Raw genomic sequence first — 57671 nt, 5'->3', positions numbered from 1 at the left:
AGGCAGCACCGACGCGAACGCCGCGCTGTCGAGCAGGTCACCGGCGAGCAGATCGGCCTTGAGCGAAAGCTTCACATGCGCCATGAGGTTGGCCAGCTCGGGCGAGGTGAGCCCGGCTCCATCGGCCGCACGTCGCGCCAACTCCGCGTCCGTCGGCAGCGCCTCGAGCTCGCGGTCGAGGCCACGGCGTGCCTCGAGGTCGTTGATCAGCCTGCCGTGCACGCTCGACATGCCCGCCGCGTCGGCCCGCGACATCCCCAGTCGGAAGTTCTGCGAGATGTTGTCACGCAACACGAGTTCGGCGACCTCGTCGGTCATCGAGGCGAGCAGCGGATTGCGGTCGGCAACGGCGAGCTCGCCGCCGGAGACGACGGCATCCAACAAGATCTTGATGTTGACCTCGTGGTCGGAGCAGTCCACGCCCGCCGAGTTGTCCAGCGCGTCGGTGTTCATTCGGCCGCCGTTGCGGCAGAACTCGATCCGGCCCAGCGCCGTCGCGCCCAGGTTGCCGCCCTCGCCGATCACCTTGACCCGCAACTGGTTCGCGCTGACTCGCACCGCGTCGTTCGACTTGTCGCCCACATCGGCATTGGTTTCGCTGCTCGCCTTGACGTAGGTGCCGATGCCACCGTTCCAGAACAGGTCGACCGGGGCCAAGAGGATGGCCTTGATCATCTCCGGCGGCGACAGTGTGGTCACGCCCAAAGGCAGGTCGAGTGCCGCGCGCACCTCAGGAGTCACCGGAATCGCCTTGGCGGAACGATCATAGACGCCGCCGCCTGGGCTGATCAGCGAAGCGTCGTAATCGGCCCACGAGGAACGCGGAAGCGCGAACATACGCTGACGTTCCTGGAACGAACGGGCCGCGTCCGGAACCGGATCGAGGAAGATATGCCGATGGTCGAACGCCGCCACCAAACGAATGTGCTCCGACAACAACATCCCGTTACCGAACACATCACCACTCATGTCACCCACACCGACAACAGTGAAATCCTGCGTCTGCGTATCGATCTCCATCTCACGGAAATGCCGCTTGACACTCTCCCACGCACCCTTGGCCGTGATACCCATCGCCTTATGGTCATACCCCGCCGAACCACCAGAGGCGAACGCATCCCCCAACCAGAACCCGTAGCTCTGCGCGACATCATTCGCGATATCGGAGAACGTCGCAGTGCCCTTATCCGCAGCAACCACCAAATAGGTGTCATCACCATCACGACGCACCACCCGCGCCGGCGGCAACACCTCACCAGACACACGATCCACATTGTCGGTGACATCCAACAAACCAGAAATGAACGTCCGATAACACGCCACACCCTCCGCACCCAGCGCCTGACGATCCGCCACCGGATCACCCGTCGCCCCCGGCGGCTGCTTCACCACGAACCCGCCCTTCGCACCCACCGGCACGATCACCGCGTTCTTCACCGCCTGCGCCTTCACCAAACCCAAAACCTCGGTCCGGAAATCCTCCAACCGATCCGACCACCGCAAACCACCACGCGCCACCGAACCGAAACGCAAATGCACACCCTCCACCCTGGGGGAATACACGAAAATCTCGAACTGCGGCCTCGGCTTCGGCAACTCCGCAATCGCATGCGGATTCAGCTTGACCGACAGGTAGTCCAGGGGGTTGCCCGCGTCGTCGCGCCGGTAGTAGTTGGTGCGCAGTGTCGCCTCGATCAGCCCGAACAGAGCGCGCAGAATCCGGTCGGTGTCCAGGCTGACGACTGCGTCGATCTCTGTCTGCACGCGCTCGGCGAGTTCCGCGGCCCTGGTTGCGGCCTCCGCGCCGACACCGTCCGGATCGAAGTGCGCGGCGAACAGTTCGGTGCACGACCGCGCGGTAGCCGGATGGGTCAGCAGCACGCGGGTGATGTTGCCGAAGGTGTAAGCGAAACCGGCCTGCTGTAGGTATTTCGCGTAGGCGCGCAACAGCACCACCTGACGCCAGTGCAAGCCGGCGCGCAGCACCAGCTCGTTGAGGCCGTCGACCTCGGCACGGCCGAACCACATCGCGGTCACGGCGTCGGGGAAGCGGCGTCGCACACTGGTTTCCGGCAGCGATTCGAGCTCCACCGAGTGCGCAAGGTGTGCGGGAGGCTCGCTGTCGAGCGCGTCGCGCAGCTGCGCCGCGGCGACACGAAGTCCGAAGTCGTAGATCCAGCGATCCGGCCGATCCGGCAGCGTGATCTGGTAAGGCCGCTCGTCGACGACTTCCACACCCAGACTCTGCAATACCGGAAGGACCCGGCTCAGCGAGATCCCCTCTCCCGCGACATACAGCGTGAATCGCCATTCCCCCGAGGAGGATTCACTCTGCCGGTACAGGTTTGTGTCGATGGCACCGTCGTCGAGCCGCTCGAGCCGCCGCAGATCGGACAGCGCGTGTGCGGGCTCGTGGTCCTGCTGGTAGCTCGCCGGGAACGCGGTCGCGTAATCGGTGGCCAGCGCCTGCGGTACATCGGACGCGCCCGCGGCCTCCGCCACCAAGCGATCGCCCCAGGTCCAGGTTGTCGCCAGCAGCAGCTCCTGGATCCGCTCGCGGTTCTCGTCGGAGATGTCGGCCGGTTCGGCACCGGGCTTGCGGTGCACTGTGAAGTAGACGACGGCCAGTTCCGATTCGGTGGCCCGCGCCGAATAGGCGATCTGCTCGGCATCGAATTCGGCCCGCAGGATGTCGCCCATGCGCAGTCGGACCTCGGTCGAGTAGCGGTCGCGCGGCAGATAGACCAGGCAGTAGATGGAGTCGCTGCGCGCGTCGCGCCGGATGAACAGCCGCACTTGCCGTCGCAGGCCCAGATTCATGACCGCGGAGACGGTTTCGAACAGTCTGCGCGCGTCGGTGGAGAACAGTTCGACCCGAGGGAACGACTGCATCATCTCCAGCATCGCCTGCCCGGAGAACGAATCGAGCCCGAAACCGGCCCACTCGACGACCTGCAGCACGCGACGCGAGATGACCGGGATGTCGAGGATGTTCTCGTGCAGACCCGCGACGGTGAAGGTGCCCACGAATACGTGCTCACCCTTCACCATGGCAACGGTGTCGCCCCAGGACGCGCGACCGCTCGGATCGGTGCCGCCGTAATCGGCGACGCTGATGAAGTACAGATCCCGCGAACCCGGCACCAGCGAGTCCACCGAACCGTTGGCCATGCGAAGGACCGTCCGCTTCGCGCCGACCACAGGCACGCTGATATCCGCGACAGCGCCGTTGCTGAGCACGCCGAGCCCGGTACCCGGCAGCTGCCACGGTTCGAAAGCGGCATCCGCACTCGGCGCGGAGCGACGGAAGTGATAGTAGCCGTAACCGAGCGGAGTGAAGTGCCCGTCGGACAACCAGCGCAGCAGTTTGGAAGTTTGGGGAATCTCGGCGTCGTCAGCCCATTTGGCGGCCTGGTCGAGCTGATCGGCGACGGTGCTCAGCACCTCGACCATGGTCGGAGTGTCGTCGGCGACCTGACGCAGGTCGGCCAGCAGCGGCGGCAGCGCACGCTCGATCCGGTCCACCAGCTCGTCGGCCAAGCCGGTGCCGAGCTGCACGTGGATCCACGACTCGCGCAGCGTCTTTCCATCGGCCTCGCCGGTCGGTTCGGCTTCGCCGTCGCCCGCGATGGTCAGCAACTTGCCATCCGCGTCGCGGGCGACGTCGAACACCGGGTGCACCACCTCGGTGACCGTCGCGCCGAGCCGACGCAGCGCAGCGGTGACCGAGTCGACCAGCAGCGGCATGTCGTCGTTGACGATCTGGATCGCGGCGCCCATCTCGGTGCTGTCGTCCGGGCGGTAGACCCGGGTGGTCGCCGACCCTGGCGCGCGGGTGGCGGCCAGCTCGAGATGCTGCCGGAAAATCCGCTCGGCCCGATCCGTGATCGCCGAGGCGGAGGCACCCGGCTGGATCCACCGGAAGTAGACCGCCTCCAGATCGGTCGGATCATTGCGGAACCGCTGTGGTGTCATCGTCTGCTGGGTGGTTGCCGCCATCGATCCGTTGCCTTCCCGAGAACTGCGCTCGTACGTTTTCGTACTTCAAATAACGTACCGCTAGATAACGGCACGATCAACAGTGTAACAATAATTACTCTCACCGGACAGCGGTCATGTGCTTCCGGATCAGGGATTTTTCCGGCCGAGGGAACGCGAGCGATGTACCGTCAGCGGACCAGTCCCGCCCGCGAGAGGAAGGTCTGGGCGGCAGCCTTACCGGCGAACGTCCCCGTCTCCAACCGCAGGCCCACCCGGGTGTCCGCGTACCAGACGGTTGCCGACGGCCCGATCGCGGCGTAGACGGGGCCATCGACAAGGGCCGTCCCGCCCGCGGCGCGCCAGCGAGAGATGCTGTCGGCCAAGCGATCCGGCTGCGCGCGTTCGGCATAGAAGGTCAGTTCCCTACCGCCCGCGATGCCACCGAAGAGCATCGGATGATTGGCGGCGATCACGCACTTCTCGCCTTGCCCAGCGGAATCCATCCGCTGACACGACGCCGCCGAGCGCAACGGCTCCGGCACGACTTCCTCCGACATGGCCCCAGGGAATGAGGGCAGCTCGATCGAACAGGACCGGGCAACGACGAGGCCGAGCACAACCAGGACCAGGATGGCCACACCGAGCGCGCGCCACTGCCAGCGCGGATAGCCTGCGGTCACAACCTTTTCCGCCTCGGCACCGAGCTTCTCGGCGACCTTGATGAGCTTGGCGGGCGCTTCCTCGACAACGGACTCCACCGCGTGTACGACAGCGCGCAACGGCGCCCCACAATGCCCGCAGCGAGAATCGGCACCGGTATTGCGGTGCGCACAGTACTGGCAGATCAGTTCGGGTGGCCTCGACACGTCAGCGCCCCGTGACGACGACCGAGGAGATCGCGGTGGTGTTGATGGATGCATCACCCTTGGATTCGAGCACGGTCAGCACGATCTTCGAGGCGCTCACCGGCGGCTCGATCTTGGTCACCACCAAGGTGCGCTGATCGAGCGTCGGCTGAGTGTAAACGGTCTTGTTCCCATCGTCGAACTGATATGAAACTCGGCTGACGGTGCGGTATTTCGCCCACTGGTCGGTTCCGTCCGGCCCGATGTTGTCCCAGCCGGGCATGATGCCGACCGAGTCGATCTGATAGGTCTTGCCCAGATCGATCGTCATGACCTGGCCGTCGACCTTGTAGGCGCGCACGCACGACCACGCCTTGCCCGACTGTCCGCCGAAGGCATCCATCGCCGAGGTGCTGCCCGGCGGGCATTTCGCATCCGCGGACTTCACCTGGATCAAAGAGCCCGCCGCCGGAGCCGCGGAAGTCGCCGGTGCCGCCGATGTCGGCGGCGGGGTGACGACCAGGAGCTGATCCTGCGCCGTGTCCTTCTCCTGGCCTCCGGTGGTGATCAGTAGCAGCACGAGCAGCACCGCGACAACCGCACCGACAGCCAGCGCCACCTTTGGCTTGCGCAACTGGGTAAGGGCGTCACGCCCGACCTGCTTGGCCGGCGCGAGCCGGTCCGCCTGGGTAGACGCGGGGCGTTCCGGTTCCGGTTCTGGCTCCGCAGGCGCGTTCACCTTAGCGGCGACCGCGGAATAGTCGGCCGCGTAATCCATTGCGGGAGTGGAGTCCTGCGACTGACCGTTCAGCAGCGCGAGGATTCGCTCACTCGCCCTCGGGCCGTCGCCGGAGCGCCGCCGTGGCGCGGACGCGTCCGGTTCCTCGTCGAAGTCGGGAATAGCGAACGCGGCCGCGCTGTACTCCGGCTGCTCGGGATTCCCCAGCGTCGCCACGCTGGACTGCCCGAACGACGGATCGGACAGCAACGCGTCCAGGACCACACCTCGATGACGGAGAAATACATCTCCCGGGTCCTCGTCGGGCATGGTTCGGATCGTATCCGGACCATGCCGCCCATCGAGCCGGCACTATTCCCTCTGGAGAGAACAGCTGACGGGTCCGGTCAGCGCTTCTTTTCCTCCGTCACAAAATACTCCGGCGGCACATCGAACACCCGGGCCAGCGCGATCACCAGATCGAGCCGCGGGATCGCGTCACCGTGGATGAGCCGGTACAAACCGGACTGCGACACCGGCACGTCCGGATACGCCAGTTCCAGATGCTGCGCCAGCGAGTACAGCGTGAGCGAGCGCGTCGATCCGTCCTCGGTCGAGACGACGGATTCCGCGATCAGCTCCGACAGCCGGCTGGAGAATATCGCCGCTGCCGCCTGTCTCGGGGTCAGTGCGTCCCCGACGTCCGGATGAGGGAAATCGCCGCCATCGGAATGGGTGTCCGCTACCACGGTGATAGACATTAACCGACCACTCCCATCAGCTCACGCGACGGCCACCAGGTTGCGGCGGCGCAACCGTGGACCCAGAGGCCCCCGCGCCAATCGCGGGCGGGCCGTCGACGGAATCGAAATAACGTGTTTCGCCTCTCGGCTCGATGAGGTCGACCCGGACCGTGCGCATCGGGATGCTCACGTCCACTGCGGTCGCGCTGACCTGATTGATCGCGAGATCGACCGAGCGCCTGCGCGGACCGCCAGGCTCGCTGATGGTGACCGTCGTGTGCGCGCTGGACGCGCGCGGCGGCAGGTGGTCGAAGACGGCAATGGTCGCGGGAATCTCCGCGGCCGGATCGCCCTCGCTCCCCGGCCCCCCCGTGCCGTATTCCGCCATGCGCAGCGAGCGGGGGTCGCCGACCGCGGCGACGAGCTGCCGCCAGCTGTCCGGCCGCGCCGAGTGGATCTCCACATCCGCGCCGACCACCATCGCCCGCAGGACGATCTGCTGGGCGACCGGCAGCATCGCGTGCACGTCGATCGTGCGTCTGCGCGGGTTGTAGCGTGCCGGGTCGAACAGCGGCAGCGCCAGCGTGTGCCGTGGCTGACCGCTGATCGCGCCCAGGATCTGACCGTTGGGGCCGATGGCGATGGCCAGGTCGGCGACGAGGTCATCGGGGGCGATGTCGGAGCCGGATTCGGCGCCACGCAGGACACGCACCGAGGTGCCGGTAGGCAACGAGGCCATCAGCGCCATTGACTGGCCACCGCCGAGCAGCCGCAGGTAATCCGGAGGCGCGGTGGTCACGGCCGGGCCGACGAAGCGCACGATGGCGCGCGGACCCGCCACGTTGTCGGTCAGATTCACCACGAGCGTGGTGCGGCCGCGGTTCCAGGTCCAGCAGTCATCCAGGCCGACGCCATCCAGGCGCGTCCAGTCGATCAGGAAGCTGGTGACGCAGCGGCCTGGTACCGAAGATTCCAGGCAGCTCCAGGTCTCCCGCAGGTCGGTCAGCTCGACCCCCGCGTGCAACAGCCGTGTCGCGTCCCGCAGGGCCGCCGCGGGCAGCGCGTGCGCGGCGATTCCGCGTTCGCGTAGCCGCCCCGCGATCCGGTGGGCGGCGGTAGCCAATGCCTTGGGGGCGACCACCGCGCATGGGCCGCGCTTGCTCAGCGCGGCCAAGTTACGTTCCTGGTCCAGCCGCACCACCAGCCAAGTCAGCCGGTCGCCGACCACCGGATGGGAACCGATCAACTGGTCGTACAGCATGCTGTAGCTGCCGGTCGACCGGACGCGCTGCCCGGTCGTCACGATGTCGATGTCGACGGCGATGCCGAAGTGGTCGAGCATCGGGTGCAGCATGTCGACCGGAATGGTGTCCTCGGTGTAGAGGGTTCGCTCCGCGATGACTGTCGGAAGATCCAGGTTGGGGGCGAGCTGGATCATCGCGACCAGTGTGGTGTCCGCCTCGTTGATCCCGCACAGGCCCGCGGCGACCTCCACGTCGCGGATCCGGGCGAGTGCCACCCGTTCGCGCGCCCTGGTGGTGCGGCCGAATCGGAACTCCGCCCAGTCGAGCAGCCAACGGGCACTGGTGCGTCCGTTCACCCGAACGGTCACGGTCGTGACCAGGAATGTGATGACCACCGCGCTCACCCACCACGGCGTCTTGGCCGACAGACCGACCAACAGCGGGCTGCCGACGATCACGATCGTGGCGAAAGGAGCACGTTCGACGCCGGCGACCCGAATACTCGGAAAGCTCACCGCCGCCTCCGGATTCCAGCATTCCCGCGGGTCCCGCCGAGACCGAGCAGCACGGCCACGACGATGACGGCTGTCGCCGTAACCGCGGGCCTCAGATCCTTCGCCCGCGGCGGTGCCGGCATGGCGAGCTCCGAGGAACGGAACAGCCCTGCCGGCCGCTGCGGCGGCGTGCGGTAGCTCAGTGCGGCCAGCGGGTCGATCATGCCCGCACCGACCGCGTTGTCGATGCCGCGGGCCGGAGCGTGCGCGCTGGCCTGCAGCCGGGAGGCGATCTCGGCGGGAGTCTCGTTCGGAAAACGCGACCGCAACAGCGCGGCGACTCCGCTGACATAGGCCGCGGCGAAGGACGCGCCGCCGACCGGCACCAGTTTGTCCGGTGTCCCGACGCCATTGATCAGACCACCACCGCCGGGCCCGAGCGACTCGATGCCGGTCCCCGGCGCTGCCACCGAAACCCACGGCCCCGTCAGAGAATCCGGCATCGGTGCCCCAGTCGCGCTGGTGAATCCGACCGTGAGCACATCGGAACCGAACCAGCCCGGCGTCGAAATGGTCTTCACATCACGCCAATTGCGCGCGTCGGCAGGCCGGGCCGGATCGATGTCGGGGTTCTGCGAGCAGTTGGCACTGCCCGTGCTGTTACCCGCACCAGCGACGATGAGCGCGCCACGGACGTGAACAGCGTGTCCGATTGCCGCCGACAGCATGGACTGGTCCAGCCGCGAGTCCGCGGGCACGCAGATCGGCAGCGAGACTGTGATCACCCCGGCACCCTGATTCGCCGCGCGGGTGATCGCCCGCGCCATCGTTCGGATTTCGACGGCAATCTGCTGGGTGGGATCGGAGCTCGGCCGTTCGAGGCTGAACGCGCCCGAGCGGGTGCGGAGCGAGATGATGCGCGCGTCGGGGGCGACGCCGGCGAATCCGTCAGTGGGGTCGGATGCCGCGCCGATGATTCCGGCCACCAGCGTGCCGTGCGCATCGCAGTCGGACAGTCCGTCGCCACCAGCTGCGACGTAGTCGCCGCCGCCGACGAGGTTGGGTAGCCGCGGATTGGGCTGCACGCCCGTGTCGATGACCGCGACGGTGACGCCGGCGCCCCGGCTCAGCGCGCGGACGCGCCGCAGGTCCAGCGCCAGTTCCGGCGGCGGAGTGCGGGTTAGATCGCTCTCGGGCAGCACCCCCGCGGCCAGGCAGCCCTTGTCCTGCTTCGTCGGCAGTTCCGGTCCCGGCGGATCGTCCTGCGGCGGTGAGCCGATCACCACCTGTGGCGGTTCCAGCGCACCCGCAGGCGCGGCGGTGACGGCAAGCAGGACCCCGGCGAGGACCGCGACGGCAGCGCTGCCGACCTTCATCAGATTCCTCGCATCGCGGTGTAGACGCCCATTATCCAGAAGGCGATCACCGGAACCACCAAGATGAGCGCATACTCCACCAGATCGATGACACGGCGGGTCACAGGCGACAATCGCTTGCCCGGCAACCGGATCGCCGCGACGCATGCGACACACGCCGCCAGGGTGACTACCACTCCGACCACCAGGTCCGCAGCCGGGGTCTGGTATGCCACGACCAAAATGAAAGCGACACCGCACACCGTGACAGCGGCGGCGGTGATCAGCGCAATCGCCTGGACTCGGTCCGGATGCCAGCGCGACCGCATCGCAAGGAGGCCGGCGATGGCCGCGGACATGACGATCTCTCGGATGCCGCCGGGACTGACCGCGGCCGTGATCACGGCGGAGATCGAAAGCAAGGCCGAGATCGCGGCGATCAGACCGCGCAAGCTGGTCACCGCCAGCCGTGCCCGGCCCTCGATGCCGACCTCGTTGCTGCGGCGCTGCCGTTCACTGTCCTCGGTGTGCTCGTGGTCGTCGCGCACGGTCTCTGCGTCGAAGATGTCGGTCAGCGTGGTCGGTGCGACCTCATTGCCGGGGTCGGGCAGATCCGGCGGTCGGATCCGCGCGATAACCACGGCCAGGCGCGGCGCGGCGGTCAACAGCACGATCCCGACGAACACCACGCCGCCTGCGACCTGCCCCACCGACAGATCGAGATACGTCAGCGGCAGGGCCGCGGCGGTCACTGCCACCCCGAGCACCGTCACCGCCATCAGCGTCGCGATCCCCAGTCCGCTCAGCCGCATCATGGTGGCGGCGGCGACTGCGGCCACCACCGCTCCCGCTGCCAGATTGGCCGCGGCGAATGGACCCGGCTGGCCGTAGGCGGGCGGCACCAGCATCGCGCCACCGGCGAACAGCAGCGGAGTCGCCGTCAACGACAAGCCGAGGCACACCTTGGCCGCGGCACCGCGACGCCGGGACGCCGCGGCCGCAGCCCAACAGAGCAGGCCGAGCAGCAGGGCGGGCAGCCCACACCACAGGACCGAGCCGGTCCGGGTCCACGACCACGACAGCATCGCGGCCACCGCCGCGGCCCCGACGCCTAGCACTGTGAGGCCGACGACCGCCGCGGTGTTCGCGTCGAATTCGGCGAACTCGCGCTCGTTGATCAGGGCCAGCGCGTCGGTGATGTCCTCGACCACCGGCGTGAAGACCTCCGCCGACTCGACCACCGACAGCATCAACACCGTGCCGTCGGTGACATCGTGGTCGCCGAGGCTGCGCCAGCGCGGAATCGGCGGCTCACCGGGACGGGCCAGACTCCATTGACCCTGCGGTGGGGTGAAATCGACGCTCTCGTCATCGATCGCCGAGGCCAGCACCACCAGCAGATCGTCGATGAATGTCTCGATGGTGAACTTGGTCGGCACCACCACGTCGACCTGGTAAGTGGAGATCATCACGGCGATCCGGGCACGTGCCACCTCCGCCGATGGCTGCGTCCCGGTAGGCGCGGGCGCGACGGCAGTACTCATCGCCACCCTCCGCGGTCGCCGGAGCTGTCGGCGCCGCCGGTCAAGTACCCGGGGAACCCGTCCGCCAGCCAAGCGGCCAGTTCCTCGAACGCGAGCAGCGACTCTTTCTCGAGCAACCGCAGGTCGATCTCTCCCCCTTCGGCCAGGTGGGCGTCGTAAGGCAGCACAGTCGTCGGGCGATGGGCGGTCGCGAACAGCTTCTCGATAGCGTCGACATCGACGGTCGGCTTCACCGGCTGATGGTGCACGATCGCGACGATCGACTTCGCGATCAGGTGCTGCAGGCCGTGCGCACTGAGCCAGTTGAGCGTGGCGACGGCGCCGGTCACACCGCCGACGGTGGCCGGGGTGACCACGACGACGGCGTCGCTGGTCTGCAGGACGGTCGCGGTCGCGGAATCGAGCACACCGGTCCCACAGTCGACCAGCAGCAGGTTGTAATGGCGGCGCAGCACTTCCACGGCGGTGGAGTACTCGCGGCCGGACAGCGCCTCGGTGGCCTCGGTGGTCCACGGCGAGGCGATCACGGCGAGGTCGGCCGAATTGATCGAGGTGAACGACTGCACCGCGGAGAACGCGTCCAGGTTCTGTGACACCGCCAGGTCGCGCAGGGTCAGCCCGTACGGGTGCCTGCTGGTGCGGGTGGCGAGATCGCCGAAGTCCGGGTTCGCGTCGATCGCGACCACCCGGTCCGGACGCAAGCTGGCGAAGGTCGAGCCCAGTGTCGCCGCGGTGGTGGTGCGGCCGACGCCGCCCTTCACGCTCACCACCGCGATCTGATAGGTCGAGGTGAGTTGGCGCCGGATGCGGTTGCGGCGGTCCTCTGCGCGCTGTTCGGCCGGGGAAAGTCCCAGGTTGAAGCCGACCTTGTTCAATGCGCCGCGAACACCCGAATTGGAGCGCAGCTGGGCGCGCCGTGCGGCCGAGATGTCGGCGAGCAGCTCGATCGAACTGAGCGCGGCGGGCAACACTTCGATCCGCGGTGTCTGGTCGTAAGCCGAGCGGTCGACACGCTCGGGAACCCATGGCGTTGCCGATCCGGACTGCCAGTCCTGGTCGGGCGACGCCGAGTCCGTATGAGCGACCGCCTGTGATGGCTGCTCAGTGGAGTGTTCGGCCTGCTGGAATGTCTGGTGTTGCTGGGTCGGCTGCTGCTGAACAGTCGGTTGCTGAGCTGTGTGTTGCTGAGCTGTGTGTTGCTGGGGAACCGATTGTGGCGGGGCCACGGTCGGCGGCGCGGCAGAATAGTCTCTCGGCTGCGCGTTCGCTTGCGGCGGAGGCGCGCTGGCGCCCGACGGCGGTCTTGCGACGCCCTGTGTCGGGTGGTGGCCTGGTTCCGGCGCTGGAGGCGCATGCCGCTCGCGTGGCGCGTTGATTACGGGATCGACGTGGGTGAACGTGTCGGCATCCTGGCGGCCTTCGGGGACAGGCCCCTGCGCGACGGATGCGTCCGTCAGCTCGCTGGTCTGTGCGAAGTACGCGTCGTAACCGCCGCGAGCCCGCACGGCATCGGTCGAATGACCGTTGGTGCTCGGTGCTCGGTTCATTTCGTCGTCCTCTCGACAACCACGGTCCGACGCTCAGTGAATTCTGCTGGTGTCGAACCAACTTCGGCTGGGCAGCAGGTCGACAAGAGCCCCCAGACCCGACCGCAAGGCCGCATTGTCGCCAGGAGCGTATGTCGCCCGGATCTCCCCGTCCATCGCCATACTCGGAGTGACGATCACTCTCCCCGACAGTGTATCCAGCACTCCTACACCCGCCTCCGTCTGCGCCGAACCCCCATCCCGATGCTCGATCATGAGGACCTCGGCCCGACGTACCACCTCGTCGAGCACCCGGGTCAGTACACCCGCGGTGTGCGGCTGGGCACCCAACTCCAGCAGCGCTTGTCGCCGTTCGCTCTGTTCCGACGGAACCTCGTCGAACTGCTCGACCGACGCGGTCAGCGGCTCGAAACGCGGCACCTCGGCGGGACCGAGCGCGGCAGCCAGAGCCGCCGTCATATTCTCCAGGTCCTGTCCCTCCTGAAACATCGACTGGATTACCACATTGTCGTCGCAGCGCACCGCGAGCACATGCGTCTCGCCGCTACGCACCAGCGAAAAACGCAGCATCCCTTGCGGTTCGCCATCCAAGCCGGTGGCCAGGATCCGGGCCACCAATTCCATGTCCGGCCGATACAGGCATTGCAGCCAGTGCTCGACCGTCGGGTGCACGCTGTCACCTTCGATAATGCCCACCTCGGTGAGCTCTTCCGCGACGACAGCGTGCACCCGTTCCCGATCCTCGATGCGGTAGATGTTGGGCAGCAAAGCCAACACCGGAGGATAGGAGTCGATGCCGACCATGTCTTTCAACAGAAGGGCGGCATCGACGTTCAGATCGATCGCTACGGGATCAGTTTCCACACGTTTCCTCAACGCCTAGTCATCCGAAACAGCCCGACCGAGCCGAGATGGTGCAGCCGACACGGCCTCAGGCTGCCCGAGGGACTAGATATTGACGGACATGAACCGCCCGCCCTGGTTCTTGTCGGTCACATGCATTGCGCCGCTGTTACCAGCTACGTCCGTCACCTTCCTCTGCAAGGCCTCGAGCGCATCGCGGTACGCGCCGACCTTCGCCATAAGACGGTCGATCTGCCCATGCCATGCGGTGGCGCCCTCACCGGTGAAGGCGCCCTTCAGACTGGCCTCCATAGCCTGAAGATTGCCGTTGTTGGTCTGGATGTTGTTGACAATTCCCTGGAACGTGAGGGTATGTGTGTCAACTGCTGTGTAGTTATAACTAAGTGCCATGGCTCCTCTACCTTTCTCAAGCCAGTGTTTTCCGGACCACAGATTGGGTGGTCACCACAAGGTGTTGACCTTGCCCACTGCCTGTCCGTGATACGTCCCAGTCTGCGTCATGTCGTGGAGGTTGCTGTTTGTCCCGTCCGTACCCAGCGATGTCGCCCCGTGCGAAGAGGCAAAGTCGTTCATCGACTTGATCTGTGACGCGATATCGAGGTCGGCGGCCTCGGTCTGCTTGGCACCGTCGAGCAAGGTCTGGAGAATCTCCTGCAGCGACTGGGACAGCGCCTTTCCCTTTTCCCATGCCGAGAACATCGTCGTCTGAATCGCTTGGCCACCACCAGGACTCTTGACTGCCGCCGCCAACTCATCCTGAACGGCGACAAGAGCCTTCAAATAACCCTCGTGATTTCCTTGAAGTCCCAAGCCCTTTTGGGCGGCGGGGACCAAAACTGCCGGATCTGCGTCAAGCCCTTCCATGGCTCTGTTCCTTTCCCTAATGAATTACACTCGGCCTCGGTGCGCATCACCGGGGACGTTTTCGACAATCGGCGCCGGATCGTCGTCAGAACTTTGGAGAACGCCGGCCAACACCAGCTGTTCATCCGCCGTCTCCTCCGGGCGTTCGTCGTCGGCATACTCGATAACGCCGATGACCGGAGGCTGTTCCAGAACGGGTACGTCCTGAGGTTCGCCGGGCACGAACACCTTCGACTTGTCGCGGTCCTCGTCGCGGCGTCGCCGCATCTGCGCCTTGGGTGCGCTCGCACCACGCGGCGGAGTGTTGCGTGACGCCGGTCCGGCAGTGGTCGTATTCGCTGGCGCGCCGAATGCCGTACCCCGGCCGAGCGACCAGTTCGACGGCATCCGGAATCCCGTCGAGGCGCCCGGCATGGAGCCGAGCCCGCCTCGCAACATTCCGAGCGCCACCATGCTGCCGACCCCGCCGTTCAGGCCTGACAGAGTGGTCGAGTATGGCGTCGTCCCATAGAAGCCATGCTCCAGGGGACTGGAACCATCCGCCGACGGATTCGTCATGGTATCGGATAGGGACGAAATCGTACGGTCCATATCTGAAACCGCCTGCTCGGCAGGCTGTGTGGGATTCGAGGTCGGATCCGTCGGGTCTGGCGTGGTCTTTCCCGTATCGGTGCCGGTCTCACCGGGCTTGTCACCGGTCCCGGTGTCGGTCGGCTTGGTATTGGTGTCGGTGAGCGAACGGTCACCGACCTGGGTGACGTTATCCTTGGGTATCAGGTGGTCGTAGTTCTTGGCCACCGGGGAATCCGCAGCGCCACCATCGGAGGTGATGGGCGGCGGGGCGACCGGCGGGGGCAAGGCCGACAACAAATTCGTTGTCACCTCGGCGTACATGATCATCGTCACCCCGGCCTGGATACGCATGCGAAGATAGTCCAGTTCGAGGGCCGCGATCATCAACTTGGCCGGAGCGCCCATGGGGGTGTTACTGACAACAGTCAGGCCTGCGACTGCGAGGCGGTTGGCGATTATTTCTGGCAACTTCGGCATTGCCGCATACGCGGTGGCGAACGCCCCGGCCGCGGCAGTAGTCAATGTCGCGGTCTGGGCGGCGACACCTGCCTGCTCCCGCAGCCAGCCGGCATGCTTGCGGAAGGCCGCCTGCGCGAGATCAGCCGACGGCCCCTGCCACGTCGCCGCCATCGAATTCATCGCGCCGTCGGATCCACCCGCTGCGGCGAGCAATCCCGCGGCCAGTCGCTCGTAGGCGGCTGCGGTATCCAGCATGGGGCCAGCCCCTGGCCCGGTCGTCAGCCGGAAGGAATTCACCTCCGGGGGTAACGCAAGGTAATCGAAGCGCAGCGGCATGGCAGCGGACTCCTGATCGGCGCTATCTCGCGAAGTTCGAGGTCTGGCAGCCGACAGTCGTCCCGCCCGCGGTGTCCATACCTTCGTAGCTCGCACTGACCGGTATGAGTGTCTCGGCGCCGTGGGAGAGTTTCTCCAGCCCCGGCACCGTCTCACGCCCACACTCGACCGAATGCTTTGCGACCGTGGCAACGTTCGCAAAGCTGGTGTCGTCGATTGCCGGGGGAAGCGGTACCGCGTGTACCGCCCAATCGGCGATCACGGAAGTGAGGGTGACCTCAGTGGCGAGCAGCTCAGCGCAGATGATCGGAAGATGCTCCGGAGAAATGTTGAGAGCCATGGGAAAACTCCTAACGAGGTGGTGCCGCGTATCGAGCGGTACAGTCAGAACACTAAGTCATTCCCAGTCTTGGGGATAGACTTGGTCATGGTTCGCAATCACCTCAGTCGGTGCGCCGCCACCGGCTCAGGAATCTGTTGGCGTCCAAGCTGATTGAACGAGATCGCGGCGTGAGTGCATTGGTTCGACAAAGATCCCACGCCCCACCGGCTGCTTGGTGGGTTTCACGTCGCCGATGAGCATTCCGTCCATTCTCGAGCCATCCATGATCAGACCGGACGAATTCAGGTTCTTCATCTGTCCGAGCACGTTGTCGTACATCGCCGTGTCAGCCTGCGCGATGTTGCGTGCGACGACGATGTGCAAGCCGGTGTCACGACCGTCGACGATGACGTCTTTCAACGGCTCGAGCGGGTTCATCATTCCGCGCTGCGCGACCATGTGGTAATCGTCGATCACTACGAAGATCTCCGGTCCGCTCCACCACGAACGATCCTTGAGCTGCTGCGACGTCACACCGTCCGGTGGACGACGACTTTGCATCTTCGCGACGAACGGTGGCAGACCTTCGGCCAGATCGCGTTCGCTGGTGAGGTAGCCGATCAGCTGGTCATCCGGTATCGCATCCATATGTTGGCGCCGGTAGTCGACCAGCAGCACACGGGCCTGGTCCATCGTGAACTGCATTCTGATCGATTTCAGCAGTGCCGCAAGGACCGTCGACTTTCCACAGCCGGAGGACCCGACCACGATGAGGTGGGTCGAGACACCGAAATCGATTGCGGCAGGCCGCAGATCGGACTCGCGAACGCCGAACGGGACCACCAGACGGTCGGCCAGACTCGCCGGTTCGGGACGGCCCGAGACGATCTGCTCGAGGGTGACCTGCGCGGGCAGCAGCTTGACTTCCGGCGCTCTCCGTCCCGACAGCGACTGGGTCAGACGCTCGATCGCCGCCGCGAGGCCGACGCCCGCCGAATCAGCGTCGCTGATTCCGTCTACGCGTGGCAACGCCGTCAGCATGTGCAACGCCTCGTTCGAGATGCAGCGCCCTGGGCGGTCGGGCGGTATCGCGGCAACCACGTTTCGATGCGCCCCGAAAACAGTGTCGGTGAGGTCACCGAGCCTCATCTCCAGCCTGGTCTGCAACAGATCCTTGATCGCCGGGCGAATCGCGGCCCAGCGGGAGCTGCTGACCACGAGGTGGATCCCATAGTTGAGTCCCTGCAGGGCAAGCGATTCCATCACCGGCATGTACTCGTCGTAGTACGGGCCAGTCACGGCGAAGCCGACATCCCAGCCGTCGACGACGAGGAACACGTCGCCATGTTCGTCCCCACGCGCGCTGATCGCCGCCGACTCCTGCGGCGACATCCGCCGCCGCCGGAATTCCCGCATGGTGTCGATGCCGAGTTCGGTGAACAGCGCCTGCCTGCTCGCGAGGAGATTCGTGATGAGCGCGAAGGTGCGTCGGATACGGTCGACTTCACGTGCCGATGCGACCGAGCCGACGTGCGGAAGATTGCGCAGCCCGGACAAGCCGCCGGAAAAGTCCAGGCAGTAGAACTGCACCTGTTCCGGCGTGTGCGTCAGCGCGGCCGACATGACGAGTGTCTGCAGCGCCGTCGATTTACCCGATTGCGGACCGCCCACCACAGCCACGTGCCCGCCCGAGCCGGAAACATCGATGGTCCACACGTCCTGTCGCTGCTGGCGAGGCCTGTCCACGATCGCCAGCGGAAGTCGCAGCCCGCTTTGTTGAACCGCCCCGACAAGCTTGTCGAGGGTGGGCGGCGCACCCAGCGGCGGCAGCCACATCTTGTGCGCCGGCCTGCCGTGACCGGCGAATTGCTGCAGCACGATTTCCATTACGGTCACCGGCTCGCCCTCGACGGTCGGCTCCGGCGCGAGCGACTCTGCCTCGGCGATCGGAACGGGCCGCGCGTCGATGATGTGCCCTGCGATGAACCGCTGCGGGGGTCGATACCCGCCGCCTGGCCGCCGCACGCGCTGCGCGGTGGCGGCGGAGTTCTGCACCGGCGCGGTATAGGGCGCGCCGACATATGCGGCTTGGAACCGTTGCAGATCACCGGATCCGACGCGCAAGTATCCGGAGCCCGGCTTCTTCGGCAGGTGATAGGCATCCGCCGTGCCGATTGCGTCGCGAGAGTCGGCGGTCTGGTTGGTGCGCAAAGCGATTCGATACGACAGGTGGGCCTCGAGCTCACCCATCCGGTTGGCGGGCACCTTCTGCGAGGACAGCAGCAGGTGAATGCGCAGCGACCGGCCGAGGCGGCCGATGGCGACGAACAGCTTGGCGAAGGACGGGTGCTGCTCAAGAAGTTCGGCGAATTCGTCCAGGATGATCAGCAGCGTGGGCAGCGGCGGATGATCGGCACCCTGCTCGCGGGCTCGCTCGTAGTCCGCCACGTTGGCGAAGTTGCCCGCGTCGCGCAGAATGCGTTGCCTGCGGGCCATTTCGCCGTTGATCACGTCCTCCATACGGGTGACGAGATCGGCTTCCTCCTCCATGTTGGTCACGACGGCCGTCACGTGGGAAAGACGGTCGAAACCGAGAAAGGTCGCGCCACCCTTGAAGTCGACCAGCAGCAGGTTGAGGGTATCCGGTGAGTGTGTCGCAACGGCCGAAAGCACGAGGGTGCGAAGGAATTCCGACTTGCCGGAGCCGGTCGCACCGATGCACATGCCATGCGGGCCCATACCCTCTTCGGCGGATTCCTTGATGTCGAGATAGACCGTCCCGCCCGCCGGGTCGTGGCCGAACGGAATGCTCAACCGCGCCCGGTCCGCGTCCCGCCGTCGCGGCCACTGCTGATCGATCCGAACGGCGCCCGGATCGGGCAGGCTCACCATCTCCTCCCACGAGGTGCCGCCGCTGGCCTGCTCGGCAGCGACGGCCTCGACAACCGTGGACAGTCGGTAGGGCGAGATGCTGCGTGCCATCGCCGTCATCGCCGATACCGAGAGCGAGTCGGCGACACCGACCCGGCGCAGTCCGCGCGAGGTCACCTCGTTCAGCGACCGATCGTCGCTCACGCTGAACCGCAGCGCCCGCGGAAGATTCTGCTCCGCGGTGCCGAGCCGTACCCAGGTGCAGCCGTCGATGCCAGAGATGTCACGTTCGCTCGCCGGTCCCCCGACGTCGACGATGAGCAAATAATGTTTGCGATCCAGCGTCGGCTGTGAATTCGCCGAGAACGGACCCCGATTGAGGCCCGCAAGCACCTTCGTCCGCAGCTCTGCGACGGTCCGGTACACCATCCTGCTCGAGCCGATCGCGTCGGTGTCGCTCGGATGCTGGGTGTGTGGCAGCCATTTCAGCCAAGACCACTCCGGCGCATCGGGATTGGACAGCACCGCGGCGACCGCGACCTGGTCCGGTCCGTGCAGCACAACCACTTCGGAGATCATCGCGCGCACCAAGCCCGACACCAACTCCGCAGCGCCTTCGATGCCGACCTGCGGCGCGGACAGCAGATTGATGGCGACGGGCATGCCTCCCACCGTGGAGTACGCCTTTGCGAACCGGGTCAGCTCGACAACACCGACCGGATCCAGATCGGAAGTCGGCGCGGCCTCCGGCACAATTACGCGAACCTGGTTGGCGATGCGCCCCCGGCCGACCCGCACGCGCAGGAATTGCGGACTGGCGACCTGCACCTCCCACATCCGCTTGCCGCCGATCAGCCGGGCGATCTCGTCTGGGCCAGGATGCGTGTAGCGCAGGAAGGCGTACAGTTCGGCTTCCGCCCCGTGCACCGTCTTGCGACTGTCTGTGATACTGCGCAGGTAGTCTTTGCGCTCTTCGTTGAGGCTCGCCGCTCCGCCGCTGTTCCCGCCGAGCGCGCCGCCCATCATGCCGCCCATCGAAACCAGCATCATGATCGGGAACATCATCATCATCGGATTCGGGGGCCCGCCGCCGCGGAACATCATGACCATCATCCCGGCCATGGCTGCCACCATGATCACCGGCATGATCATCCGCAACCGCGATGGCGGGACCGGCTTGGGCAGCTCGGTCGGCGGCTGCAGTCGCAGTTCTGTCACGGCGGGGGCTTTGGGGCCGCGCACCGTCCGGGCGGGTCGCACGAATCGGCGCGTGGTCGTCATGACCCACCTCCCAGTCCAGCGACGATCTTGTTGGTCGGGATGCCGTCATGCTGAATGCGGGCGTCCTTCGCGGACAAGACGGGGCCGACCGCGAACAGCGAGATTACGCTCCATGGCGCCGGAACCGGCGCCCGCAGCGCGAGTGAGGTCAGCGTCGGGTCGTTGGCACCGGTCTCACCTACGACGATTCCGTAGCGCACGCCGCTGTCGGAGACCCAGTACAGCGATTCCCGCAGCGGCGATCCCGGTTCAGCGCCGGTCACCTGTACGAAGCGGCCGGTGTCTCGCGGCATGAAGACGGCGTCGGCGGTGGTGCCGCGCGACGCGGATGCGGTCACCAGGTCGACAGCAAGGCCCTGCTCCTCTTGCGTCAGCGGCAACTGCCTACCGACCAGGAGCTCGGTCGCGGCGTTCGGGTCGTTTCCGCCGCGCGACCAGTGGTAGCAGGTCACTCCGGAACGTTCGGGGTCGACCAGCCGGATCGGCCTGGTGGGATAGGTCGCGGTGCCTGGCCACGAACCCGGCCGTAGATTGGACGCGATCACATCTGGGCCGACAGCTCTGGTGGATACCGCGCCTTGTGAATCGGCGTTGCGGATCATCGCCGCCAGCACCGGACTCACCCGGACGACCCCGGTCTCCGAGACGAGGTAGTACGCGGCCCCCTGATCCGGAGCGGACACGGTGAGCACCGACCCGATCGGTGTGGTGAACCCGGAGTTCAGGGTGACCACGTTCCCGGATCCGGGAACATCAGGCACCCGCAATGGCGGCGCCTCCGGAATCGCATTGATCAGCCCTTTGGAGGCGGCGGTTACCGGAGCGGTGGAATCGATGCCCAATGCCAACGCGACCGCGGTGTTCGACATGTCGATCGCCGCACGAACCACACCTTTCTCGCTGTCGCCATAGACCAACCACGTCGTGGTGTCGTCACGCAACAATCGCGCCTCGCCGTCGGCCAATTGGCGAGTGGCGTCGCCGTCGATAGTGAGCGGGCCGCCGATCGCGGTGGTGCGCACGGCCGAACGACTGATCGTCGGCAAACCAGTAGCCGGGTTCACCGGTGCTGCCGCGCCGATCTTCGCGGTGTCACACACCGTCCACGACGAGTCTTTCTCATTGCTGTCGACAATGCTGCCGGGCGCGCCGGGAATGCCGACCCACGGCCCACGCGGATACTTCGACAACTCATCCCCGGAGACCTGCACCGGTTTGTCCGGGGAACCGACGATGAGGCGCGCCGATGTCAGATTCAGCGCCGGGAACAGTCGATTGTTGAGACGTACGAACAGCGCACCGGTGTCCTTCTCCGCCACGATCTTCGAATCTCCCACCTTCTTGGCGGGTTTGAAGAACGCCAACACCGCCGCGCCGGCGATGATCACACAGGCCATAGCGATACCGATGGACAGCGCCGTGGACCGGCCGCGCTGTGGATCGTCGATCATCGAGGCATCCCGACGGACCAGCGCGTGTTCGATCCGACGCAGCAGAAAGCGCCAACCAGAGATCTGGTGTTTGGTCACGACCCGGAAGCGCGCCACCGGTTTCAGTTCCTTCCGCCGACCTGTTGTCACACCATATCCACCGGTCAAAGCGCGAATACGGAAGCACTTCCCAATCTTGGGAATTCCCGGTAGGTGCGCGGGACAGCCGAACCCGGAGCTCTGCTGCGTCATGGCGGACAGCGATCGCTACTAGGACGACTACCGCATCAGCTCCAACGGCGACGCTGTTGTGGGAGAGATCCGGCGCGGGCGAGATCCAGCGCTGGTCAAAGCACGGCGCGCTGCACAGTTGATCCGAATGGGTCCGCCGGCCGCGTCATGCTCGCGCCTTGGGCGCAAGGCCCTCCAGTGCCGCCGAGACGTCGAAGGCGTCGATCGTCATCAGCTCCTCGTCGGTCATCGCAGCGATGTCGGCGTTATCCCTGGTAAAGCGATAGTCGCGCTCGGCTTCGGCGGCCTCGACGACGTTGCGCACGAAGCGACCGTTACCTGCCAGGTCGATCAGCCGCCGACCGTTCTTGCTCTGCCCGGCCAGCTCTTCGCAGCGGATGCGCAGTACCTCCCGCGCCTGCTCGGACAGGATCGAATCCTTCTTACCCGCGATGTGATCGGCGATCTGCACCAGTTCACCCGCGTCATAGCTGGCGAACCGAATCCGCTTGGTGAATCGCGAGGCGAGACCGTCGTTGGATGCGAGGAATCGGTCGATCTGATCCTCGTACCCGGCGATGATCACGACCAGCTTGTCCCGGTCGTTCTCCATCCTGGCCAGTAAGGTGTCGACCGCTTCCTTTCCGAAAGCGTCACCGCCGGAGAGGCCTTCCTGAATGAGGGTGTACGCCTCATCGATGAACAGCACGCCGCCCAGTGCGGAGTCGATCAGCGCATTGGTCTTCGGCGCGGTGTGGCCGAGATGGGTGCCGACCATGTCGTTGCGCGACACCTCGATCACGTCGGCGTTCTCGACGACCCCCAGGCCGGCGAAGATCTTGGCGATCACGCGGGCGATGGTCGTCTTGCCGGTGCCAGGAGGGCCGGAGAAGATCAGGTGCTGTGACCGCGAATCGACGGCCAACCCTCGCTTGGCACGCACCTGGTCCATCAGGACACCGGATTTGAGCCGGTCGACCTGCTCTTTGACCGAGTCCATGCCGATCTGCGCCTGCAGCAGTTCCGAGGCCTCCGCAAGCAGCGACTCCCGTTCCTCCCGCGCCGCACTGGCAGCCGCCTCGGCCGGATCGTCACCGGTTTTCGGATCCCACTTGTTCGTCCTGGACCCGATGAGCGCGGCGGTAGTGACCTCGAATCGGTACGCCTTGTCGCGCACCGCGCGCTGCCATTCCTCGCGTTCGGGCCACAGCCCGGAACCCTGCAGGCCCTTCAGGATTTTGTCGGCGGCGTCGTGATCTCCGTTGTGCCGCATCAGCATGCCGAGCAGAAAGTGCGCGTCGGCCCAGATGTAGGACAGGTTCCCCGAAGAGCTGTCCTCGACGATCCGCTGGGCACGTGGCATGGCCTCGCCGAATCGGCCGAGGTGGGCCAGCGACTGGGCGGTCATCAGCTCGGCCGCGATGTCGAGCAGGCCGTCTTCGAGCACCGGCCGCGCGGCGCGAGCCGCGACGACATCGGGCCACCGCCTCGTCCGGAAGTACAGCGACATGCGCACGAAATCCGCGACGTCGTCGCTCGGGACCTCGTCGAGAATGGCCGCGGCTTCCTGCCATTCACCACCCTCGGCATACGCGCAGGCCTGCGCTATCGCGATCTGGTCGCGATCGGCCATCGCGACACGCAGCCCGTACATCCCGATCTCGACCTGGCACCACAGCGCCCGGTCGACAAGGCCGGCACGCTGCTGATCACGATAAAGGTTGTGCACCGAACGGTAGGCACCGTAGATCACCTCCGAGGTGACCTCGCCCGCCATTGCGCGCCCCAGCCAGGCATCGCACATGTCTGGATCGAGGTCGGTGGCGGCCCGGAACGCCGCTGCCGCGTGCTGTTCGTTGCGGACACCGCCCGCGACCAACCCAAGATTCTGAACACCCGTATAAAACGCGTCCTCGGCCGCTGACACTCGGACTTCCCTTCCGCCGAACTAGCCTGATCAACGATAGATTCCCGCCGTCACGCTCCGGACACGACCGCTTCCCACAGTTGGGAAGAAATGCGAAGTACACTGTTCGTCATCGCCACCGGGCGCCACAGCGCCGGGCCGGACAACTGGTTCGGCCGCACTCTAAACCCTACATATACCCATTTTGAACGAGCCGTCAGATAGCGGTATGGTTTCTCGGGTCGGCAAACATCCGCCTGGTGACAACTCGCGGCGGCTGGCGAGCCGCGATCCGGCCTCCAGCCGCCGCACAGCGGTCGCCACCCTTCGAAAATTTCTTGCCGCTATTTAGGTGCACACTATTGAACGTTCCGACAGAAGAGGGTACTGTCTGAACACAGATCGTCAGTCCCTCATCCTGACGATCTGAACCCAAAGCAACGGCCGGTGGCACCGGCAGGCCACCGGCCGTTGCGAGGTACAGCGACAGTGGCGGGCCGAGCCCACGCATGCAGCAGTGCGTCTCCACGTGTACCACTCATGCCACTTCCCCATTTGCCTCGGATTTCCCATTTTTGGGAATGGCCCCCTGCGGTGCGGCACGGTCAGTACAGAATTTCGCCCTTTCTTGGGCTTCCTGCCCGATCCGCCCGCCACCATGCCCAGCACGATTCCCGAATGTCGATGTCCGGGTACGGGATACCGCGCATGTTGAGGAAAATGCGATCTCGCAGGGTAGGTCTATGGCCACGCGATGACCTCCTGCCCGGTTATCGACTCACAACACCCGCACGACAACGGCTTCACTGGGCATGCGCGACCACTTGACGGTCGAACCCGTGTAGGGCGCCTCGATGACCATCCCGTTGCCTGCGGCCAGCTGGACATGCTCGGGCCCCCTGGCACTGAACGACCCGGCGGGGAACACGAGGTCGCCGGCACGCACGTCCTCAGGATGCACCCGTGCCCCGCTGTAGATCTGCTCGTAGGTGGTGCGCGGCAACACCACCTCACCGTTGCTGGCTTGGGCGACGGCGTACTGGGTCAAGCCCGAGCAGTCGAATCCGCCGCCGCTGGGGCCGCCCGCGCCGCCCCCGCCCCACACATACGGCGTGCCGAGCCAGCCGCTGGCGGCGCGGACTGCATTGCTGCCCGCGGTCCCGTCGGAAGGCACCATGCTGCGACGTCGCAGCCGGGATGCGGATCCCGTCCGTGTCCTGGTCCGCGAGCGCCGCCTCCGCGGTGGGGTCCCGCGCCTGGCCTGCCGCGTCGGCGGTGTCGCCGGTGGCATGATCTGCGCCGCCTGCTGTCGCGCGGCGGCGACGTCGGCGTCGACCTGCTTGGTGGCATTGCTGATGGTGGTCTGCGCCGCGGCGAGCATTGCGGGACCACTGAAACGCGTATCCGCGACCGAGGCGATCGCCTGTAAGCGCGACTGGAAATCCGCGATCTGATTGGTCAACCGGCCACGGCCGTTGACCGTTCCGTCGCCCGATTCGCCCACGGCTTTGCGCACAATGCCGTCCTTGCCCGCGTGCGACTCCGCCACTGACTGTTGCATTCCCTGCGCATCGGAATATCCCAACGCGACCGCCCCCGTGTGCGCGCGCAAGTCAGCGGCGAGGGATTGGTAAGCCTTCGCCGCCTGGCCGGCGTCGGGCTGTCCGTCGCCATACACTGCAAGCAGCGATCGAAGTACCCCGTCCAGGTCGTCTGTCAGTGCCGGTGCCATTCGACCGACTCGCTATCGCTCATCACCGACCGCCTCTCACATTCTGCTAGTCATTGTGTCGCCTGGACCGATTCCTTCGTATTCCCAGGCGTGGGTGGCGTGGTTGAACTCTGCAGTACTTCCCAAGCTCGGGAAGCCGGGACAATGGGGAAGACTTCTGAGAGGCGGTGGCAGCGGCATGGCACCAACACAGGCGGCGGATCCCAAAGCGGCGACGCTGGCGTCCACTCCCCTGGCGGATGTCGCCGCCGACGCGAAGCACGTCGCCACGGTGGAGCTGGATCCGCCACCGGGCGCTTCGGCTGGACTGCGCGCCTTCGTCGCAATGGGCGAAACCGCTATTCAGACCGCCGTCGATCTACTCGGCCGTGGGATGCCGAAACTGCCACCGGACGTCGGCGATCTCTTGGAGCCCGGCGTGTACAAAACCCTCGGCGAGGGAGAAGCGAGCAAGGAATATCAGAAGACAGTCGACAAGGTCGAAGCCAAGCAGATGGAACTGCTGAAGTTCGACAATCAGGTCGTCAAAACCTCTGCCACGGTGGCCGCGGAGCAGGCTCAGAGCTTGAAATCCATCCTGGACATCGCGGAAAGACTGAAGGGTACGCTGAAGTCTGCGGGCATCATCAAAAAGCCCGAAAAACAGGAGCCCCCCTTACTGAAGGCCGTCGCAGACGCCGTGCAGCGGGTTTACGACAAAGTCGCCGCAGTCGCGGAACTCAACGAGAACCTGGCGAACGGAGGCGACGGCAAGAACACCGGCGGGGGTGGCGGCAGTAAGGGCGGCGGCACACCCGCCCAGGGCGGTGGCGGCGGCGGCGACATCGGAAGCATTCTGTCATCACTCCTTCCGATGGTCGGGATGCTCCCGATGATGGCGATGCCACTGGCGCAGCAGATACCGGAGATGCTCCAAAAAGCCGAAGAAGACAAACAAAAGAAGGCCGAGGAGAACCAGAACGGTGGCACACCTCCACCGCCCGGCCAAACTCCACCCCCAGGAGACCCGAACACCACTGCGGTGCCCGCTGGCGCTCCAAGCGAACAGAACCTGAACGGTGGCACACCTCCACCGCCCGGGCAAACCGCACCCGCAGGAGACGCGAGCACCGCCGCGGCGCCCACTACCGCCGTACGCAATGCCAGTCGGCGGCGGCAGCCACCCGCCGAGGGACAGCCTGCGTCAACTGTCCCGTCGGACGATGCCGAACCGGCTCCAGAATCGAGCCCTGCGACCACGGCGTAGTCGGCGCTCGCGGATACCGGCGCCAAACATGCCGCCCAGACGGAGTCGACTCCAGGTCATGTCATAAGCATGGAGCGATCGCACGGCGCTACTTCGGACCCGCCCAGGGCGCGGAACCAGCGGTCGGTGTCGACGGCGTGGTCAACGTCGGTGCGCTTTCGCAGGCGCTGGCAGTCGGCACGGGTCGTTCGAGTCGGCGCCGAGCGGGTGGAAAAGGCCCCTTGAAATAGCAGTAATCGCAGTACCCACCGTCCGGTGGATGGTTGACATCTGAGGTCGATGATGGCTGGTGGCCCGTTGTTTGTCACCATGAGTAGAACGGTGTGGTCGTCGACCGCCTGCGTGACCACCGACCAGCCTCCTGCGCGCGAAGCCATCCGGCGACCTCATCTATTTCGCGAGCGGGCCTGGCCACCCGACTCGGGATCCTGTCGTGAGCCTCGATGCCGTGCTCCGCCATCGCACCCGCCAAAATCTCGATCCTTGCGTTGCGGTCACACAGGAACCGCTTTATAGATTCGACAGATCCGATGTGCTCGGCACAAGCATTGACCTTTCAGCGCGTACTGACCGATGTTCCAGGCAGTCGAAACCTCAGGCTCTTATCACCGTTTCCGAACGCAATTCATGGAACAGAGGCTCATGGCTTTCTCGCGAAAGCTCTCATGACCGCTCCGGTGGTGCGACCGGGGGCGGCGTCGACGGCGCGACCACAGCGCCCTGTGGCGGCCCTCCGGCAACCTCCGGTGCCGCGACAGACGTGGCCGCAGGACGGGCGACACGCTCGGGCTGCACGGCGGTCGTGACCGGGGCCGGAGTCGAGACGAACTGTGGATGCTCGGTGATCTGTTCGTGCGCGTACACCGCGTCGCGCAAGCTCTGCCTGCTCGATTCGTTCGCCAGCAACAGCGCCAGCTCGTTGCAACGGCGCTCGAAGACCATCGCGCGCAATGGCGAAACGCCCGTGTCGACCCGCAATTGCCCGATCTCGACCCGGCCCACGTCTACGCGTTGCCCGAGCATCGCGGCCGCGAGCAGATCATCGGCGTCGCGCAATTCGTCCCACAGTGCGCGCGGCACCGCCTTTCCGGCCTGCACCGCCGCGAGGATCCGTTCCCGCACCTCCCGCGATGCGGCGGCCTCGGGGCGAACCGGCCCGGACCGGCCCACCTGCGCGTGTGCGTCGGCCGCGAGCTCCACACAGCGCGAGCGGACCTGTGCATCGGGCACTCCGGACACATGTTCCAGACCCGCGATAGAGCCGGTCAAGCCGAGCCGGTCGGCCGTGTCGGGTGTGAACTCGCGCAGATCGACGTCGTAGGACGGGCCGACGAGTCCTTCCATCGCCGCGTCGCTGAACCGCGAACGCAGGCCGGGATCGATCGGTCCCGAGGACACGAGTGCCGACAGCTGCGCGTTGGCCTTCGCACCCCAGGCCAGCCCGAACTCAGCGAGCACCCGAGCTGGGTCGGAGACCCCTTCCCACGGAGATCCGCCGCCATCGGCGTCGGCAAGCAGCTCATCCCACATCCAGGGGGTGGAAACCTCACGCGGCAAGAACAGCCCGGCGGGCATCCACCCGCGGCCTTCATTCGAGCTGATGAACACGCCCGCGCCCGCAGGACCGCGCATCACCGATACCGACCAGGCCATTCCTACCGGGGAATCGACGGCTGCGAGCACACTACCGAGCAGGGTTCTCGCCAGCACCAAGTCGTCGTTCACCTGGCTGCTGACGACGTATGACGGCTCGGCTTCCTTGTCCTTGGCCGACGCGACGGCCGCGGAGAACGGAGTCGAGACCGGCAGCGGCATGGGTGGCAGGTCGGGCCGGCCGGTCGCGCCAGTTGGCGGCTGCCCCGATCCCCGGTCGTCCGTGGACGAGTAGACGGGCCCGGCCGCGGCGGGGGGCATCCCCGTCGACGATGGCGCCGTTACGCCAGTGCTCGACCCGTTCGACGTGGTACCGGTGACATTCGGCGTGCCGCCCGTTCCCGCCTGATCCGTCGACACCGTGCCCGGTCCGGACACACCCGGAGTCGACGGTGTCGCCCCGTTCGGGCCACCTGGTGTGGTGCCGAGAGGATCTTGGGTGGAGTCGGGGCTGACCGAGGTCGGACCGCCACCTGGCGGGGGTCCCCCCGGGGGAGGCGTGAACGGTTCGCTCGGACCGCTCGGGTCGGCGGACGTCCCGACGGGAGTCGTCAGGAATGGCTCGTTTTCACCGGAGCGGCGGATCTCCGAACCGAAGTCCTCGTCTGACTGTTCGTAGGCGTCCGCGGATGCGCGTAACGAGTCGGCGGTGCGATCGTGTTCGCTCGCCAGCGCCTCGCCGGCGCGCTGCCGAGCGTCGTAATACTTCACCAACGCCTCGTAGACCGGGTGAGCGATCTTGCCATAGGTGGGCAGGAAGTTCGCGAGCCATTCCGCCGGCGGTTGCGCCCATTCACGGGTATCGCGAGCGACCTGGTCGTGTTGGTTTGCCAGCTGGCGTAGCACCGCAGGGTCGATATCCATGCTGCTGTTATTCGGCATGCTAGATCAGATCCTTCCCACCACCGATCTCCACCATTGTCGATCCTTCCCACATCTGGGGAGATCAACGGGCGTCACCGGATGCATCGCCGCTGCAATCGATTGCGCCACAATAATTTTCAAGTCACACCTGAACTATTCTCCGTTCGGCACGTAGTCGGCTCTCAGTACCACCGGAGATACCCAACGAAGGCGCCCACTAGGGATCGGCCGCCGAGCCGATGTAGGTTCCCGCGACATGCGGTGACCGAATTCGACCGGCCCGTAGAGCGCCTCCCGATTCAGCGCCCCGGGCCGGCCGTGATGGTCGGACGACGAGCCTGCTCGGCGGCGGGCCCAGGAGCCGGGGGTTCGACGAATGTCGGGTGTCCCATAATCTGCGCGTGCGCGTACATCGCGTCGCGCAAGCCCTGCCGCGTCGGTGTACTCGCCAGCAGCAGCACGAGTTCGTCGCACCGCCGTTCGAAGACCATCCCGCGCAAGGCACTCAGGTCCGAGGTCGATCGGCCGTCGGGGTGGTCGGATCGCAGTTCGCCCAAGCCGACTCGGGACACGTCGGCGCGCCGCGACAACATCGACGCGGCGAGCAGGTCGTCGGCGTCACGCAGTTCCTCCCATGACTCCGGTGCCACCTCGCGGCGTTGGCGCAGTGCGGCGAGAATTCGCTCGCGTGCACTGGGTGCGCCCAGGGATTCCGGAGAGCCCAAGCCGGCCTTATGTACTCGAACGTGCGCGTCCGAGGCCAATTCCCAGCATCGCGAACCGAGCTCGGCCTCTGGTGTGCCCGCGGCGCGGTCCAACAGCGCGGGCGCTCCAACCAAGCCGAGCCGATCCACCAGGCCCGGTCTCGGCGCACTCAGGTCCATCGCTGACGAGGCGCCCACCTCGCCCTCCATCGGCAGCTCTCCCAACTGCCGACGCAGATCCGCGTCGATCCGCTCGGACGACACCACCGCCGACAGTCGAGCCCCGGACTTACGCCCCCAGGCCAGCCCGAATTCGGCGAGCACCCGCGCCGGGTCGGCCACGCCTTCCCACGCGAATCCGTCGGAGACCTCCCAGACCCACGGTGTTGAGACCTCACGCGGTAGGTACAGTCCGGCTGGGAACCAGCCACGGCCCTCGTTCGACGTCACGAAGGCACTGACACCACTCTGATGCCGCATCACCGAGACCGCCCAGCCGAGTCCTACCACGGACGCACCGCCAGCGGCCAGCACCCCGCCCAGCAATGTGCGCGCCAGTACCAAGTCGCCGTTGACGCGCTCGCCGAGGACGAACGACGGGGCCGCCGCCGAGTTCATGGCCGCGCCGACCACACCGCGAATCAACTCGTCGCTTCCGTCGGCATCGTCCGGTCCGCCCATACGCTGACCGGTCCGATTCGGTGGTGGAACCTTGACAGTGCCGGTGGAGACACCCGAGGGCGGCGCAGCCGGGCCCGCGGTGACCTTCGGGACCGCGGAAGGACCCCGGGCTTCGACCGGTGGAGCCGTCGGCTTGGCCTGGATAGGCGGCGGTCCCGAACCCGCCTGTGCGGCCGGAGCAGAGACAGTCGGTCCGGCATGAGCGGCCGGTACGGCCGGTCCCGGGAGGACAGGAGGCGGCAGCGCCGACGCCGTCGGATCGGCTGTGGACGCGGACCTCATGGTCAACGATTCGAGCCCGGCATCGCGGTAGGAGTCCGCGGCGGATGCGACCGGAGAGTGATCATCACGGGTCGCGGTCTCCACGGGGTCGACCGACGTAGCAGAATCGGCGCCATCGCTCGTGACATTTCGTCCCGCACCAGTAGGCTCGGTCTCCGCCACATGCGCGCGCGATGGTCCGCCCGCGGCGGACAAGCCCGATCCGTCATCGGGGACTGCGGCGGTCGGCGAATACCCCGCCGGGGTAGTCTTCCCGCCGGGCGCGAATGTCGAGGGCGTGGAAGTCGGCGACGGTGAAACGGGAGATTCGCCCTCCGCCGGAGAATCATTCGGTGTTTCCCCGAAGTCAGTACCCGGCACCAGAGGGTCGACCAAGTCGAGCTGCGGATGGTCGCCGGTCAGGTCCGGGAACAGCGGTAGCGGGAAGCCCTGCTCTGGACCATGCTGTGCCGGCGGCCCGCCGTGACGCGGGGAGCCGGGGTGATCGGTGGCGGGCCGATGCGGCGGGTAGTCATCCGGTCCACCGGGATGCCCCGGTACCCAAGGACCGGGCTGACCGAGTGCGTCGGCGATTCGGGCCAAGCTGGGTAGGCCGAGCGGGCTGATCGAACCCAGCGCGTTCTGGACGACGTCTTCGACGTCCTCCCTTGCCGCGGCAATGTAGCCAGGAATCCGGTCTCGGATGGCCAAGGCGTCGGATTCGTCCTCCTCTGCCGCGGCCTCCCGTGACGTGGCCTGGATCTTCGAGGTGGCGTTTTCGACAATGTCCAGAATTTGGTTTCGGGTCCGGTAGACCAGATCGGAGAAGTCCCGGAAGGTATCCGCCGCAGCCTCCAGCGCATCAGCGAACGCCTGCGGGTTTCCGCCTTGGCGCACCATGTCGTCCTTGACCGGCTGCAGGCCGACACTGGAACGCACACGGTCGTCGAAGTCACGCCGCTTGCTCTCGACATCGAGGAGGTCGAGGGCCGAGCCGCCTTCGCGCGCAAGGCGTTCCAGAGCGTCCCAGTCCGCCGGGGAGATCACCGGCCAGTTGTCGCCGACGATCTCGTCCCAGTACGGACTGTTGCGCTCTGGTTCCATCGGCGAATCAGAGCAATTCGGTGCGATGTATTCGGGCGCCGCCGGCGCGGTCCTCATGCTCGTATGTGCTGGACACCTGGTTGGTGTGCTGGTCGGTCGCGGCCGCGCGGCGGCGGTTGGCTTTCACGGCACGCTCGAACGTGGTCTTCATCCAGTCTGTGTGCTTCACGAGTCGGCGGTCGATCTCCGACTCCGGACGCCGGGGCAGGTCGAAGCGATTCGAGACCCCTTCGGCTTGGCCGCCGACCGTAGTGAGCGAGGTCGACCACTTGGCCTGCGAGGCGACCACCTCATGGGGCTCGTCGATATCCAGTCTGTCGGTCATGTCGGTGTCCTGTCTCAGAGTTCGATGGTCGGTACTCAGGCGTCGCGCCTGCCGAACTCCGACTCCTCCATGGCGCGATACGAAGCCTCGGTCGGCAGATCGAACGAATCGATCGTGTAAGAACGGGTCCCCTTGTACTCCATCTCGGCTCGCAGACCCACGCGTGATTTCATATGCGCCAGCCGGGCGAGCCGAACGATCTCGGCAGCCAGCCAGGTGTCACCGTTGTCGCGGGCATCGTCGGTGATATGCAGACCGATGATCTCGCCGTCCCGGTCGCAGCCGACACCGGCGGTGTGGTCGGGGTTGAACACCTCGTATGTCATGTTTCGCCAGTCCGGCGGTGCGGTGTCGAAGTCGTCCGGATCGAAGTCGTCCATGTCGATCGGTGGCATATCGGTCATCGGTTGCTCTCCGAAAATCGTTCGGCGGGTTAAGAATTGATCGCAAGGCCGGTATCCGGCGTGTCGATCGCATCATCGGACGAGGATTCCAGTCGCGCCGCCAGCGCGGACCACGCGGAATCATCGATGCGCATGACCTGGCGCAGCTGCCAGAATCGGGCGCCGAGGTACATCTCCCCCGTGCCGTCTGCGGCGACATCGAGATGATCGGGACCGTCGGTGGTCGCGTTCAGGGTCACCGCCGTGACCGGTGGCCGCGTGTCGTCGATGTTGACCAAGGTGGCGCCCCCGCCGGGAATGAAACTCTGGCGCAGCCGGGCACTGCTGCCGATCGCGACATCGGAGCTGTTCGTGGTGATCGTGACCTCCGGATTCAGCAACAGCTGCATTACCCAAGACCTGGCAGCCTGCTCTGGACGGTCGGCATTGATCGCGATGGCCAGGGTCGCTGCCAGATCGATGACGAGCACCGTATCCGCGGCCGTGACGCCGACGACAACCAGGCGCTTGGCGGTGCCGACCGGATAGGGAAGGTCATCGGCCGCCAGCGACACCACATCCGCACCGACCCCGGCTCCGGTCGCGGGATGTGCGGAGACGGTTCCGGTCCCCACATCGATCGTGTAGGCGACAAGAGTCTCCGAGGTGCTGCCCGCGACTCCGGCCAAGCGCACCAGCCCTTCGTCGTGCAGCCACCGCACCGTGTCGGCGACGGTGACCTCCAGCGCCGGCTCAGTCATCAGGCCTGCCCTGGCGCGGCGACGGCCGACTCGGGCTCGTCGGATGTGGCCGGGGTGTCCATGATGCTCTGGTACTGCCGCGCCGCGTCCGCGGTGCTCTCGCGAATAGCGGCCATGATCTCGCTGACCAGTTCAGGCCCCGTGAGCCGCGCGGCGGTGCCCGGTGCCAGGTAGAGGGCGGTCAGCCTGCCCATGGCGTCGACTTCGGGGATGACCGCGCCGCTCGGCGAGGGCCGCCTGGCGCGGATATTGTCGATTTTTTCGCGCATGTCGGCGATGCGGTGCCGCAGGTCGCGAGCGGCGTCCAAGGCCGCCTGCACGTCCGGGTGGATGGCACTCATGACTCCACCTCGCTGACGCTCGGCTCCGTCATGACTGCCACGGCAGCTGTACCTGTTGTTCGCTCGCTGCGCTCACTCATGACTCCACCTCGCTGACGCTCGGCTCCGTCATGACTGCCACGGCAGCTGTACCTATTGTTCGCTCGCTGCGCTCACTCATGCGTTACCTCCGGGTTGTGTCGGGGTCTGGTTGGCCGGCGTGGGCGTCGGCGGCGTCACGGTCGGGGCGATTGTCGGCCGCTCGCCGATAACCAGCTCGGTGTGCGGCGTGTTGTCGACGTACATCAGTCGGTCGGGATGCCATGCCACGACACGGTTACGTTCGTTGTTGCCGCCGCCCGCGCCACCCATGCCCGGCGACATCGGCATATACGGCATCATCGGCGAACCGCCGCGCGCGGCGGCTGCGGCGTTGCCCGAGGGCGCCCCCAACGGCTCGAGCACAGGGGCGCGCGGCATAGATGAAGCTCCGCCCGAGGAGGCAACCATCGGCATGGCGCCGACCTGGACGCTTTGGGCCTCGACGTCCGGGATACCTGCGCCGGGGCTACCTATCGGCATCCCGCTGGGGCTGCCCGCTCCGAGACCGCTCGGGACGCCGAGGCCGTCGTAGCCGTACTCGTCGAGGCCGTAGTCGTCGTAGCCTTCGGCCGAGTCCTGGCCGAGTTGACTCATCGGCATTCCGGCCGAGGCCATCGCGCTCATCAGCGCGGGCAGCATGGAGCTCAGGGCGCTGGTGTCACCGCTACCGCTACCGCTACCACTCTCGCCGCCGCTGTCACCTGCCGGAACCTTCGAGTTGACCTCGGTGGAGTAGCCGGTGATCGTCTCGAACGACCGCGCGTTCTGCTCCTCGAACTTCGCCAGCGCCGCCTGGATACCGGCCTCGTTCTTCGAGCGCATCGCGGCGAGGAGTTCCTTGCGTGCCGCGATGATCTCCTCCGGCGTGGGGTGTTTCGCCTTCGCCGTCCGGAATGCGTTGCTGTAGGTATCTATTCCGTCGGCCAGCATGCCTAAGCCGGTGCCGAGCTGGTCGAGCCAACCGCGATGCTGTCCGAGTTCGGTCGCGGCCGCGGCACCGACCGGCTCCCAATTCTGCATCGCCCGCGCCGCGAGGTCGACGCTCTCGGCGGCGGCCAGGTGCTGGCTGCCGGTGAACTTCCGGATCGAATCCGCGAATCCCGTTGCGGCACCGGGACCGGGACCTGTGTGCAATTGCTGGGCGAACGCCAACGGATCGATGGCGCCTCCGCCCGCGGGAAACGACATCGTCGGCGGCCGCCGTTGGCCGACCTCCTGGAACTCCCCTACCGGATTGTTCACCACGTCGGAGCCACCACCGCCGATTATGCGCCCATTGCGCTCATCGGTCTCGGTGTACTCGGCTGCCGCGGCGCCGATGTTGTGTGCCGTGCGTTGAACCTCGTTGAGAACGCCGATCATTCCGTTGAACAGCGACGCCGCCTGTGCGTTGAGCTGCGGCACTGCCCCGGCCGAGATCGGGTCCGCCCCTGCGGGCACGACCCATCCGCCGGGCAGCGCCGTACCGGTCTCGCGCGCCATCGCGGCGAGCTTCGACGCCGCAGCGACGAGTTCCTGCGGATCGACATTCAGCGCCATCGCGACCTCCTCTCCTCATCTGCCACACGATCAGGCAGGTGCCGCGATAATCGGCACTGCCGCGTTCGCGGACTGATCGGGCGTGCCCGGCGTAGCCGGGGGCACATCCCCATCCTTCGGTGCGGTCAACTCGATGCCCTTCGGATGGGCGAATCCGGCGAACTGACCGAATTCTCCTGCGCTGTCGTCCATCTCCGGAACGAAGGGTTTCAGTTGGCCGTTGACGACTGCCTCCAGCGTACCGCCCTCGTCCGAGCCGAATACCACCAGAATCGCGCTGCGCTTGTCCCACGTGGCGACATCGCCGGTCATCAGCTGGTACGGATCGACCCGGTCACCGATCTGCTTCTTATCCGACCACTTGGCGGGCGTCTTCTCGTACGCCTTCTGCGCATCGGTGCCGCTGGCGTTACCGAACGCCGCATCCAGGGCTTGCGCGACCATCGCGGACACCTTCTGGGTGCGACCATCGGGGAACGTGTAGACCACGCTGCCGTCCGCACCCGGCGTGCGACCGGGAGCTCCGGCAGGCCCCGCGGGGCCCGTGCTGGCCGGCTGCGCGTGATGTGCCGCGGGCGCCGTAACAGCAGGCTGCACCGCGGCAGGCTGCGCCACCGCCGGCGTGGCGACCGGCGGAACCACCGGAGCGACCTGGTCGTCGAAGCGCCGCGGGTCCAGCTCCGCGCGCCGGTCGTTCAGGTCCTGGTCGGCCATATTGCGTGCCATCGCCTGCTGCATCATCATCGGCAGCATCGAGCTCATCATGTCCATGCCGGAGCCCATCGGCGACGCTGCGCTCGCGGGCTGCACGGCAGGCGTGGTCGGTGTGGTGGCATCCGTCCCGAGATCGCCTAGCGAACCGGGTGTTTGGCCATTCGCACCGGAGTTGTCCAGGTCGGCTGGCGATAATGGGTCCCCGAGGCCGGTGCCATCGTCCAAACCATCCAGGCCGGGAGGGAATAGGTCCTGGCCTACATTAGCTGGGTCCGCCTCATACGGGGGGGTGTACGGCGGCTGAGGGATGTCAGCCGGATCCAACAATTTCTTCTGCAGGTCTGCGTTTTCCTTTTTGAGCTTCTCCAGCTCCTCCTTCACCTTGTCCAACTCAGTCGTGTCGCCACCGATGTCGCCACTTATCTTCTCCTGCGCCTTCGTCGCGTCGTTCATCGCCTGCTCGCCTGCCTCCAGCGCCTGCGTAATATAGATGAGGATGTGCTCGTCCTCACTCATCCCGGCCGGCGGGATAGTCGGCGCTGCCGCATTCACGAGATCGATGACGCCATTGATCGCTTGCTTCCCGCTCTCACCTTCTACGTCTGCTTCTCGAATCTTCTCCACCAGGCCCATGCTCGAGTCGTAGAGGGCAGTGAATGCATTCTCCAGCGATAGCACAGTGACGGCGTAGTTGGCGAAATGGGCCTGGTCAGCACCACGCACCTGGGGAACGAGCGGCGCCTTCGGCGGTTTCGTTTTTTTACCCTTGCCGAAACTCTTCCAGTAATCGTGAAAACGCGTCGGCAATTTCAAGTAGAAGTCTTCGGTCGCTTGGGAAAAATTGTACGCTGGCGGATATCCACCACCGGGTGGGTGCATATCCGGCATCAGCATCTTGTTCATTTCCATAGAACGCGCGCCTAGGCCGAAACAGCTTCAGGTTGAGGTTCGATGATCTTGGTCGGCAGCTGGTCGGCGTAGCTGAGCGGCTTATTCCTGTCCCAGACTTGGTTACCCAACCCGGTAGCGAGGCCAGCGGTGGTGGAACCGAGTCCCAGACGAGTCATCGATGACCTCGCCCACTGCCCTTTGAACGACATACCAATTCCCCTGGTGACCAGGGCCTCCCCACCTTCCCTGAGGCCGGACAGAAGCCCTCTGGCCCCACCTCCCGCAAAACCACCTGGGATGGCACCCAGCGCCCCGCCCACCAACGCGGACTCGAGCCCGGCACTCATCGCATCACCGAAACTACCGCCGTTGAACCCAGTCTCCGCGGCAGACCACAAGCCGCTCACCGCACCACCCAGAAGTGCGCCGCCGACGGGACCACCGAACGCGAACCCCACCCCACCCGCTACACCTTGGACAACGGTCTGAGCGAAGTCCTCGAAATCTAAATCTATGCCGAACATTCGATCACCTGCTCGATGAGGCGTGGATGGGTGTGTGGGGCGGTCGGATGACGTGGCGCAATCCTGCTCGAGCGCTCTGCACCGTCCCTACGGCAACGCCGCAGGCCGGGTTGGCTTTGTCTATCACGGCCAGATCCGCCTTCCGATCGAGTACCCCGCTCAGGACCGGGAAGTTCGACCTCCCGACGCCATCCACGAGGCTCCTTCCCGAACTCGCTTTTATTGTCAGCGATTCCCATCTATGGGAACCGGCATCCTGGTCGAACCGGTCAGGATTAGTCTCTGACACGTAGACTGACGTGCACGAATCGCCGTGGCCGCCAGGTTGTTCCAGCCGCCGGTGACCACTGTAGGAGGAAGTAGCGGATGAGCCTCCGTCGCTTACTGCTCGAATGCGCCGCCCGGCAGCCTTTTACCTCCCGATGGCGCCGGATGCCAGAGGTGTGCCATGACGAGCGCTGAGGTCTGGCCCGCCGAGGTCGAGGTCGACGCGAACCAGCCCGGGACAGCGGACGATCAGCAATCCGGGCCGGTGACGCCGTGGTCGAACCGGCCACAGCAGCGTCCGCGACCGGGTGCGGGTGCGGGTGCGCCGGGGCAACCAGGTGCGAACGGTGCTCCGCCGACGGCCCCGGGGCAACCAGGGACGTCTACGCCCGGCCAGTCGGGTGTTCCGGGTCAGCCTGGTCCCTCGAATGGTGTTGGTCAGCCGAATGGTGTTGGTCAGCCGAATGGTGTTGGTCAGCCGAATGGTGTTGGTCAGCCTGGTCAGTCGATTCCGGGTGCGCCGGTACCTGGTCAACAGGCTGCGCCGGGTGGTGTGGTGGCTCCGCAGGCGGGGCAGGCGCCGCCGGGGCCTGGGTCTGCGCAGGCAGAGCCCCCACCGCCGGCGGTAGATCCGGAGTTGATCGGTAATCTCCTGCCTGCCGCGGCGATGGCCGGGACGATGGCGATGGGCATGTTGCCGATGATCGCCTCGGCGTTGGCGGGTTTGGGTGGCGGTGGGGGTGGTGCTGCACCAACAACGGGCGCGGAGGGCGGCACTACTGCCGGTGGGATGTCGCCGGAGTCCGAGCGTGCGTTGAAGGTGTTGAAGTTGTTGGAGGCCGTTTACGGTGGAGGCGACCCATCCGATCCAGAGGTCAAAGAGCTGGAGCAGCAGCTGGGCGTCTCTACTGGGAGCGGGTCGGGTGCCACGTCGATCAAAGCCAAGCAATTGTTCCAGCGCACGGCCGCTACCGCGTTCAACAACCTCGACAACCAACTCGTGTCATATATGCGTGGGCTGGCTGGCAACAACAAAGTCGACAAAAAAGCCGTCACCGGTCTGCTACGTGAAGTAAACGTCGCCCTCGCCGAACTCGGGCCACAGGCCTACACCAAGGCCGGACAGCAGAAAGTCCACCAAATCCTCACCGCCGCACTACAAAAAGCCCAAGCCATCGTCTCCGGCGGACAAACCAACGCCACCGACACCGCCAACGCCATCAACCGGCTCACCACGCAATACCTCTACAACATCGCAGGCAAAAAATACACAGCACCGGCTGGGGCAGGAGCGGGAGCGACCGGAGCCGCCGCGAAGGCGATCGCGGTGGCACTGGCTCAGACCGGAAAAGACTATGTGTGGGGCGCGGAGGGGCCGAATTCGTTCGACTGCTCGGGTCTGATGCAGTACGCCGCGGCTGCGGCGGGTGTCAAGATTCCACGAGTCGCGGCGGATCAGTATCGCCAGCTACCCAAGGTCAATCCGTCGGATATCCGGCCGGGCGACCTGATCTTCACCAGGTTCGGAAACGGTGGCCCAGGCCACGTCGTCATGTACATCGGCAACGGCGAATGTATTGCCGCGTCCCGCAGCGGAGTACCTATCGGGAAGGTCCCACTGCCGAAAAGTTACGCCGCGGCACGATGGACCTGACCGCCTCCCTGCGGCTTCGTCGGCGCCGAGTGCGGAGATGACGGACGAGTACCTCGCGCACGCCAGCGCCTGGCCATCGAAGTGAGCGTGGTGAGCGAAGGCAGATCCGTGACGCCCTGGTGTCGGCGTAGAAAGTCAGATCCGCGATCCGGGCTGGCGGTGAAAACGGACCGTCGGTGAACTCGATGGTGGTAGCACCACGCCGACGCACCCACTCCACAGCGTGCATGGTGTCGCGCGGGATTGAACAACCGACCCATCGGCGCCGATGGGTCGGTTGAATTCCACGGACGGACGACGCCGGTCGTGCGCGTGGCCCTGTGCATCCGAGCGGAATCGAGTGTCAGTACCCGACATATGAGCCGCCACCACGCATCTGCACGATCCCCGGCACATTGCTGACCGAACCGTAGCGCTCGATCGAATACCGCACGCCCGCGATGATGTTGTCGACCGGATTCCAGATATTACGATGTCCCGGAAGGGAATACGAGTTGAATGTCGGATCGATGGTCTGCATCAGCCCCTTTGACGGGATCCCCGCCGCGGCGTTGCTGTCCCACAGGTTGATCGCGTTCGGGTTGCCGCCGGATTCGTGCTGGATGATCGCCGCGATATCGGCGGGATCGATCTGGCGCGTGTCATAGCCGTGCTGGCGGAGCACCTGAAGTGCCTCGTTGATCCATTGCCCCTGCTGACCAGAGGGGCGGGTGCGCGGCGGACCACCGCTGGGGCCGCGCATGCCCGGGTGCGTAGCACGACGCGGGCGGCGCGGGCGGGCCGGGCGCGCCTGTTGCATGTACCGGTCCGCGAGGGCGGCAACACGTTCGGCGGTGAGCGTCGCGGCCGCCTGCCCCTGCCCTAAAACCGTTCCAGCACGCTGTAAAGCGTTACCCAGCGTGACTACAACGAGGTGCCGTCCCGCTGCCGTGTCCTCGACCTTGCCGAGCGCGGTCAACGCGGTATTGACCTCGGCGATGATCGAGTCGATGGCGGCCCTTCCTTGCGTCGTGCTGTCGACAGCGCCGTCGAGGATGCGCCCGAGTTCGGCGTTCAAAGACTGTGTGGCATCTACATTCCGCGAGGTGTTCTGATTGTTGGCTGCGTACCGCGATCCCAGCTCGCCGTCCCACACCACCGGACCGGTCGGCCGGCCTGCCGCGATGTCGGGAGGGGCGTAGGGTTGCCCGGAGTTCGCGGTAGGAGTTCCGTCGCCGTAATGGGCAGCTATTGATGCGAGGGCACCGAGCGCAGCCGCCGCCATCGGCGTGGTCGCCCCGGACCAGGCCAGCGCGTCGGGTCGGGCAACGGACGCGGCGCCGCTTGTAGTAGAAGGTGTTTCGACGACCGGAGTGCCCGCTGGGCTGCGGGCGGCAGCATTCGCCACCGGCGCCGGAGCAACCGATGCCGGCGCGCCTCCGGGTAGCGGTGGCGGGACCCGTGCCGGACTGCCCCGGGCTTTCGTCCTGGCAGGGCGGCCAGGGGCAGACGTGGTAGCGCCCGCTCTCGGGTCATTACCGTCCTCCGTGTCAGGTTCGGACGGGGTCCGCTTCGTCGGCGCCATCAGTGCCTCGCGTATGCACGACTGCTGCGAACAGCCTGGACGCCCGGCATATTACTGACCGAGCCATACCGGCTGCGGGCGTGCCCGGTTCCCCTGAGGATGTTGTAGGTCTGGCATCCGAGCTCGTTCATCAACCCACACAACACCGCTTGCTTGTGTGCGATGGAGCCGCTCAGAACGGGAGCGATCACCAGATGGGACAGCATCACCGAGGCAGCCATGATTCACCTTCCGCCACACGACTCGATGCGTGTGCTGCCAACCATCAGATCAGGCAGTGGATGCCAGTGCAGATGTTCCAGGCCTCTGACCGTGGGGGGCCAACTCCGTCGAATCGCTGGCCTCATGTCACCTGCCCCGGTGCTTCACTCACCCCATCAGAGGAATTTCTTGCGCCTACACCTGCCCGACAGCGTATCCTAGCTCTATTCATATCTCGCCACCATGTTCCCGGCAGCGGGAACGTGCTGCGTTACAGCATTGTGATGGAATCCACAACTGGCAATACACCGCAGCTCACGCTGATCCCCGTTGCGGCACGGCGTTGTGGCGATCAGCCAGGCGGGGACGCGAATCGATAAGGCGATTGGGCCTATCGGACACGCCCGGTGCGGACCTGGCACCGGGCAAGTCCGGCATCCACTCAAACGGCGCCTTACGGTCGGCGCTAAGCGGAGACGCTTCCCATAGAAGCCGCGATTCGATTTGCAATCGCGATGCGCTGGTTCCTTGCCTCGCCAGAGCTTCTTTCATAATACTGATCGAAGACCGCTGCGGCAGTGGCGGGCGTTTGTGCAGCTTTGAGATATCTGTATGCACCCGATTCACCACCGCGCAATTCCTGCATCATGAAATCCACTTGGACCTTCCAGTCGGTGACTGGCTTACCCTGGGCGGCGGCAAATCGCTCGAGATTTCGCCGACGCCCCCCCAGCCACTGACACAAACCTATGGCACCTTCGCGCGGATTCAGAGCGGAAGTCTTCAATCCTGATTCAACCTGCATGTTGCCCACGATTCCTGCGGCTTGCGCCGGCGTGAAGCCATATTTTGTGATGAGGTACTGATAAATTTCCTTGGCCTGGGGATTCGAACCACCCGGGATGGAGTCGCCGGATTGGTTTGGTGCTGTGTATTTTTTGCCTGCGATATTGTAGAGGTATTGCGTGGTGAGCCGGTTGATGGCGTTGGCGGTGTCGGTGGCGTTGGTTTGTCCGCCGGAGACGATGGCTTGGGCTTTTTGTAGTGCGGCGGTGAGGATTTGGTGGACTTTCTGCTGTCCGGCCTTGGTGTAGGCCTGTGGCCCGAGTTCGGCGAGGGCGACGTTTACTTCACGTAGCAGACCGGTGACGGCTTTTTTGTCGACTTTGTTGTTGCCAGCCAGCCCACGCATATATGACACGAGTTGGTTGTCGAGGTTGTTGAACGCGGTAGCGGCCGTGCGCTGGAACAATTGCTTGGCTTTGATCGACGTGGCACCCGACCCGCTCCCAGTAGAGACGCCCAGCTGCTGCTCCAGCTCTTTGACCTCTGGATCGGATGGGTCGCCTCCACCGTAAACGGCCTCCAACAACTTCAACACCTTCAACGCACGCTCGGACTCCGGCGACATCCCACCGGCAGTAGTGCCGCCCTCCGCGCCCGTTGTTGGTGCAGCACCACCCCCACCGCCACCCAAACCCGCCAACGCCGAGGCGATCATCGGCAACATGCCCATCGCCATCGTCCCGGCCATCGCCGCGGCAGGCAGGAGATTACCGATCAACTCCGGATCTACCGCCGGCGGTGGGGGCTCCGCCTGCGCTACCGCAGGACCTGGCGGCGCCTGCCCCGCCTGCGGAGCCACGACACCACCCGGCGCAGCCTGTTGACCAGGTACCGGCGCACCCGGAACCGGCTGACCAGGCTGACCAGGAACCGCACCCGACTGACCAGGAACCCCCACCCCCGACTGAGCCTGCCCACCAGGCACCGCCGACGAAGCACCCGGCGGCTGACCCGGACCCGACGGTACCGCGGACTGATCCGGGCCCGATGGACCACCCAACTGACCAGGCGCAGGCGCACCGGGACGAGTGCGCGGATCCCCCGGCCGACCTGACCACGGCGTCACCGGAACCGGCGGCGCCTCACCTTCTTCGCCGGTCTCGATCTGGGGCTCTACCTCGGTAGGTGGCATCGCGTATCCTTCACAGCCCGCCGCCGAGCACGCGCTTCACTCGCACGTCGCTCGTGCTCGGCATCGACACCTCGACACACCTGCCGGTCGTGGCATCGGTAGTGACCAGCTGGGTGGCGCTGACCGCGATCCCGGCGTGTGTCGGCGCGTTGCCACGGTAGTCCCAGAAGACCAGATCGCCTGGGGACACCGCGGACGGATCCACTCGCTGACCACATGCCCCTTGCGCCGCAAGGGTGTTCGGTAGCACTACGACGGTGGAACCGACGCCGTCGGACTGTCCGCACGCGCGCTGGGCGGAACCGCCCGTTGCCCCGGCAGAGTCCGCAGCGGGCGGCTCCGCCGCAGCGGAACCCGCGACGAGTTCGCACCGCCCTGTCGACTGCGCGGCCGAGGCGCGGTAGATGATCGACCTGGTCAGGTCCGCGGCGTCCGCACGGCCACCGGCCGCGTCCTGTGCTCCGCTCGCCGGTGCCGCCGCCAGTGTGAGCGCGAGCTCACGCGCACACTCGGCACCAATTCCCGAATTTCCCGCCAGCAAGGGCTGAGCTTGGTACGGCGCGATTTTCAGCGCGGTGACGCAGGAGCGCTGCCAGTCGGAAGCGCTCGAGTCGTCCGGCGCGATGGTCAGTGCCGCGTAGGGATTCGTGGTGGGCGCTGACGAGGCACTGGTGGCCGGGGCGGTCGGCGCGGTGGGCAGCGCCGCAGCGGCGGCACGAGTCACCGTCACGGTCTGGGAGGGATCCGGCCCCACCGCGCTGTCGCATTGGTAGTGCAGATCCGAGGCGATCGCCGACGTCGCGCCGCCGACGATCAGCACGAGGATGATGACGATGGCAAACAGACCACCCGTGACCAGTATCGCCACAATCAGCCAGGTCGGGGTTATCGAGACGATCCATATAACAGTCATCAGACGGTTGATCATCGGGTGCCCTTCCTTGAAGCCGGCCCATCACAAGCACTGGAGATCCGCGGTGTGGATCAGGGATGTCTCGAATTGTTCAAAATCGCAGCGGGAATATCTGGAAGCGGATTAGTATCCGATTTCCACGGCGGCGCGAGCGAAGTAGCGCCGGTACTCGGCCGACCGGCCTGCCAATTGTTGGTGTCGGATGCATTGTTGATTTCCTCGCGAAGCCGCCGTATCCGATGGAAGTCGGTGGGGTTTTGGGATACCCATTCTGTTGCCGCGTCTACCCTGAGTGCGTGTTCGTTAGTTATCCATTTCTCCAGCCGCTCCGCTTCCCGCTTCTGGAGTGTTCTTACGTCTCCTGGGGCTTTCTCCCATCTAATAGGGGTAGCTCCGGCACTTCCATTCGCGACTTTCTGCAGGTTCTCAATAAAGGGCTGCCCAGGGTTTTCAAAATAATCATTGCCCAGCTTGACAATCCCAGCAGGCAGCGTGACACCACCGGCATTATGGTGCCGATACCTTCCGACGGCCGCTCGCAATCCACCCAACCTAGCTTCGCTCCACCCCGGATCTTGCCAATCGGATTCGAAATGCTTGTGGGCGGCGAGGACGCGCGCCAAGTGCGCCGAGGGAAGGGGCTCAGCCTCCACGTGCCGCAGAATGTCCGCTTGGACCGCAGTTGCTTTCTGGGCGGTCCGCCAGCCGATTCCAGCCTTCGTGAGGGCAGCACTTACGGGTTGCATGTTGCCACCGGTCAGGTTCGATATGGCCTCCGCCGCATAAGCAGCAGCTAGCTGGCTCTTGGGGTGCGCTCTGGACGACCGAATGCCAGACTTCGCGAAGTCGCCCATAGAACGGCGGTCGTAATGAGGATTTATCATCTCCTCACCGAACTCTTTCGCCATACCCCACTGCAGTCTGTTCGCCCTCATTTGATCCCGCGCGCCGGGTTGGCCCGGGTCGCGAACCCCGCCCGCAAGCCATGAAGTGATCGGGGAACCACTGAGGGTGCTGGCCGCTGCGAACAGTCCGAGTCCGGCCATCGAGTTGCCCGCACCCGCGGTGCCCATTCCCAGAGCGGTCCCCCCACCACCACCCGAGCCTTCCCTCGCAAAGCCGCTCTGTATCGCCATCGCGAACCGGTTGGTTATCCAGTCGTTGCCGCTGTCGAGGCTCTTGCTGAGGCGCCGCAGCTGCAGGATGGCGACGATCTCGACGATCGCCCCGATGACGAACACCGACATGACCTGGCCGCGTGCCTGTTGGAACAGACTGCCCAGGAACAGCTCATAGAGACCCAGAAAAATGACGAAGATGGCCATTCGTGCCGCCGCGACGAAGCCGTGCACCACGCTGCGGACCGTGAACGTCTGCGTCGGCCCGTACACGAACCCGCCCGCGGCGAACCCGAAGATCGACATGAACCCGTAGTAGATCGTGTCGAGCGCAGCCCAGATGACCTTGATGGCCAAGTAAGCGGCGAAAAGCAACAGAATGGCCGCGGACAGCAACAGCAGCAGACCGGCTCCGATCTGACCTACGCTCGGATTATCGGCCGCCGCATGTGCGACGGTGTCGCCGCACGTCTTCATCCCGTTCTTGACCCGGTCTTCATCACCGGCCATGACGCCAGCCGACCATGCCGCCTTGCAGGACGGCCGGTCATCCACGATATGCCCGAAGTTCCAGACCTGCAGAGGCTTTCGCGCGAAATTATCCGCCATGTCGGCCTGCATCCGCGCCACCAACTGGTTCGGATTCGGATTGCTGTCACCGTTCAACCCAGCTGCGACCGAGATACCAAGGTCACGCCCCTGCACCAGCAACCCGTCCGACGACAAGACCTCGGCCAGTGGCGCGGCCAGAAACAACGGCCCCAGAATGGCCACCGCCACCATCGTCAAGATTTGCATCATGGCCTTGGCGTGATAGCCACGCACGATGAACCACGCCACGAAGAAGGCACCGATCGCCACTGCCGTCGCCAGCATCATAGGCGTCGCAATCTGCGCCGTCAGGTTATCGGCCACCGCTTTCAACGGCGCACTGAACATGTTCAGCCATCCGAAACCCACTGTCTGACCAGGCAACCATACCCCGGTTGTCACAAGGACCAGCCAAATTGCGAACAGGACACTGATCAGGAGCGATAGCACCGTGTTCCCGGGGTTCAACACCCCGCCGCGATTCGTAGCGAATATGTAGCTCGAAAGTTCGACCCCCGACGTATCTTTGATACCCATCCAGCCGAGCGCGCTGTTGGGTGCCGACCCTGCTGTCAGTGCGCTGGTCTCCGCAGTGGCCAGTGGACCCGCGAAGCCCGGGAATACGAACAGCACGAAGAGACCAACGAGAATCCAAGCGGTCCAGCGTCGACGACGAGTCGCGGCGACCCAATCACGACATCGCCGTACCACAGCCTGCGGCCGCCAGCGATCCGTATCCCATGACGCCGGTTCCCACGGCATCCCGACGGTGGGCCCGCACGGTCGAAAGCTCCGGCCGGCCTCGAAAATCATGGCACTACCTGTCGTTCCGGAAGAGCGGCACGCCCGCTGGCCGAGTTCGGTGTGCTGGTGATCGCCGCGGCACGGTCCGGACGCGCTGGGCCGAGCACTTTGCCACGGCCGATACGGTTCAATGCATCACGCATGAACATCTCGCCACGGCGCTCCTCCGGCACCTGCCGACCCGCGCCGACCGGCGGAGACGTCTCCTCTCGCAGTATCTGCAGCAGGAACGGCGCCTCTTCCAGGTCGACGCCGAGCCATTCCAAGCTATTGCGCGCCAGAGTCTCATCGCGCTGCCGGAATACGAACCGGTTGGGAATCAGATTGTGTGCCGCCCCCTGAAAGTCGGTGGCGGGGTCGTGCGAGGCCAGTCCGATTGCGGCCAGGTGCTTGCGGCCGTCCCGGCTGAAGTCCGAAGTCACCGCCGAGCCGACCTGGGTTTGGGTGAAATGGTGGGCCTCGTCACCGACCAGCAGCCCGAATCTGCCGTTGTCGGTGAGGAAGGCTTCGCGGGCGGCGACACCGACCAGTTCGTACAGCGCGGTGCCGAGCCGCTTCGTCAGCGGCAAGCGGTTGTACAAATGTGGCGTGGTGAGTTCCTCGGCGGTCGGCAACGCGAGGTGATGACTGCGGACGACGGTAGCCGCGGCGTTGAGTCGTAGCGGTCGCAATTTCGGGTCGAAGAGCACCGGAACCCGCTCGACGATGGTGCCGAGTCGCGCCGCCAGATCGGCGTACTCGTCTCCGATCCCCGGGTCGTCACGAAGCCGCCGGACGACGTGGAAAAGGTCGAGCAGACTTTGGATGCCATGTTCGGCAATCGCTTTGGGGGTCAACAGGTTGGCGGCGGCGGCTCCGGCTCCGGAGGTCGGCGACAGGTCGAGCAGCGGCAGAATCGAGTCCAGCGCTCGCTCCCCGGCGATCCGTGGGCTGAACAGGCGAAGCGGATCCAGTGACACGCTCGGATTGGCCAGGTCGATCACGACGGCGTCATCGATCGCGGACGCGAAATGCTCCCACTCGCCGACCTGGCTTCGGTCGATAGCCAAGAACTGGCCGCCCATATCGTGCACGAGAACGGCCATGAGCTTGAGGAAATAAGACTTGCCCGACCCGAGTTCGCCGGTGACCGCGAACGACGCGGACAGGTCGTGCAGCGCCGCCTCCATGATGCCGAAATGGATCGGCTCGAATTGGCCGGACAGCAGGTTGACCCCGATCACCGGGCCACTGTCGTCACCGATCTGGCTGGTGGTGAACGGTACGAAACCGGCCCACATATCGGACGGCACGATATGCGCGAAGTCGTCGAACGCGCGGCGCGGCGGGTTGCCCGGTATCAGCATCGACCACAGGTCGACCTGCGCACCGACCGGCGCGGTCATCTCCACCTGGAACCGCTTGTAGCGGCGCTTGAGCGCATTCACCGCGTCCAGCGTCGCGTCGCGCGAGGGCCCGCCGATGGCGATGACGGTGGTGAACGACACCTCCGACTCGCCACCGTTGACCTCGAAGTGCTGGTTGTATTCACCGAGCATCTGTGCCTTCGACATCAACGTGTTCTGCGCGAAGGAGACCTCCTGGTCACGCTGGTCCATCTGCTCGCCCAGCCGCCGCAGACTCAGCTCGTTGTTCTTCAGCACCTGCTCGGCGGGCTTGGTCGACACCCGCATCCCCCAGTCGACCGTGACGTCCCCTAGGCCCTCGAGCACGTTGAGGAACTCACTGCCGCCGGGAAAGGTCATGCCCGAATAGGGAAATGAACGGGGCGTGAGCATCGCCTGATAGGAGGGCCGATACACGGAGTCCGGTTGCACCACCTTGACGACAGGAACGAACGACGGACGGACTCGCCGGTTGCTGTCGGCCTGCGCTCCTTCATCGAGCGCAGCGGAGCGGAAGACGGCGGACGTCGCGTCATCCAACGCTCCGGCCCTTGTCGGTGCGACCGGCTCGCCGACCGCGCCGCGGGACAGGTAGTGTTCCCACAGCCACTGGAACAGCGCGGCGGGCACGGGAACCGGATCGAAATCGGCCCCGATGCGGGAGAGGATCGTGCTCGCTTCCTCGTCGTAGGCGTCCAGCTCGGCCCGCGAGACCGCGGTGGCGTCGATCGTGGTCGTGCTGCCTCGCCACATCCGCGACAGCGCGGAGACGCCTGAGTTGGCGGCGCCGACCGGAATCGACAGCAAATAGATCCGCGTCTGCGGCGTGATCGCCCGGACTCGTTCGTATGAGGCGACCACCTCATCGGCGTAGTCCTCGCACTCGTCCAGGTCTACGCCTTCCACCATCTTGGTGAGCACGTCGATGGTGTTCAGCCGCGCCTGGATGCCGAGCAGCAGGGAACCGTTCGGCAGGTTGTTGATCAGCGCATGATGGGCGATCTTCACGTCGTGCTTGTCGCTGGCCTTGCGCAGGCCGTAGCCGAGCGGGTTGATGAAGTATGTAGCGGTGACCAGCCCCGAATGGGTGAACTGAAGGTTGCCGCGGATCGCCGCGGTGGGCTGGAGATCTCGTCCGAATGCCATCAGGGGCTTCCTCCGGATGTCTGTTCGTTGCCGTTACCGCTCATCCGGTCCCGCAGGTCGGCGCCGCTACCTCCGGCCCCGATCACCTCGAGCAGCCGAAGATCGGTCTTGGTGTCCGCTGGGCCCACGGCCCGTCGATCGGGAAGGAGAAGAACAACGGTCTCCTCGACGAACATGGTGTGGCGCACCGAATCGCTGGTGATCGGCATGCCCGAAGCGGACACCGGCTTGCGGTAGACGATCAGCCTGCCGAGCCACATCGCCCGCGATGTCATCCGGACACCGGTGTACGGCACGAGTCCGAGCGTGAAGACCGCCATGATGGTCAAGGCCAGACCGGCCACGAAGGTGACCGCCGGGTTGAGCGGGAAGGTCATGGCACACACCGACGTCACCAACATCAACGTGACGCCACCGGCGACCTGGGGCAGGGTGTACGGCCCGAACGGGAGTTTCTGCCCGTTCTGCGCCTTGCCGATCATCGTGGGAACACGTTTGATCGGCGTGAACACCTTGATCACCTGGACCTGGGTCATCGATAACCACCGATGGGGTGATCGGGAACGATGATGTTGGAGTCCGTACGCGCATAGTTGACGAGGGTGGGCAGCACCCAGAACAGAACCGCCGCGAGAACCGCCGACCCGGCGACCGCCAAGATCTTGGCCGGAGACAGCCTCGACCTCGCCGCTTCGGAAATCAACACCCCCATGCTGAGGATGGTGATCAGAATCAATCCTGCCCAGCGAACGAAGATCAGCACGCCATAGAGGATGTTGCTGAGATTACCCATTGGGCTGCCTCTTCTCTGATCAATTCTGTGTCGCCGGCGGGATATTCACCGACGTCGAAGGTGGCGAGGTCGAACTGGTCGGTGCGCCGCCGTGGGAATCCTGACCCGCGACCACTGCCAGCGGACTCGACAGGGCGGGAACCGGATCGATCGACACCACCTGCCATTGGCCCCCGTTGCGGACCATCGTCAGCGGGTAGGCCAGCGTCGCGGTGGCGCCGGTATCGGCTTTGGGGTTGATGGTGGCCAGCACCTGGGCCTTCGCGCCGCCGGAACCGCAGGCCGCGTTGTCGGCGGTGAGCGCGACCAGCTCGACGGCGGTGAACGGAGCCGGTTTCAGCGCGGCGAGGCCCGCATCGGGCGTGGTGTAGCGGGCTACGTCACCGGTGCCCGCCAACAACGCGCCCAGGAATCCGGCCGCCACCTGGGACAGCGGCGTATCCGCCGCGCATGACGCGGAGTAGGCCAGCGCGAGGTCGGCACCCTTCCCGGGCGGCGGGACCACGGCGGGCACCGACAGCGCCCGTAGTCGCCCGTCGGAAACCGACACCGCGACCCGGTAGAACTGTCGTGTCTCGGGAGTCCCACCGGTTCCGGTCTTGCCGATCCGGACCGACACCGTCACCGACCAAACGTCCAGGCTGCTGGTGGACACGGTACGCGAAACATAGACGACCGAGGGGTCGGACACCTGTCGCGCGGACGTCGGCAACGCGATCTGCTGACCAGAGCCGACGAATTCGCCGACTCGATCCTGCTGTCCCGCAATGGCGGTCAGATAGGTCACCACGAACTGTTCGGCGAAAGATCCGGCCAGTTGCGAACGGCCGACAACGGCGGTTGTCGAATCATCGGACGGCGGAGGCGGACCGGAGTCGAACACACTGAGGATCGCGTGGCCGCCGCCGAGGACGGCGAGCACCGCCAGCACCGCGACCAAGATATTGTCGCGGCGGCGGCGCGCGGCCATCCGGCGAAGCAAAGCTTCACCCGAATCTGCCGGTCCGCGACCCACTGTCCTCACTCTCGAAATGGTAGAGAGCACATGCGATCCCAACCGGCCAGCCGTTCCCAGCGGTGGGAATCAGCTTTCAGCAGGCAGGGTTGCTTTTCATCCTGCCCGCAAGCCAGTGCCGCAATTGCTCGTCGTAGCCGATCGGCGTACTGCGCTGCCGTGGCTCCACGACCTGGCGATGGGTTTCCAGCAGCGGAACGTCGTCCGCGACCCGAACGAGTTGCGCGATAGCGAGCTGCCTGCTCGAGTACCCGGGGTACGGGTAGAGCAGAAGCGAGGTCGGCGTGTAGCCGCCGCCGTAATTGAGCAACCGCAGGGTCACCCCGGCGCTGTCGCCGGACCGGAGCCGGTCGCCGAGCTCCACCAACCGGGAGCGATCATCGGGATGGAACACGTCAACGGGTCGGAAGAGATAGTCCCAGCGGATCCACGGCGCGGGGTCGGTGAGCCAGTGCGAGATGCTGGTGTACTCGAGCTGGAGGACAGCCAGGTGCGTCCCCGCGCGACGATGTGCCTCACGCAACCCGATTCGCTCCAGCGTCGGCCACGCCGACGGCACGTTCTCCGATGTGACATCCTCGATCAGCAACCAAGCGCCGCGGGTCCGCTCGTCGTTCCGGGCGCGGATGGTGATGCGCCACTGCGCGGGACGCCCGAAACCGGACACGACGGTGGTGTCGAACTGCATCCGGTCACCGGGCTTGGGTTCGTAGAGCAGGTCGAGGACTTGCGCGTGCCGATCGAAGCTCGACAGTCGGTGAAACAACTCCGCGATGGACATCCTGGGTACATATTGTTCGGCCGTGCTGCCGGACAACCTGGTGATGCCGCTCGGCTGTTGGATGGTCTGCGTGCCGAGGTCCCAGATGGCGCCCACCGCGGGACGAAGGACAGGCACCCGCTCGGCTGCTGGTCCCAGCCACAGCCGCACCGCGTGGACATCCCCAGCCGGGCCGAAGACCGGTCTGATCAGTAGTTGGTGTCGACCGGAGCCTGTTTGGATTGCCAGGTCGATGTCCTGCGCCTGTTCGTGCGCCGTGCGGATGGCCTCGGTCAACCCCGTGGTCGTCAGCTTGTCATAGAGCGCGGGTGCTTTGGACAGCAGTCGCTGCAATACCCGTTGCCAGCTCGCGAACTCGCGCGGTGCATCCCCCACCGACGCCACCGACATGCAGTCGGGCGCCAAGGTCTCGATAGTCACCCATGGAATCACTGCGCCACTTCGCTTCGCACTTCGCCCGTACCAGCCGATCCTCCGGATCCACCTCAATCCGGATCAGACATCTTGCGACTCAGGCAATGTACCGTTATTCAGCGGCTCAATCAACCCGTACGTAACTCGTTGCTACGAAGTGTGCACTACTTTCACCCACGACACGGCGGGTGTTCATTTTGTTCACATTTTGTTCAGTTGGGCCGACTTGAAACGGCGCGCGACCCGACGGCGCATCGAGCGCTATCCCCGACCGACCCCCTCGGGCGATTCCCCCGCTTTCACGCAGATAACCCAACGAACAGTCCGAACCTCTTCTCTCGCAGAGTGTTACGTTGCCAGCAAGCCCAAGTCACCCACCCTGCGCGGACACCGCGAGCACACCGGCACCAGCAAGCAGCGCGACTTCGCCGAGTTGAGAGGGAACAACACGCAGTCCAGGCAGGAAGCTCAGTCTGGCGTGCGTGGCGACCGCTTCGCCCAGCGGTTTCCACAGCGCGGGACCAGCTTCGGCCAGCGAGCCGCCGAGCACGACCAGGTCCATGTCGAGCAGCGCGGCCACCGACGCGGCCGCTCGGCCGAGCGCCGTGCCTGCCCGGCCCAGCGCAGCCGCGGGGATGTCCTCGCCCACGCGGGCGGCCTCTACGAGCTCCGAGACCGAGTTGCCCGCCCAGCCCTGCTCCCGGGCCCAGCGCACAGCCGACAGACCACCGGCAACTGCTTCCAAGCAGCCACGTCCGCCGCAGAGGCAGCGATCGTCGAAACCAGGGACCAAGACGTGACCGACGTGTCCCGCATTACCGGTCCGCCCGACGACCACGAATCCGCCGACCAAGACCCCGCCGCTGATGTGGTGAGACAGCCTGACAACCAGCGCGTCCATCACATTGCGCGTGGCACCGAGATTTCGTTCGGCCAGCGCCAGGCACACACCGTCCAGCGCGAGCTGGACCGAAGCCTTGGGAAACAACTTTCGCGCGGCCTCGGCGATGCCGAAACCCGTGCGCCACTCGGGAACTTCCGAGGGTGCGACCACTCCGGCTGCCATGTCGATCGGTCCGGCCGAGGCGATGCCGAGGCCAGTGACCTCGGCGCCGCCCGCGACCTCGAGCAACAGTTCCCGACACCGGTCCCACGCGCCGACCGAGGGGACCGGAATCTGCCGGATGTCATCGACGCCGACCTCGGCGCCGACCCGACTCGCCGCGAACCTCGATGAACCGATCTCCAATGCCAACACTGTCATGAGTTACGCACCACCAAGAAGAGATCCGACGTCGAGAGGTCCACGCAGCATAGTCACAGGCCGTCGGTTCCGGTCGGTTTCAGTGGTTGTCCGAGCACGATGTGCCGACGGGGTGCGGGGAGGGTGGATACGGTGCGCAGCGGGCGAGGGCCGTTGCGGATGATGCGCATCGGGCGCTTGTGGTCGATCGGGGCGGCGCGGTGCCGGTCCAGGTTCTCGATGACGCTGCCGGAATTGTCATAGGCGATGCCCGCCCAGATCATCGCGCGGGGACCGTCGCCTCGGGCGGTAAGCGTCTGGGCCAGCTGGCTGCACTGAACGAAGAGGGGGCAGTTCTGGCAGGTTCGGACCGCCGCTCGCCAGGCATCCGGAGTTCCGGTGTCCATATCCCAATTGTCGGGCACGTCGGCACAGGGTGGCCGCTGGTTCGACTTTGCCGGAATCGACGAGATCTTTGCTCCTGCAAGGGATCCCGTGTCCATCGGAAGGGTTCGCGTAATGCTCATAGCCATCTCCGGGGATGCCGAGGGCACGCCTGATACAGGTGCGTGTCCCATGGATCGGACGGTCATCGGGGCTGCTCGACAGTCCCCGGAATACCAGCCGCGATAAGCTGGTCTATGCACGGTAGCCCACTGTTGCCCAGGGCACAACCTCTTGTCCCGCTACGTAACGGCTCATTGACCTCGCCGCAACACCCAGCTACGGTTTCTAACGGCCCGTTATCAAACGGACCATTTTCCACGGGGGCCCGACTATGGTTTCCTTTTAAACATGGCTGCAGACTCTGAATTCACGATCGACGAACTGGCACGGGCAGCCGACACCACCGTGCGCAGCGTCCGCGTGTACCACGAGCGAGGGCTTCTGCCTTCGCCGGAAGTGCGCGGGCGGATCGGGTACTACGGGTCGGACCACCTCGACCGGCTGCAGACCATCAGCCGTCTGCTGGGGCGGGGTATGAAGCTGAACGGCATCAGGGAGCTGCTCGAAGCCTGGGACCGCGGCGACGGGCTTGCAGAGGTCCTCGGCGTGAAGGAGGCGAACGGCACCGGACCGGAGTCGGAGGCCACCACCGAGCATGACGACGACTACGCAGAGCTGCCGGAGTACGCCAAGCAGGCACTGGCCGCCAGCGAGGATCCGCTCGAGGCGTACCGAGTCACCAACCCGCGTTGCTGTGATCTGGCCACCCGGCTCAACGACACCGGGCTGCCGGTGCAGGACACCTTCCACTTGGTCGAACGGCTGAGAGCTGATTGCGACCGCATCGCCGACCGTTTCGCCACCGAGTTGTTCTACCGCTTGGCGGGACAGGCGTATGAGGAATCCCCACGCACGCCGAGAGATCGCACCAAGCTGGAGACCGACCTGGCGATCGCCCGTTTGATCGTGACCCGGGCGGCCTCCGAACTGATCGACCAGGCGTTCGCTCGACACTCCGAGCTGCCACCGCCCACGCTGCCCAGTCCGTCCCCGCTGTCCGGCGTGCCCACAGTGCCGTCGCCGCCGGTGCCCGGCCCGCAGCCCGCGGTCGACCGTTGACGATGTAGCGGTTCCCCTCTCCTTGACGAGTCGCGTTTCAAGCGGCCGAATATGACGAGGTTCTTCCGGCCGTAGTCCCGGACCGACGCGCCACCAGGTCGTCCGGACTCGTGATCAGCGCGGCCGCCGCCATCTTCTCAGGCGACGATTCTCGCACCCACTCGCGGCCACGGCTGCGACGAACACGTCCGCTCGATCCGAATGGAGCCGGGCACGAACATCCGATATACGTACGCTAGGTCTCGTTCCGCATTGAATACCTACGTAGACAGACTTGTTCGCGTCTTTGAAATCTGTTCACTAGTTGCGACAACCGAATGCTCACAGCGCACAGCCTTGTTCGGTGAACAATGGCTGGCAAATCGACAAACGCCCCTTGCGTATCACCGATGCTGAAGTGTTGCCGAGCGACACAGAGTCTCCGGCTCGGCGCGGAAAGCCAGTGATCCAACGCTCCTCCAGATCGATATTCGCGTCGGTTATGGCACGACGAACTCGCCTAGCGCACTTACGTATACGGATCCCTTGGCCGTAGACGCCGAAGCGGTGTCCATCAGGCTCGAGGGCGAGTAGACCACCGAGCGGATCACCGAGTCGGCTCATCAAGAAGCCGAGTCCGGATCGCGTGAGCGTAACGACCTCGCACCAGCCGGTTGTCTACTCCGGGCAACGGCGACTCAGGTGCTGGATACCGTGCTTCAGCAGAAAAGCGGTCGGGGGTTCGGGAATGGAGTGGAGCCAGCCCCGCCCACCCACCTTTGCCACCCACAACCACCTCCGGAGGTGGTCCGCACCGCCGGAGTCGCCGGCTCCGGTCCATCACCGGGCAACACGAGCCGGTCGCTTGCCGGATCGCCTGCGACGCAGGCTCCGTGACAATCCCTCGATGGAGCGGTTGCGGCCGAGGCAATCGCACCGTCGAGATCTCCAATTATGGTCGGGGTGACAGGATTTGAACCTGCGACCCTCCGCTCCCAAAGCGGATGCGCTACCAAGCTGCGCTACACCCCGTTGCTCTCGCGACGGTCCGGCCGCCGACGAGGATGAATGCTCTATGGAGCGGGTGACGGGAATCGAACCCGCACCATCAGCTTGGAAGGCTGAGGTTCTACCATTGAACTACACCCGCAGGCATACGACACCGATGGGATCGCCACGATGTCGTGTGCGACCCGACTCTACCGAACCCTCCTTCCTAAAAGCCAATCAGTCCCCCGCACAGCGAATTCTCGCAGGTTTGGGCTGACCGGTCTGTCTCCCGATGCCGCCGGCATGTCAGAGGACCGCCGGGAACTACGGCACGCGCAGCAAAATTTAAAGGAAGTATTTCCTCGAAAGTCTGGCGTATCGGGTGCCGGACGGTGAAACATAGATGAGGCGTGACGACTCCCGTCAGGGGAGCCGTAGCCCACCAGCGGTCACCGGTCACGCCAGGAATGCCGCGCAAGAGGGGTTTCCGATGGGGACCGCACGACTCGCCGTAACAGTCTGCATGCTAGGCACGTTGCTCAGTGCCGGGTGCGGTGCCGGCAACAGATCGGAGCAACGACCACCGAACACGACACCGTTCCGCACACCGGCGGCTACCCGCACGGCAACCACCGCACCACAGGTGAACACGCCGGCACCACGGGAGACGACCCTCCTGCCGACCACCCAGGCATTCGCGCCGCGGATCGCCGAACCGCCACCGCGGCCACCGACGGCGGAATCGCGACCGGCGGCTGCGGTGACACCACCCGCTCCCGCAGTCCCGCCCGCAGGCAGCGTTCGCTATTCGAGCTGCGCCGACGCGAAAGAGGCAGGCACAGCACCGCTCCACCGAGGCGATCTCGGCTACAACTCGAGACTGGATAGAGACGGCGATGGCGTCGCGTGCGAGAACTGATTCCTGCGGGACCGACAGTGGCCCGTCGGTCCGGACCGGGACCGACACCCGTGCACCACCCTCTGCCAGCGTGTCGCCAGCGCGTCGGAGCGCGATTTCGCAGCGAACGAATTGAGGTGTAACACCTCACCGATGGAAGCGATCACATACCTGATCGCCTTTCACGAGGGATCGAGAACACGTTGCAAAACTGGGCGTTTCGATGCCGATTGGCTTGCTAGGATCCTTTTTGCCGGACGGGGGTATCTGGAAAGGGGGCGGTGAGCGTGCGCCGAACCAGGTGGACACAACCGCGTAGCAGTGAGAACGATCGGGGTGGCGCCGGCGCCCGTGCCAGAATTGGGCACCTGAGTACCGACGTCATCCACACCGGGTGAGTTCGATGTCGACGAATATCGAGCCCCCGGTAGCCACCATGGCCCGAGCATGGGCCCGTGCGGTGTGCGCCGAGCCCGGTTCGGGCGCGGCCCCCGAACAGCTGGAGCCGGTACTGATCGAGATCGTCGAGCGACTGCTCACGCTCGCCAGGTCCGAGCCGTTCCCCGTGTTCAAAGCGCGAATGCTCGGGGCCAGGCTCGCCGAGGCGCCGTTCGACCGGATCCGGATGCTCGCGCAGGCATCCAGGTGGCTGCTCGGTTTTCCCTCTGGCACACCGGGCTCGCTCGTAGCCACCCGCTGGCCGCTCGTGGCCAGTCAGGCCATCGACAGTTACGCGCAGGCGCTGCAGGAGCGGGCACTCGCGCAGCAGGAGCAGAATCTTTCGGCCAAGGTGTCGCTGCGGGTGCAGGAGATCGCCGCGTTGCAGCATCGGCTGCGCCACGAGGCTACACATGACGCGCTTACCGACCTGGCCAACCGGACACTGCTGCAGGACAAGGTACGGGTGATGGCGACCGATCCGACTCGCGGTGTCGGGCTGCTGCTGATCGACCTGGATC

Annotated in this window: 45 protein-coding genes and 2 tRNA genes (2 of these 47 cut by a window edge); 6 read left to right on the top strand and 41 right to left on the bottom strand. The window is 65.5% G+C overall.

All coding sequences use genetic code 11. The features are described from left to right. From OH799_RS31670 to OH799_RS31590, 17 genes are all read right to left on the bottom strand, one after another. Window positions 1-3999, bottom strand: partial view of an NAD-glutamate dehydrogenase gene (locus OH799_RS31670; RefSeq protein ID WP_406271828.1) — the 5' portion only. Its footprint begins 942 nt before the window's first position; only the first 3999 of its 4941 coding nucleotides appear in the window; the start codon lies at window positions 3997-3999; the stop codon falls past the left edge of the window. 170 nt (window positions 4000-4169) lie between these two features. Then, entirely contained in the window at window positions 4170-4739 is a 570-nt protein-coding gene (locus OH799_RS31665; protein WP_406271825.1) for a hypothetical protein, read from the bottom strand. Between the two features lie 109 nt (window positions 4740-4848). Continuing rightward, window positions 4849-5874 carry a discoidin domain-containing protein gene (locus tag OH799_RS31660; protein ID WP_406271822.1) on the bottom strand — a complete coding sequence of 342 codons (1026 nt, stop codon included), beginning with the start codon at window positions 5872-5874 and terminating at the stop codon, window positions 4849-4851. 77 nt (window positions 5875-5951) lie between these two features. After that, the gene (locus OH799_RS31655; protein ID WP_357273011.1) at window positions 5952-6305 is read right to left on the bottom strand and encodes a helix-turn-helix transcriptional regulator; all 354 of its coding nucleotides are present in this window, start codon (window positions 6303-6305) and stop codon (window positions 5952-5954) included. A 16-nt stretch (window positions 6306-6321) separates the two neighbouring features. Continuing rightward, window positions 6322-8046: a type VII secretion protein EccE gene (eccE, locus tag OH799_RS31650; protein WP_406271819.1), complete on the bottom strand. Its 1725-nt coding sequence runs from the start codon at window positions 8044-8046 to the stop codon at window positions 6322-6324. Beyond that, window positions 8043-9401: a type VII secretion-associated serine protease mycosin gene (gene mycP / locus OH799_RS31645; RefSeq protein ID WP_406271816.1), complete on the bottom strand. Its 1359-nt coding sequence runs from the start codon at window positions 9399-9401 to the stop codon at window positions 8043-8045. Before mycP ends, eccE begins: the two co-directional genes overlap by 4 nt. Continuing rightward, the gene (gene eccD, locus OH799_RS31640; protein ID WP_406271813.1) at window positions 9401-10924 is read right to left on the bottom strand and encodes a type VII secretion integral membrane protein EccD; all 1524 of its coding nucleotides are present in this window, start codon (window positions 10922-10924) and stop codon (window positions 9401-9403) included. The genes mycP and eccD overlap by 1 nt, the downstream gene beginning before the upstream one ends. Further along, entirely contained in the window at window positions 10921-12471 is a 1551-nt protein-coding gene (locus OH799_RS31635; RefSeq protein ID WP_406271810.1) for a MinD/ParA family protein, read from the bottom strand. Before OH799_RS31635 ends, eccD begins: the two co-directional genes overlap by 4 nt. 33 nt (window positions 12472-12504) lie before the next feature. Further along, on the bottom strand, window positions 12505-13335 hold the full coding sequence (locus OH799_RS31630) for an ESX secretion-associated protein EspG (protein ID WP_406271806.1): 831 nt from the start codon (window positions 13333-13335) through the stop codon (window positions 12505-12507). A gap of 84 nt (window positions 13336-13419) precedes the next feature. After that, window positions 13420-13725, bottom strand: a complete 306-nt coding sequence (locus OH799_RS31625; protein ID WP_406271802.1) for a WXG100 family type VII secretion target — start codon at window positions 13723-13725, stop codon at window positions 13420-13422. Between the two features lie 51 nt (window positions 13726-13776). Beyond that, entirely contained in the window at window positions 13777-14199 is a 423-nt protein-coding gene (locus OH799_RS31620; RefSeq protein ID WP_406271799.1) for a hypothetical protein, read from the bottom strand. Between the two features lie 24 nt (window positions 14200-14223). Continuing rightward, window positions 14224-15567, bottom strand: coding sequence for a PPE family protein (locus tag OH799_RS31615; RefSeq protein ID WP_406271796.1), 1344 nt, complete (start codon window positions 15565-15567; stop codon window positions 14224-14226). Between the two features lie 22 nt (window positions 15568-15589). Continuing rightward, the gene (locus tag OH799_RS31610) at window positions 15590-15907 is read right to left on the bottom strand and encodes a hypothetical protein (RefSeq protein WP_406271794.1); all 318 of its coding nucleotides are present in this window, start codon (window positions 15905-15907) and stop codon (window positions 15590-15592) included. Between the two features lie 126 nt (window positions 15908-16033). After that, on the bottom strand, window positions 16034-20041 hold the full coding sequence (eccCa, locus tag OH799_RS31605) for a type VII secretion protein EccCa (protein ID WP_406271791.1): 4008 nt from the start codon (window positions 20039-20041) through the stop codon (window positions 16034-16036). Continuing rightward, on the bottom strand, window positions 20038-21621 hold the full coding sequence (eccB, locus tag OH799_RS31600) for a type VII secretion protein EccB (protein ID WP_406271788.1): 1584 nt from the start codon (window positions 21619-21621) through the stop codon (window positions 20038-20040). The genes eccCa and eccB overlap by 4 nt, the downstream gene beginning before the upstream one ends. 247 nt (window positions 21622-21868) lie before the next feature. Next, window positions 21869-23629 (bottom strand): type VII secretion AAA-ATPase EccA, encoded by a 1761-nt coding sequence (gene eccA, locus OH799_RS31595; protein ID WP_406271785.1) that lies wholly within the window; start codon window positions 23627-23629, stop codon window positions 21869-21871. A 757-nt stretch (window positions 23630-24386) separates the two neighbouring features. After that, on the bottom strand, window positions 24387-25340 hold the full coding sequence (locus OH799_RS31590) for a C40 family peptidase (protein ID WP_406271782.1): 954 nt from the start codon (window positions 25338-25340) through the stop codon (window positions 24387-24389). Window positions 25341-25518: 178 nt separating this feature from the next. On the opposite strand from OH799_RS31590, the gene OH799_RS31585 reads away from it, so the two are divergent. Continuing rightward, entirely contained in the window at window positions 25519-26586 is a 1068-nt protein-coding gene (locus OH799_RS31585) for a hypothetical protein (protein ID WP_406271779.1), read from the top strand. Between the two features lie 663 nt (window positions 26587-27249). On the opposite strand, the gene OH799_RS31580 is transcribed toward OH799_RS31585, so the two are convergent. From OH799_RS31580 to OH799_RS31540, 9 genes are all read right to left on the bottom strand, one after another. Further along, window positions 27250-29121, bottom strand: a complete 1872-nt coding sequence (locus tag OH799_RS31580) for a type VII secretion target (protein ID WP_406271777.1) — start codon at window positions 29119-29121, stop codon at window positions 27250-27252. A gap of 281 nt (window positions 29122-29402) precedes the next feature. Continuing rightward, window positions 29403-31853 (bottom strand): hypothetical protein, encoded by a 2451-nt coding sequence (locus OH799_RS31575; protein WP_406271774.1) that lies wholly within the window; start codon window positions 31851-31853, stop codon window positions 29403-29405. Between the two features lie 7 nt (window positions 31854-31860). After that, the gene (locus tag OH799_RS31570; RefSeq protein WP_406271771.1) at window positions 31861-32178 is read right to left on the bottom strand and encodes a hypothetical protein; all 318 of its coding nucleotides are present in this window, start codon (window positions 32176-32178) and stop codon (window positions 31861-31863) included. 35 nt (window positions 32179-32213) lie between these two features. Next, a complete protein-coding gene (locus OH799_RS31565; RefSeq protein WP_406271768.1) occupies window positions 32214-32582 on the bottom strand; it encodes a hypothetical protein in 369 nt (122 codons plus the stop codon). Window positions 32583-32611: 29 nt separating this feature from the next. Further along, window positions 32612-33322: a hypothetical protein gene (locus tag OH799_RS31560; protein WP_406271765.1), complete on the bottom strand. Its 711-nt coding sequence runs from the start codon at window positions 33320-33322 to the stop codon at window positions 32612-32614. Continuing rightward, window positions 33322-33663 (bottom strand): hypothetical protein, encoded by a 342-nt coding sequence (locus OH799_RS31555; protein WP_406271762.1) that lies wholly within the window; start codon window positions 33661-33663, stop codon window positions 33322-33324. Before OH799_RS31555 ends, OH799_RS31560 begins: the two co-directional genes overlap by 1 nt. 156 nt (window positions 33664-33819) lie before the next feature. Continuing rightward, window positions 33820-35283 carry a PPE domain-containing protein gene (locus OH799_RS31550; RefSeq protein WP_406271759.1) on the bottom strand — a complete coding sequence of 488 codons (1464 nt, stop codon included), beginning with the start codon at window positions 35281-35283 and terminating at the stop codon, window positions 33820-33822. A 30-nt stretch (window positions 35284-35313) separates the two neighbouring features. Continuing rightward, entirely contained in the window at window positions 35314-36906 is a 1593-nt protein-coding gene (locus OH799_RS31545) for a hypothetical protein (RefSeq protein WP_406271756.1), read from the bottom strand. A gap of 11 nt (window positions 36907-36917) precedes the next feature. Further along, window positions 36918-37412 (bottom strand): hypothetical protein, encoded by a 495-nt coding sequence (locus tag OH799_RS31540; protein ID WP_406271753.1) that lies wholly within the window; start codon window positions 37410-37412, stop codon window positions 36918-36920. 695 nt (window positions 37413-38107) lie between these two features. Here OH799_RS31540 and OH799_RS31535 point away from each other — a divergent pair. Beyond that, a complete protein-coding gene (locus OH799_RS31535; RefSeq protein WP_406271750.1) occupies window positions 38108-38308 on the top strand; it encodes a hypothetical protein in 201 nt (66 codons plus the stop codon). Between the two features lie 8 nt (window positions 38309-38316). Beyond that, window positions 38317-39333 carry a C40 family peptidase gene (locus OH799_RS31530; RefSeq protein ID WP_406271747.1) on the top strand — a complete coding sequence of 339 codons (1017 nt, stop codon included), beginning with the start codon at window positions 38317-38319 and terminating at the stop codon, window positions 39331-39333. A 343-nt stretch (window positions 39334-39676) separates the two neighbouring features. Here the strand turns inward: OH799_RS31530 and OH799_RS31525 are convergent, their stop codons facing one another. From OH799_RS31525 to OH799_RS31465, 13 genes are all read right to left on the bottom strand, one after another. Continuing rightward, complete coding sequence (locus OH799_RS31525; protein WP_406271744.1) at window positions 39677-40720, bottom strand: transglycosylase SLT domain-containing protein; 1044 nt, start codon at window positions 40718-40720, stop codon at window positions 39677-39679. Window positions 40721-40896: 176 nt separating this feature from the next. Then, window positions 40897-41118 carry a hypothetical protein gene (locus tag OH799_RS31520; protein WP_406271741.1) on the bottom strand — a complete coding sequence of 74 codons (222 nt, stop codon included), beginning with the start codon at window positions 41116-41118 and terminating at the stop codon, window positions 40897-40899. 446 nt (window positions 41119-41564) lie between these two features. Further along, on the bottom strand, window positions 41565-42662 hold the full coding sequence (locus OH799_RS31515) for a phage tail tip lysozyme (protein ID WP_406271738.1): 1098 nt from the start codon (window positions 42660-42662) through the stop codon (window positions 41565-41567). 38 nt (window positions 42663-42700) lie between these two features. Next, on the bottom strand, window positions 42701-42862 hold the full coding sequence (locus OH799_RS31510; protein ID WP_406271735.1) for a hypothetical protein: 162 nt from the start codon (window positions 42860-42862) through the stop codon (window positions 42701-42703). A gap of 224 nt (window positions 42863-43086) precedes the next feature. Continuing rightward, on the bottom strand, window positions 43087-44004 hold the full coding sequence (locus OH799_RS31505; RefSeq protein ID WP_406271732.1) for an NlpC/P60 family protein: 918 nt from the start codon (window positions 44002-44004) through the stop codon (window positions 43087-43089). A 56-nt stretch (window positions 44005-44060) separates the two neighbouring features. After that, window positions 44061-46235, bottom strand: a complete 2175-nt coding sequence (locus OH799_RS31500; RefSeq protein WP_406271729.1) for a hypothetical protein — start codon at window positions 46233-46235, stop codon at window positions 44061-44063. A 272-nt stretch (window positions 46236-46507) separates the two neighbouring features. Continuing rightward, window positions 46508-49033 carry an ATP-binding protein gene (locus OH799_RS31495; RefSeq protein WP_406271726.1) on the bottom strand — a complete coding sequence of 842 codons (2526 nt, stop codon included), beginning with the start codon at window positions 49031-49033 and terminating at the stop codon, window positions 46508-46510. Then, window positions 49033-49569: a hypothetical protein gene (locus tag OH799_RS31490; protein ID WP_406271723.1), complete on the bottom strand. Its 537-nt coding sequence runs from the start codon at window positions 49567-49569 to the stop codon at window positions 49033-49035. The genes OH799_RS31495 and OH799_RS31490 overlap by 1 nt, the downstream gene beginning before the upstream one ends. After that, on the bottom strand, window positions 49566-49826 hold the full coding sequence (locus tag OH799_RS31485; RefSeq protein WP_357080641.1) for a hypothetical protein: 261 nt from the start codon (window positions 49824-49826) through the stop codon (window positions 49566-49568). The genes OH799_RS31490 and OH799_RS31485 overlap by 4 nt, the downstream gene beginning before the upstream one ends. Window positions 49827-49845: 19 nt before the next feature. Beyond that, window positions 49846-50850: a conjugal transfer protein gene (locus tag OH799_RS31480; RefSeq protein ID WP_406271720.1), complete on the bottom strand. Its 1005-nt coding sequence runs from the start codon at window positions 50848-50850 to the stop codon at window positions 49846-49848. Window positions 50851-50917: 67 nt separating this feature from the next. Next, window positions 50918-52042: a GAF domain-containing protein gene (locus OH799_RS31475; protein WP_406271717.1), complete on the bottom strand. Its 1125-nt coding sequence runs from the start codon at window positions 52040-52042 to the stop codon at window positions 50918-50920. A 364-nt stretch (window positions 52043-52406) separates the two neighbouring features. Continuing rightward, complete coding sequence (locus tag OH799_RS31470; protein WP_406271714.1) at window positions 52407-53300, bottom strand: ROK family protein; 894 nt, start codon at window positions 53298-53300, stop codon at window positions 52407-52409. Window positions 53301-53353: 53 nt separating this feature from the next. Then, on the bottom strand, window positions 53354-53686 hold the full coding sequence (locus tag OH799_RS31465; RefSeq protein WP_327113535.1) for a hypothetical protein: 333 nt from the start codon (window positions 53684-53686) through the stop codon (window positions 53354-53356). Between the two features lie 388 nt (window positions 53687-54074). On the opposite strand from OH799_RS31465, the gene OH799_RS31460 reads away from it, so the two are divergent. Continuing rightward, on the top strand, window positions 54075-54845 hold the full coding sequence (locus OH799_RS31460) for a MerR family transcriptional regulator (protein WP_406271710.1): 771 nt from the start codon (window positions 54075-54077) through the stop codon (window positions 54843-54845). A gap of 934 nt (window positions 54846-55779) precedes the next feature. Here OH799_RS31460 and OH799_RS31455 read toward each other — a convergent pair. Beyond that, a tRNA-Pro gene (locus tag OH799_RS31455) sits at window positions 55780-55856 on the bottom strand. A 44-nt stretch (window positions 55857-55900) separates the two neighbouring features. Then, window positions 55901-55974, bottom strand: a tRNA-Gly gene (locus OH799_RS31450). A gap of 243 nt (window positions 55975-56217) precedes the next feature. Here OH799_RS31450 and OH799_RS31445 point away from each other — a divergent pair. After that, complete coding sequence (locus OH799_RS31445; RefSeq protein WP_406271708.1) at window positions 56218-56733, top strand: excalibur calcium-binding domain-containing protein; 516 nt, start codon at window positions 56218-56220, stop codon at window positions 56731-56733. A 382-nt stretch (window positions 56734-57115) separates the two neighbouring features. Then, window positions 57116-57671, top strand: the 5' portion of a protein-coding gene (locus tag OH799_RS31440) for a diguanylate cyclase domain-containing protein (RefSeq protein WP_406271705.1). Its footprint extends 395 nt past the window's final position; only the first 556 of its 951 coding nucleotides appear in the window; the start codon lies at window positions 57116-57118; its stop codon lies off the right edge, out of view.

It is taken from the genome of Nocardia sp. NBC_00881, from assembly GCF_045207455.1.
Taxonomy (GTDB): domain Bacteria; phylum Actinomycetota; class Actinomycetes; order Mycobacteriales; family Mycobacteriaceae; genus Nocardia.
The sequence above is the reverse complement of the archived record's forward strand: the minus strand, read 5'-3'. Positions and strand labels throughout refer to the sequence as shown.

Excerpts from the sequence above, each read along its gene's own strand:
- OH799_RS31570 (WP_406271771.1), bottom strand. The coding sequence starts at position 32,178 with ATGACCGACAGACTGGATATCGACGAGCCCCATGAGGTGGTCGCCTCG.
- OH799_RS31500 (WP_406271729.1), bottom strand. The coding sequence starts at position 46,235 with ATGGGTATCAAAGATACGTCGGGGGTCGAACTTTCGAGCTACATATTC.
- OH799_RS31555 (WP_406271762.1), bottom strand. The coding sequence starts at position 33,663 with ATGAGTGCCATCCACCCGGACGTGCAGGCGGCCTTGGACGCCGCTCGC.
- OH799_RS31565 (WP_406271768.1), bottom strand. The coding sequence starts at position 32,582 with ATGACCGATATGCCACCGATCGACATGGACGACTTCGATCCGGACGAC.
- OH799_RS31520 (WP_406271741.1), bottom strand. The coding sequence starts at position 41,118 with ATGGCTGCCTCGGTGATGCTGTCCCATCTGGTGATCGCTCCCGTTCTG.
- OH799_RS31460 (WP_406271710.1), top strand. The coding sequence starts at position 54,075 with ATGGCTGCAGACTCTGAATTCACGATCGACGAACTGGCACGGGCAGCC.
- OH799_RS31560 (WP_406271765.1), bottom strand. The coding sequence starts at position 33,322 with ATGACTGAGCCGGCGCTGGAGGTCACCGTCGCCGACACGGTGCGGTGG.
- OH799_RS31485 (WP_357080641.1), bottom strand. The coding sequence starts at position 49,826 with ATGGGTAATCTCAGCAACATCCTCTATGGCGTGCTGATCTTCGTTCGC.
- OH799_RS31585 (WP_406271779.1), top strand. The coding sequence starts at position 25,519 with ATGGCACCAACACAGGCGGCGGATCCCAAAGCGGCGACGCTGGCGTCC.
- OH799_RS31635 (WP_406271810.1), bottom strand. The coding sequence starts at position 12,471 with ATGAACCGAGCACCGAGCACCAACGGTCATTCGACCGATGCCGTGCGG.
- eccD (WP_406271813.1), bottom strand. The coding sequence starts at position 10,924 with ATGAGTACTGCCGTCGCGCCCGCGCCTACCGGGACGCAGCCATCGGCG.
- OH799_RS31540 (WP_406271753.1), bottom strand. The coding sequence starts at position 37,412 with ATGTTCGGCATAGATTTAGATTTCGAGGACTTCGCTCAGACCGTTGTC.
- OH799_RS31470 (WP_406271714.1), bottom strand. The coding sequence starts at position 53,300 with ATGACAGTGTTGGCATTGGAGATCGGTTCATCGAGGTTCGCGGCGAGT.
- OH799_RS31580 (WP_406271777.1), bottom strand. The coding sequence starts at position 29,121 with ATGCCGAATAACAGCAGCATGGATATCGACCCTGCGGTGCTACGCCAG.
- OH799_RS31550 (WP_406271759.1), bottom strand. The coding sequence starts at position 35,283 with ATGGCGCTGAATGTCGATCCGCAGGAACTCGTCGCTGCGGCGTCGAAG.
- mycP (WP_406271816.1), bottom strand. The coding sequence starts at position 9,401 with ATGAAGGTCGGCAGCGCTGCCGTCGCGGTCCTCGCCGGGGTCCTGCTT.
- OH799_RS31625 (WP_406271802.1), bottom strand. The coding sequence starts at position 13,725 with ATGGCACTTAGTTATAACTACACAGCAGTTGACACACATACCCTCACG.
- OH799_RS31615 (WP_406271796.1), bottom strand. The coding sequence starts at position 15,567 with ATGCCGCTGCGCTTCGATTACCTTGCGTTACCCCCGGAGGTGAATTCC.
- OH799_RS31610 (WP_406271794.1), bottom strand. The coding sequence starts at position 15,907 with ATGGCTCTCAACATTTCTCCGGAGCATCTTCCGATCATCTGCGCTGAG.
- OH799_RS31505 (WP_406271732.1), bottom strand. The coding sequence starts at position 44,004 with ATGATCAACCGTCTGATGACTGTTATATGGATCGTCTCGATAACCCCG.
- OH799_RS31575 (WP_406271774.1), bottom strand. The coding sequence starts at position 31,853 with ATGGAACCAGAGCGCAACAGTCCGTACTGGGACGAGATCGTCGGCGAC.
- OH799_RS31445 (WP_406271708.1), top strand. The coding sequence starts at position 56,218 with ATGAGGCGTGACGACTCCCGTCAGGGGAGCCGTAGCCCACCAGCGGTC.
- OH799_RS31495 (WP_406271726.1), bottom strand. The coding sequence starts at position 49,033 with ATGGCATTCGGACGAGATCTCCAGCCCACCGCGGCGATCCGCGGCAAC.
- OH799_RS31545 (WP_406271756.1), bottom strand. The coding sequence starts at position 36,906 with ATGGAAATGAACAAGATGCTGATGCCGGATATGCACCCACCCGGTGGT.
- OH799_RS31590 (WP_406271782.1), bottom strand. The coding sequence starts at position 25,340 with ATGGCACCGGCACTGACAGACGACCTGGACGGGGTACTTCGATCGCTG.
- OH799_RS31660 (WP_406271822.1), bottom strand. The coding sequence starts at position 5,874 with ATGCCCGACGAGGACCCGGGAGATGTATTTCTCCGTCATCGAGGTGTG.
- OH799_RS31655 (WP_357273011.1), bottom strand. The coding sequence starts at position 6,305 with ATGTCTATCACCGTGGTAGCGGACACCCATTCCGATGGCGGCGATTTC.
- eccCa (WP_406271791.1), bottom strand. The coding sequence starts at position 20,041 with ATGACGACCACGCGCCGATTCGTGCGACCCGCCCGGACGGTGCGCGGC.
- OH799_RS31620 (WP_406271799.1), bottom strand. The coding sequence starts at position 14,199 with ATGGAAGGGCTTGACGCAGATCCGGCAGTTTTGGTCCCCGCCGCCCAA.
- OH799_RS31465 (WP_327113535.1), bottom strand. The coding sequence starts at position 53,686 with ATGGACACCGGAACTCCGGATGCCTGGCGAGCGGCGGTCCGAACCTGC.
- OH799_RS31535 (WP_406271750.1), top strand. The coding sequence starts at position 38,108 with ATGGTGTTGGTCAGCCGAATGGTGTTGGTCAGCCGAATGGTGTTGGTC.
- OH799_RS31490 (WP_406271723.1), bottom strand. The coding sequence starts at position 49,569 with ATGACCCAGGTCCAGGTGATCAAGGTGTTCACGCCGATCAAACGTGTT.